The sequence below is a fragment of the Mesorhizobium sp. M1169 genome, from assembly GCF_040318345.1.
Lineage (GTDB): Bacteria > Pseudomonadota > Alphaproteobacteria > Rhizobiales > Rhizobiaceae > Mesorhizobium.
In genome coordinates this window covers 1-57,631 of sequence record NZ_JAMYME010000039.1, presented here as the reverse complement: position 1 = coordinate 57,631, position 57,631 = coordinate 1, and the positions used below count along the sequence as shown (strand labels likewise).

Annotated in this window: 44 protein-coding genes and 7 pseudogenes; 17 read left to right on the top strand and 34 right to left on the bottom strand. The window is 60.7% G+C overall.

Annotated features, from left to right (window positions below; genetic code table 11):
• The first annotated feature begins 607 nt into the window (after positions 1-607).
• The 3 genes from NKH41_RS27535 to NKH41_RS27525 all read left to right on the top strand — a co-directional run bounded on the left by NKH41_RS27535 (position 608) and on the right by NKH41_RS27525 (position 3,125).
• The gene (locus NKH41_RS27535) at positions 608-1,792 is read left to right on the top strand and encodes a glycosyltransferase family 9 protein (RefSeq protein WP_352453586.1); all 1,185 of its coding nucleotides are present in this window, start codon (positions 608-610) and stop codon (positions 1,790-1,792) included.
• 538 nt (positions 1,793-2,330) lie between these two features.
• Positions 2,331-2,615 (top strand): type II toxin-antitoxin system TacA family antitoxin, encoded by a 285-nt coding sequence (locus NKH41_RS27530; protein ID WP_352690167.1) that lies wholly within the window; start codon positions 2,331-2,333, stop codon positions 2,613-2,615.
• Positions 2,616-3,125 (top strand): GNAT family N-acetyltransferase, encoded by a 510-nt coding sequence (locus NKH41_RS27525; RefSeq protein ID WP_352457366.1) that lies wholly within the window; start codon positions 2,616-2,618, stop codon positions 3,123-3,125.
• Positions 3,126-3,339: 214 nt separating this feature from the next.
• Here the strand turns inward: NKH41_RS27525 and NKH41_RS27520 are convergent, their stop codons facing one another.
• A complete protein-coding gene (locus tag NKH41_RS27520) occupies positions 3,340-3,648 on the bottom strand; it encodes a hypothetical protein (RefSeq protein WP_352690169.1) in 309 nt (102 codons plus the stop codon).
• A gap of 56 nt (positions 3,649-3,704) precedes the next feature.
• Positions 3,705-4,559: pseudogene (locus tag NKH41_RS27515) on the bottom strand (class I tRNA ligase family protein); the annotation flags it as partial.
• A gap of 511 nt (positions 4,560-5,070) precedes the next feature.
• Here NKH41_RS27515 and NKH41_RS27510 point away from each other — a divergent pair.
• Positions 5,071-6,717, top strand: a complete 1,647-nt coding sequence (locus NKH41_RS27510; RefSeq protein ID WP_352690174.1) for an MFS transporter — start codon at positions 5,071-5,073, stop codon at positions 6,715-6,717.
• 891 nt (positions 6,718-7,608) lie between these two features.
• A pseudogene (locus tag NKH41_RS27505) lies at positions 7,609-7,808 on the top strand (phage integrase N-terminal SAM-like domain-containing protein); the annotation flags it as partial.
• 752 nt (positions 7,809-8,560) lie between these two features.
• Here NKH41_RS27505 and rlxS read toward each other — a convergent pair.
• The 12 genes from rlxS to NKH41_RS27445 all read right to left on the bottom strand — a co-directional run bounded on the left by rlxS (position 8,561) and on the right by NKH41_RS27445 (position 18,099).
• On the bottom strand, positions 8,561-10,531 hold the full coding sequence (gene rlxS / locus NKH41_RS27500) for a relaxase/mobilization nuclease RlxS (protein ID WP_352934791.1): 1,971 nt from the start codon (positions 10,529-10,531) through the stop codon (positions 8,561-8,563).
• A gap of 185 nt (positions 10,532-10,716) precedes the next feature.
• Positions 10,717-11,403, bottom strand: a complete 687-nt coding sequence (locus NKH41_RS27495) for a lytic transglycosylase domain-containing protein (protein WP_352934788.1) — start codon at positions 11,401-11,403, stop codon at positions 10,717-10,719.
• Positions 11,391-11,939 carry a signal peptidase I gene (gene lepB, locus NKH41_RS27490; protein WP_352717944.1) on the bottom strand — a complete coding sequence of 183 codons (549 nt, stop codon included), beginning with the start codon at positions 11,937-11,939 and terminating at the stop codon, positions 11,391-11,393. The genes NKH41_RS27495 and lepB overlap by 13 nt, the downstream gene beginning before the upstream one ends.
• Complete coding sequence (locus NKH41_RS27485) at positions 11,936-12,205, bottom strand: helix-turn-helix transcriptional regulator (protein WP_352474127.1); 270 nt, start codon at positions 12,203-12,205, stop codon at positions 11,936-11,938. The genes lepB and NKH41_RS27485 overlap by 4 nt, the downstream gene beginning before the upstream one ends.
• Positions 12,206-12,356: 151 nt before the next feature.
• Positions 12,357-12,680, bottom strand: coding sequence for a DUF736 domain-containing protein (locus NKH41_RS27480; RefSeq protein ID WP_023672372.1), 324 nt, complete (start codon positions 12,678-12,680; stop codon positions 12,357-12,359).
• A 542-nt stretch (positions 12,681-13,222) separates the two neighbouring features.
• Positions 13,223-14,944 carry a ParB/RepB/Spo0J family partition protein gene (locus tag NKH41_RS27475; RefSeq protein ID WP_352934784.1) on the bottom strand — a complete coding sequence of 574 codons (1,722 nt, stop codon included), beginning with the start codon at positions 14,942-14,944 and terminating at the stop codon, positions 13,223-13,225.
• Positions 14,945-15,021: 77 nt separating this feature from the next.
• On the bottom strand, positions 15,022-15,441 hold the full coding sequence (locus NKH41_RS27470; protein ID WP_352934781.1) for a DUF2958 domain-containing protein: 420 nt from the start codon (positions 15,439-15,441) through the stop codon (positions 15,022-15,024).
• A gap of 14 nt (positions 15,442-15,455) precedes the next feature.
• Positions 15,456-15,659: a hypothetical protein gene (locus tag NKH41_RS27465; RefSeq protein ID WP_352453623.1), complete on the bottom strand. Its 204-nt coding sequence runs from the start codon at positions 15,657-15,659 to the stop codon at positions 15,456-15,458.
• A complete protein-coding gene (locus NKH41_RS27460) occupies positions 15,656-16,618 on the bottom strand; it encodes an ArdC family protein (protein WP_352934779.1) in 963 nt (320 codons plus the stop codon). The genes NKH41_RS27465 and NKH41_RS27460 overlap by 4 nt, the downstream gene beginning before the upstream one ends.
• A 487-nt stretch (positions 16,619-17,105) precedes the next feature.
• Positions 17,106-17,426: a sunset domain-containing protein gene (locus NKH41_RS27455; protein WP_352468497.1), complete on the bottom strand. Its 321-nt coding sequence runs from the start codon at positions 17,424-17,426 to the stop codon at positions 17,106-17,108.
• A gap of 58 nt (positions 17,427-17,484) precedes the next feature.
• On the bottom strand, positions 17,485-17,712 hold the full coding sequence (locus tag NKH41_RS27450) for a hypothetical protein (protein WP_352453620.1): 228 nt from the start codon (positions 17,710-17,712) through the stop codon (positions 17,485-17,487).
• Between the two features lie 135 nt (positions 17,713-17,847).
• Positions 17,848-18,099: a helix-turn-helix domain-containing protein gene (locus NKH41_RS27445; protein WP_023722035.1), complete on the bottom strand. Its 252-nt coding sequence runs from the start codon at positions 18,097-18,099 to the stop codon at positions 17,848-17,850.
• A 128-nt stretch (positions 18,100-18,227) separates the two neighbouring features.
• Here NKH41_RS27445 and NKH41_RS27440 point away from each other — a divergent pair, with 128 nt between their 5' ends.
• Complete coding sequence (locus NKH41_RS27440; protein ID WP_352934776.1) at positions 18,228-18,497, top strand: DNA -binding domain-containing protein; 270 nt, start codon at positions 18,228-18,230, stop codon at positions 18,495-18,497.
• Between the two features lie 95 nt (positions 18,498-18,592).
• Here NKH41_RS27440 and NKH41_RS27435 read toward each other — a convergent pair whose 3' ends face one another.
• Both NKH41_RS27435 and NKH41_RS27430 read right to left on the bottom strand, forming a co-directional pair.
• Positions 18,593-20,500, bottom strand: a complete 1,908-nt coding sequence (locus NKH41_RS27435; RefSeq protein WP_352818635.1) for a putative bifunctional diguanylate cyclase/phosphodiesterase — start codon at positions 20,498-20,500, stop codon at positions 18,593-18,595.
• A 303-nt stretch (positions 20,501-20,803) separates the two neighbouring features.
• Positions 20,804-21,070: pseudogene (locus tag NKH41_RS27430) on the bottom strand (5-demethoxyubiquinol-8 5-hydroxylase UbiM); the annotation flags it as partial.
• A 365-nt stretch (positions 21,071-21,435) separates the two neighbouring features.
• On the opposite strand from NKH41_RS27430, the gene NKH41_RS27425 reads away from it, so the two are divergent.
• On the top strand, positions 21,436-24,432 hold the full coding sequence (locus NKH41_RS27425; protein WP_352934796.1) for a TrlF family AAA-like ATPase: 2,997 nt from the start codon (positions 21,436-21,438) through the stop codon (positions 24,430-24,432).
• A 243-nt stretch (positions 24,433-24,675) separates the two neighbouring features.
• Here NKH41_RS27425 and NKH41_RS27420 read toward each other — a convergent pair whose 3' ends face one another.
• The 3 genes from NKH41_RS27420 to NKH41_RS27410 form a co-directional block, all read right to left on the bottom strand.
• Positions 24,676-28,146 carry an AAA family ATPase gene (locus NKH41_RS27420; RefSeq protein ID WP_352934773.1) on the bottom strand — a complete coding sequence of 1,157 codons (3,471 nt, stop codon included), beginning with the start codon at positions 28,144-28,146 and terminating at the stop codon, positions 24,676-24,678.
• Positions 28,143-29,405: a metallophosphoesterase family protein gene (locus NKH41_RS27415; RefSeq protein ID WP_352934770.1), complete on the bottom strand. Its 1,263-nt coding sequence runs from the start codon at positions 29,403-29,405 to the stop codon at positions 28,143-28,145. Before NKH41_RS27415 ends, NKH41_RS27420 begins: the two co-directional genes overlap by 4 nt.
• Before the next feature lie 88 nt (positions 29,406-29,493).
• Positions 29,494-35,064, bottom strand: a complete 5,571-nt coding sequence (locus NKH41_RS27410) for a DUF3320 domain-containing protein (protein ID WP_352934767.1) — start codon at positions 35,062-35,064, stop codon at positions 29,494-29,496.
• Between the two features lie 223 nt (positions 35,065-35,287).
• Here NKH41_RS27410 and NKH41_RS27405 point away from each other — a divergent pair, with 223 nt between their 5' ends.
• From NKH41_RS27405 to NKH41_RS27395, 3 genes and pseudogenes are all read left to right on the top strand, one after another.
• Positions 35,288-36,391 (top strand): IS5 family transposase, encoded by a 1,104-nt coding sequence (locus tag NKH41_RS27405; RefSeq protein ID WP_352934765.1) that lies wholly within the window; start codon positions 35,288-35,290, stop codon positions 36,389-36,391.
• The gene (locus NKH41_RS27400) at positions 36,388-36,732 is read left to right on the top strand and encodes a hypothetical protein (protein ID WP_352934762.1); all 345 of its coding nucleotides are present in this window, start codon (positions 36,388-36,390) and stop codon (positions 36,730-36,732) included. Before NKH41_RS27405 ends, NKH41_RS27400 begins: the two co-directional genes overlap by 4 nt.
• 93 nt (positions 36,733-36,825) lie before the next feature.
• Positions 36,826-37,083: pseudogene (locus tag NKH41_RS27395) on the top strand (transposase); the annotation flags it as partial.
• A 376-nt stretch (positions 37,084-37,459) separates the two neighbouring features.
• Here the strand turns inward: NKH41_RS27395 and ubiM are convergent.
• From ubiM to NKH41_RS27345, 10 genes are all read right to left on the bottom strand, one after another.
• On the bottom strand, positions 37,460-38,641 hold the full coding sequence (gene ubiM, locus NKH41_RS27390) for a 5-demethoxyubiquinol-8 5-hydroxylase UbiM (RefSeq protein WP_352593372.1): 1,182 nt from the start codon (positions 38,639-38,641) through the stop codon (positions 37,460-37,462).
• Between the two features lie 422 nt (positions 38,642-39,063).
• Positions 39,064-39,216 (bottom strand): cbb3-type cytochrome oxidase assembly protein CcoS, encoded by a 153-nt coding sequence (gene ccoS / locus NKH41_RS27385; RefSeq protein ID WP_023679633.1) that lies wholly within the window; start codon positions 39,214-39,216, stop codon positions 39,064-39,066.
• Positions 39,213-41,501 carry a cation-translocating P-type ATPase gene (locus NKH41_RS27380; protein ID WP_352934759.1) on the bottom strand — a complete coding sequence of 763 codons (2,289 nt, stop codon included), beginning with the start codon at positions 41,499-41,501 and terminating at the stop codon, positions 39,213-39,215. Before NKH41_RS27380 ends, ccoS begins: the two co-directional genes overlap by 4 nt.
• Positions 41,498-41,995 carry a FixH family protein gene (locus tag NKH41_RS27375; RefSeq protein WP_352474118.1) on the bottom strand — a complete coding sequence of 166 codons (498 nt, stop codon included), beginning with the start codon at positions 41,993-41,995 and terminating at the stop codon, positions 41,498-41,500. Before NKH41_RS27375 ends, NKH41_RS27380 begins: the two co-directional genes overlap by 4 nt.
• Complete coding sequence (gene ccoG / locus NKH41_RS27370; protein ID WP_352934756.1) at positions 41,992-43,551, bottom strand: cytochrome c oxidase accessory protein CcoG; 1,560 nt, start codon at positions 43,549-43,551, stop codon at positions 41,992-41,994. Before ccoG ends, NKH41_RS27375 begins: the two co-directional genes overlap by 4 nt.
• A gap of 132 nt (positions 43,552-43,683) precedes the next feature.
• Positions 43,684-44,547, bottom strand: coding sequence for a cytochrome-c oxidase, cbb3-type subunit III (gene ccoP, locus NKH41_RS27365; RefSeq protein WP_352934754.1), 864 nt, complete (start codon positions 44,545-44,547; stop codon positions 43,684-43,686).
• Between the two features lie 2 nt (positions 44,548-44,549).
• Positions 44,550-44,699, bottom strand: a complete 150-nt coding sequence (locus tag NKH41_RS27360) for a cbb3-type cytochrome c oxidase subunit 3 (protein ID WP_023679629.1) — start codon at positions 44,697-44,699, stop codon at positions 44,550-44,552.
• An 11-nt stretch (positions 44,700-44,710) separates the two neighbouring features.
• Positions 44,711-45,442 carry a cytochrome-c oxidase, cbb3-type subunit II gene (ccoO, locus tag NKH41_RS27355; RefSeq protein ID WP_352772277.1) on the bottom strand — a complete coding sequence of 244 codons (732 nt, stop codon included), beginning with the start codon at positions 45,440-45,442 and terminating at the stop codon, positions 44,711-44,713.
• Positions 45,433-47,064: a cytochrome-c oxidase, cbb3-type subunit I gene (ccoN, locus tag NKH41_RS27350; protein ID WP_352772274.1), complete on the bottom strand. Its 1,632-nt coding sequence runs from the start codon at positions 47,062-47,064 to the stop codon at positions 45,433-45,435. The genes ccoO and ccoN overlap by 10 nt, the downstream gene beginning before the upstream one ends.
• A 604-nt stretch (positions 47,065-47,668) precedes the next feature.
• Positions 47,669-48,415 (bottom strand): Crp/Fnr family transcriptional regulator, encoded by a 747-nt coding sequence (locus tag NKH41_RS27345; RefSeq protein ID WP_352453609.1) that lies wholly within the window; start codon positions 48,413-48,415, stop codon positions 47,669-47,671.
• Between the two features lie 154 nt (positions 48,416-48,569).
• Between NKH41_RS27345 and hemN the strand changes: the two genes are divergently transcribed.
• Complete coding sequence (gene hemN, locus NKH41_RS27340) at positions 48,570-49,919, top strand: oxygen-independent coproporphyrinogen III oxidase (RefSeq protein ID WP_352934749.1); 1,350 nt, start codon at positions 48,570-48,572, stop codon at positions 49,917-49,919.
• A gap of 559 nt (positions 49,920-50,478) precedes the next feature.
• Here the strand turns inward: hemN and queE are convergent.
• From queE to queC, 3 genes are read right to left on the bottom strand one after another with little or no spacing between them, the layout of a single operon-like run.
• Positions 50,479-51,213 carry a 7-carboxy-7-deazaguanine synthase QueE gene (gene queE, locus NKH41_RS27335; RefSeq protein WP_352474110.1) on the bottom strand — a complete coding sequence of 245 codons (735 nt, stop codon included), beginning with the start codon at positions 51,211-51,213 and terminating at the stop codon, positions 50,479-50,481.
• A complete protein-coding gene (queD, locus tag NKH41_RS27330) occupies positions 51,210-51,566 on the bottom strand; it encodes a 6-carboxytetrahydropterin synthase QueD (RefSeq protein WP_023679623.1) in 357 nt (118 codons plus the stop codon). The genes queE and queD overlap by 4 nt, the downstream gene beginning before the upstream one ends.
• Positions 51,566-52,264 (bottom strand): 7-cyano-7-deazaguanine synthase QueC, encoded by a 699-nt coding sequence (gene queC / locus NKH41_RS27325; protein WP_023679622.1) that lies wholly within the window; start codon positions 52,262-52,264, stop codon positions 51,566-51,568. The genes queD and queC overlap by 1 nt, the downstream gene beginning before the upstream one ends.
• Positions 52,265-52,875: 611 nt before the next feature.
• Here queC and NKH41_RS27320 point away from each other — a divergent pair.
• The 4 genes and pseudogenes from NKH41_RS27320 to NKH41_RS27305 form a co-directional block, all read left to right on the top strand.
• Positions 52,876-53,265, top strand: a complete 390-nt coding sequence (locus NKH41_RS27320) for a hypothetical protein (RefSeq protein WP_352618370.1) — start codon at positions 52,876-52,878, stop codon at positions 53,263-53,265.
• Positions 53,266-53,298: 33 nt separating this feature from the next.
• Positions 53,299-53,427, top strand: coding sequence for a hypothetical protein (locus tag NKH41_RS27315; RefSeq protein ID WP_352618367.1), 129 nt, complete (start codon positions 53,299-53,301; stop codon positions 53,425-53,427).
• A 515-nt stretch (positions 53,428-53,942) separates the two neighbouring features.
• Positions 53,943-54,827 (top strand): annotated as a pseudogene (locus tag NKH41_RS27310) (IS1380 family transposase); the annotation flags it as partial.
• Positions 54,828-54,995: 168 nt separating this feature from the next.
• Positions 54,996-55,160: pseudogene (locus NKH41_RS27305) on the top strand (LysR family transcriptional regulator); the annotation flags it as partial.
• On the opposite strand, the gene NKH41_RS27300 reads toward NKH41_RS27305, so the two are convergent.
• Both NKH41_RS27300 and NKH41_RS27295 read right to left on the bottom strand, forming a co-directional pair.
• The gene (locus NKH41_RS27300) at positions 55,147-56,352 is read right to left on the bottom strand and encodes a beta-ketoacyl-[acyl-carrier-protein] synthase family protein (RefSeq protein WP_352453892.1); all 1,206 of its coding nucleotides are present in this window, start codon (positions 56,350-56,352) and stop codon (positions 55,147-55,149) included. The pseudogene NKH41_RS27305 and the gene NKH41_RS27300 overlap by 14 nt on opposite strands.
• A complete protein-coding gene (locus NKH41_RS27295; RefSeq protein ID WP_352458906.1) occupies positions 56,353-56,628 on the bottom strand; it encodes an acyl carrier protein in 276 nt (91 codons plus the stop codon).
• Between the two features lie 575 nt (positions 56,629-57,203).
• On the opposite strand from NKH41_RS27295, the pseudogene NKH41_RS27290 reads away from it, so the two are divergent.
• Both NKH41_RS27290 and NKH41_RS27285 read left to right on the top strand, forming a co-directional pair.
• Positions 57,204-57,305 (top strand): annotated as a pseudogene (locus tag NKH41_RS27290) (LysR family transcriptional regulator); the annotation flags it as partial.
• A 97-nt stretch (positions 57,306-57,402) separates the two neighbouring features.
• Positions 57,403-57,631, top strand: a 229-nt coding sequence (locus NKH41_RS27285) for a transposase (RefSeq protein ID WP_352638434.1), incomplete at its 3' end; no start/stop codon positions are given.

The window sequence follows — 57,631 nt, the reverse complement described above, 5'->3', positions numbered from 1 at the left end:
CCACAAAAACTGGCTATCGCGGTTATTGTGGTGCCTCTAACAAACCCCGGATATAATTGGTTTCCATCGCCCCCGCCTCCCACCCCCCGGGGGCCTGGGGCTCGACTTCATCACAGGGTTGATTCGTCCACTTCATGTTGGACGACCCGGACGCGCAGAAAAAAGCGCCTGCGGCGGGTCCTTTGTAACCACCATGATGCGGGACCACAGCGACAGGGCGTGCCGGAGACAGTCAATCCGGCCGGCGATGTCGTCGCCGGCGGCGACGGTCTCATTCAGGATCAGCATCGACCAAAGAGCGAGGCCACTGCCGTTATGCTCCGAGATCTGGGGACGGCGGCTTGGCGATCACCGTCTACTCGGCGTTGCCGAACTAATGCATGCGAGACCGTGACGAAGCCCTTCACATTGCGGGTCGGGACATAGCTGGCTTTCTTGGCGCGCTACCATCGCTAGAGATGCAGACTTCGCCCAACAGCTCCTGCTGGAGCGCGGCTTGGATCTGATGGCAGAATTCTTGCGGAGACGCGGACAAAGTGGGGAGCACTCCAACCTACACACGCGTCACTGGGCTATCAGTGTTGACCGTATAATCTTCGGAATGGCAATGGCATATTTTACAAAGCACGACGGCAATCAAATTATATACCGCAGCTGGGAAGAGCCGGAACAGTCAAGCGCAAGGATGAGAATTTTGGTCCTCAAGCTTGATCATGTCGGCGACTTTTGGATGTCTCTAGGGCCTCTAAAGGACCTTCGTCAGCGTTTTGCGCATGCCCACATTACGCTGGTGGTGGGAAGCTGGAACATCGCTACTGCAAAACAGTTTGACCTCGCCGACGATCACGTTGCTTTTGACTTTTTTCCTCGCAACCCAAAAGTCAAAACGCGCAAAGAAGCCGCGGACATAAGGCCGCTGCTGACCGGCGAGTTTGATCTTGCCATTGATATGCGTGTTCCGGAAGAAACAAGGCCGATCTTGCTTGAAGTTCCCGCCAGGCACCGTGCGGCGATAGTTGATCCGTACAGCATGCATCAGATCGATATTGCGATAGCGCCATTCAATCTGAAACTGCGCAGAACCATTTTCTACAAGCTGGTCCAAAAAATAGGGCTTGCTAACAAAATCCCCCGTAGATGGCTTGATTGGTTCATTGACCGTAAGCAGGTGCGTCTCCAGCATGTGTCAGAAATCCTCCTCTTTCTGGTCGCAAAGGCAGCTGCCTATTTCGAAAGCGGAGCGGGTCACCCACAGAATTCGACTACAGGCAATGCCCCGATTGTCGTGGCTCCGTTCTCCAATTCCAGCCTGCGAGATTGGCCCATTGAAAGTTTTGGCAAAGTTGTCGCTGCTCTTTCGACCCGTGGTGAGGTGGTCCTCGTTGGCCGTGGCGAATGCCTGGAAGCGCTTGAGGAGGTTGCGAAGATAGCTAGGGAACGTGGGGCCGCGAACATTCGGACGGCTGTCGACTTGTCAGAATTGGAATTCAATTGTCTCGTGAATTCGGCCGCGCTCGTCGTTTCGAACAATTCAGGCACCGGCCATGTCGCTGCCCAGCTTGGCCGCCCTACTATCGGCATTTTCACGGCGTCACATCTACCGGAGATTTGGGGGTTTCGAGGTCCCTTGGTCAGCATGCTTATGAGTGTTATTGAATGTCGCGGATGTGGTCTGGACCAAGTGCGGCATTGTCCGGTCAAAGTCCGATGCAAGTTCGACATCACGCCGGATCTCGTGATTGCCGAGGTAAACGCCTTGATGAATCATTGTAAGGGTACGGCACAAGCTTAGTGGCTCGCGGTCACCACAACCGCGATTGCCCAGCCCTTGTCGCTGATTCAATCGCTACAATCATCTAAAGGCCGAAATTCAGAATCGAATCGACTTGTTCGAAGGACCGCAGTGGCGATGTCACATTGGCCGACAGGTGGCATAGAGCGGCGCCTGAGAATGAAAGTGCCGCCGCCCAGCCTTCATAGCCGTTCCTCCTTTGTTGCGTGACGGCCCGAAAGTCGCCATCGCGTCAGATGTTCATCAGGTTCGGGATAGCCGGGGCTCGTCCGGCGACAGTCATGGCAGCGACTTCGCTTCTGGACCCGCTCATCCGGCCGCCAAAAACAAATGCGCTTTCTAAGCCGTAATTGATCCGCAGGAGCTGACCAAAGCCACCTTGCTCTGGGTTGCGGCAATGGCGACTGGGGCGAGAAGCCGAGAAGAACCGATGCGGCGAGAAATCCTGAGACCATCCGCCACGAGACGTCGCCAGGGAACGTAGTATTGCGTTCCGCGTTACACTAACGTATATACGTCCGCAGCACAGGAGCGCGCCATGGCCACCATACCCACCAGGAAGGAAGCACCCGTCTCGATGCGGTTTCGCGACGATGATCTCACCATCATCGACCGCGGCGCGGAGCTGCTCGGCCTGTCGCGCACGGAGTTCATGCGGCGCGCCGCGCTGCACGAGGCGCAGGCGGCCATCCTCAACGAAACCGTCATCCGCGTGTCCCCGGAAGCCTATGACGCCTTCATGCAGGCGATCTCAGCCCCGGCCGCTGCGCCCCCGGCGAAGGCGGCCGAGCGGCTGCGTCGGTCCCCGCCCTGGGACCGCTAGGTGGCGCTTTCAGGCATCGAACTCCTCGACGACGCGCACCGCCTCGACAGCTTCGATTGCGGCAAGCCGGCGCTCAATGCTTGGCTGGCCGGCTTCGCGCGAACGAACCAGGCCCGCGGGTTTACCCGCGTCCTGGTCGTTCACGACGAGGGAACAGTCGTCGGGTATTACGGCCTCGCGCCGGGCGTGATCCAGCCAAATAGCGCACCGCGCGCCATCCGCACCGGACGCCCGCCCGATCCGATCCCCTGCCTGCTGATCGGACAACTCGCCGTCGACCACCGCTATGCCGGACAAGGCGTCGGTAGCGGCTTGGTCAAGGACGCGCTGTATCGCTGCGTCGCCGGCGCCGACATCGTCGGCGGCCGCGCGGTGGTGGTGCGGGCGATCGACGCCGAGGCAGAGCGCTACTGGCAGAGCTGGGGCTTCATTCCCGCGCGGGACAATCCGTCGGTGCTCATGCGCTCGATCCAGGACGTGAGCCTCTGGCTGGCCGACAAAGGCCACTAGCTCTGCGCGCGTAGCGCCTCCGGAAGCGGCAGGTCTGCGCGCGGGCCTGCCGCCGACCGGGCTCTAGTTGCGGCGTCCCGCCGCTCCCCGAGCCGGCTTCGCCGTCTCGGCGTTCGGGTGACCCCTCACGCAGGGCCAGAGGGAGACGGCGGTCAGAGCGAGGGAGCCCTGGAGAGAAGGGAAAGTCATGATGTCGATGATATTCATAGGGGGTTCACGCGAGATATTTGAGCTGCCGGAACCTGCCATCGCTCGGATCCGCCCAATCGTTGTTGCCGTGCACGGCGTGCTGATTGGCGACGCCTCTGGAGCCGATGCCGAGGCGCAGGGCCTGCTCGCGGGCTACGGCTACAAACATGTCGGGGTCTTCCATGCGGCCAAGGAACCCCGCAATGATCTGGGCGACTGGGCTGTACGCCGCCAAAGACCGGGAGATGGCGCGCGCCGATTTTGGGATGATAGTCTGGGACGGCGCATCACCCGGCACGGCCGTCAACGTGCTTCGGCTCGCCATGGCGAACAAGCCGAGGTCATCTACGATCTGGCCAGGGGCAGCATGGCGACTACGCACCATGTCGTCCCGGCGAGAAAGTCGTCATTGTCCGTGAGGGTGACCGCCGCCTCTACGGTGAGAATATTGATCGCCGGCAACTTATGGCGCCTGCCGACCTCAAATTCGTTGAAGTCGTGCGCCGGCGTGATCTTGACCGCGCCGCTGCCTTTCTCCGGATCAGAATACTCGTCCGCCACCACCGCGATCCTGCGGCCGACGATCGGCAGAGGATGAGGTTCTTGCCGACAAGATGTCGGAAACGCTCGTCGTCGGGATGCACCGCCGACCGCCATATCGCCCAGCATCGTCTCCGGGCGGGTCGTCGCCACGGTGATGAAGGTTTTAGGATTTTCCGGATCCAAAACCTCGCCCTCGACGGGGTAGCGGAAATGCCAGAGGTTGCCGTTGACCTCCTGCTGTTCGACCTCAAGGTCGGACTCGCGATCAACAGCTTCGGGTCCCAGTTGACAAGCGCTTGTCCTTGTAGATCAGGCCTTTCCTTGTAGAGCGTGACGAACACTTCGAGCACCGCCTTGGATAGGCCCTCGTCCATGGTGAAACGTTCTCGGCTCCAGTCGGCCGAGGCCCCAGCCGCTTCAACTGGTTGAAGATCGCGCCGCCGGATTCGGCTTTCCACTCCCAGACTTTCTCAATGAACTCGTCGCGCGTCAGGTCACGGCGGTGGATCTGCTTCTCCATAAGCTGGCGCTCGACCACCATCTGCGTGGCGATGCCGGCGTGATCCATGCCGGGCTGCCACAGCACGTTCTTGCCGCGCATGCGCTCGAAGCGCACCAGAATGTCCTGCAGCGTGTTGTTGAGCGCATGGCCATGTGCAGCGAGCCGGTGACGTTCGGTGGCGGGATGACGATGCTCAAGGCTTCCGCGCCCTCCTCGGCGCCTGCGCCGACACGAAACGTCTTTTACAAGCGTATTATGTTTTTTGCGCATAGACCAACGAGTTGAACGGCGGCCCCATGAATCGCCGATGTGTAGGTCGGGCAAAGGCGCCCACCAGCTCGTACTTGTCAAGACGATGCCACCCTTGATCTTGCACCCGCCTCCGATACCAGCGATGCACTGCGTCGTATGCTCATGCCTGTCAGGATGGGATGGGCGCTGCTAGCACCGTGGCAGTTTGACAACCCGGCCATCGGGGCGGTAGCACCGTCCAAGGCCAAGAGTCGCAGGGCAGACCGCACCCCATCGGGCTGCGCGACCCAGACCAGCTGACGCCCAACTGGCACACTCATCGCGCATCGGCACCGTGGATGCGACATCTACTTTGTTGCGAGCGCGATATCGGAACTTGGTTGTGACGCAGCTGTGCGTAAGCGCACCGCTGTCAGCGAGTGAGTGAGTGAAAGAACTACGTGGTGGAGGTGAGAAGTCATGCGGCGTCAAGATTCCCCGCCCTTTGCGGCAAACACACTGATCCCTCTTCAGAATCCGGTCTTTCGTTCGATCTGGACAGCCACGCAGATATCCAGCCTTGGCTGGCTGGTGCAGAGCGTGGCTATAAGCTGGCTTATGGCAACGATTTCAGCCTCCGATCTGATGGTTGCGCTCGTGCAGGCTGCATCGACACTGCCCGCCTTCTTCTTGTCGATCCTTGCTGGAGCGATTGCAGACAGCTTCAGCCGCCGCGGCGTGATGCTTGCCGGACATTGCCTGATCGCACTGGCATCCACGGCGCTGGCTCTCTCTGTTGGACTGGGCTTTGTCAGTCCATGGCTGATCTTGGGACTGAGTTTCTTGGCGGGATGCGGCTTTGCCTTGAATGATCCAGCCTGGCACGCCTCGGTCGGCGACATCCTGGAAAAGCGCGACATACCCGCTGCAGTGACGCTGATGTCGGTGGGGTACAACGTGGTTCGAAGCATAGGACCGGCGCTTGGCGGTGTAATTTTGGCTTTGCTGGGCCCCCTTACGGCTTTCGCCTTCGCTGCGCTGACCGACCTGGTCCCGTTGAGCGCTGTACTGCGCTCCAAGTGGCAAGTTCGCTCTTCGCCTCTTCCGCGCGAGCGGATGACGACGGCCATTCATGATGGCATGCGCTTCACGGCAATCTCCTCGGAGATCAGAGTGGCGATCGTGCGTGCAACCCTGTTCGGGCTGTCAAGCATCTCGATCCTTGCTCTGCTCCCCCTCCTGGTTCGCGACCAACTGGCGGGGGGGCCAATTGTTTACGGCGTCCTGTTGGCCGGCTTCGGCACAGGCGCCTTCATCGCGGGCATTGGCAATAGCTACTTGCGACGCATCACGTCCCAAAATCGATTGATCACGTTCGCGTCCGTTGCTTGCGCAACGTGTTGCCTTTTACTGGCTCTCACATCATCGGTGGCTGTAGCAGCGATCGCGCTTGCAATCGCTGGCGCAGGCTGGGTTGTCACCTGGACCGGAACCGACGTGTGTGTGCAGTTGGCAAGCCCAAGGTGGGTCGTTGGTCGCACCCTGTCGATCTATTACGCCCTGACCTACGGCGGCATGGCAGCGGGCAGCTGGATCTGGGGTGCTGTCGCGCAGAACTATTCCCTGACGTGGGCTTTGGAAGGTGCTGCAGCGGCGCTGTTGCTGGTTGCAGCTGTGGGAAAGCTATTGCCGGTCCGCCTATGGGAGGAATCGGATCAAGGGGCCTTCGACTTCAGGCCACCAGAACTGGCCCTCGATTTGAAGCCCAGGAGCGGCCCGATCGTGATCAAGGTGGAGTACTCGATACCCGAGGAGAATATCGAGGACTTTCTGAGCTGCATGCGCGAAAGGCGGCGCGTTCAGAGCCGTGCCGGTGCGCGGGACTGGACCCTCCAGCGCGATCTTCAGAACTCGACTCTTTGGACCGAGACATTCCGCACGCCGACATGGACGGACTATCTTCGTCTAAACCATCGGCTAACGGTGACTGACAGGGAAGTAGGCGAGCGCCTTGCCGCTCTGCAGGTCGGTGATTCTCCTCCTCGTCTCTCACTTTCGATTGAGCGGTCGACAAGCCCCGCCCCCGGCAGCCAAGTCCAGCCTGTGCCCTTTGTATCGCGCCCGTAAGGAAACCAGTAACTTTTCTGGGTTCGGACACGGGAATGGCCGAGACCTACTCCTTCTTTCGTCGGGTCTGCCCGGATTGCCATACGTTGCAGCCGGTTAGGCGAGCATGAGGATTTGTGTGGCACGTATGTCCACCACGGGCCCATGTCCAGCCCCACCGCCTCTGCGGCCATCAGATCGGCTTGGGCACGGGTTCAGGTCGCCTGTCCCCCTGCATCGCGGCGAGCAGCGGGAGCAAGGGGGGCGGAAGGGTCTCCCCGGTCTGCAGGGAGCGCAGCGGGCAGACGGAGGAATCCGCCAGCGGCGGCTTGCTGGGAGAGGGCCGCGCGCCTCTTTCCCCTCCCTGACAAAACGTGCCGCCAAGCACGTTCACGTCGGCGCAGCCGTGCCGCAGAGGCGGCCGCAACAAAGAAGGCCTACAAGGCGGAAGCATCGAAATGTTCGCCAGCGGGACCAATTCAGTTCGGTGCTGGAGAAAGCGATTCAACAGGGCGGCCATGGGAGCGCCAGCATAGCGCCGCTGTCAGGCGCGATGCGGACCGACAGCCCCGGCGAAGGGCGCTGATTGATCGACCGAAATTGGATCGGGTCATAATCCATGAATTTTTCACGATGCTTCAGCACGCGCGTGGATTTGTGCATTTAACTGCAGCGTCCAGGTGGTCCGGTGGAAGCGCGCCCGGGGCATCTTGGAACTTATTTGATGCAGCCATCCAGGACTGCTGCATTGCCACAGCAATGGTCACAACCTGCTAGGATCCGGACCCATAAAGGGATTGAACGAAGCCGCTGACGCGTCATTTGGTGCGTGGGTTTGCGGATGACGCTTCTGTTTTGAAGGATTGCGGCTGTTGAAGCGCAATCTTGAGAACAGGAGTTTGAGAGTTTGAGATGGCCGAGTTGAGCCCTCTTCGCCGACGCATGATCGAGGACATGACGATCCGCAATCTGTCGCCGGCCACCCAGCGATCCTACGTGCACGCGGTGGCCAAGTTTTCGCGATATTCGACCGCTCGCCGGACCGGCTCGGCCTGGAGGACGTTCGCGCCTCCCAGGTGCATCTGGTCTCTACCGGAATCTCGTGCCCCTCCCAGGCGCTGCGCCAGTAAAGCGTCGGCGAGCCAGCATCCGACGGTGCGTTCGAAGCGATCTCATTCGGCGGCCATGATCGCGCCGGTCACCATGCCGCAGCGGAAAGCTGCCGAGCTCGTCTGGTCAGGTCGCTGACCGCCTCGTCGTCGCGGGCGACGATCGAAATCTTCCCCACCGCAGCGAGGTTTCTCCCGTTAGAAGATCCTCAGCGGGATGGGCTGCCAGTTCACGCCCGGTCAACAGCATCCGGCCCGCGGGGTCGACCTTGTCTCCCGGTCGTGTGAGCAGAAGAACATCGCGAAGTGCGGCTTCATCCTCGACGCCGCGAGCCTGCTTCGCCGTACCACGGCCGCCGAAAGCCCTAGGCGCTGTCACCAGGCGCCAGCCCACCTCTCTAGCTGGCGGACCATCTCATCGAGCGCGCCGATGGCTGCACGGTCAGTGATTGCAATGTCCTCAATGCGCCGCAACTGTTTGGGTCGGGGGCAGCCCTGTGCAACCAGGCCGGCACCGCCGCGTCGGCGCGGCTTCCGTGGCACCCGGGAAGAGTGCCGTGGTGGCGCAGGAGGGTTTTGGCTCAGAATCATGGAACACGATGAATCATCGCGGCGCATTTTGTAGAGCGAACGATAAGTCTTGCACGACCAGCCATTTATCCCTCGCGAGATCAATGCCGCGGGCAATTAGCAGGCGAACTCCGTCCGGACTGAGTACCTGTTTCAACGCGGGCAAAAGAAGTTGTGTAGCCATGTCACGAAATGCTTGGTCCGCTTCTCTGCCGGCCGATGATCCATGAAATCCCCTCGCCACCCATGACACCAGACACCTCCTTGCCAACAGACCGATCAAGCACTGGCCTCCATGGTACCAGCGTGAACTCGCGCGCCTTCTCGACTATGACGTACTTGCCGCTGGCAAGGTCGATCGAGCGGCGCAATCGACCCTCTATTCGATCACCAGGCTGCGCTTCGGAATACGAGAGTCCGAGTTCGTCAGACAGTTGACCGGCAACACGGTTCAGCTCACGTTGACGCAGGATCGAAAGCATGTTGGCGCGATAGACGATCCGGTCCTGCTCTTCCCGAGCAAGACCTTGCGCAATCAGCCACTGCCGTCGGCGGCCTTGCGCCTCTCGGACATCGCGGCCGAAACCAGAGCTGTGCAAGGCCTCCGGTGTGTCGGAAACCAGCTCTCGATCGAGCCAGGTGGCGCCGTCGAAGCTGACTTGGCTCTCCAGCAGCATTGATGAGAGCTTGTCGACGACAACCGGCTCGGCCCTCGCTCGCTGACGCTCGTAGTCAGACACACGGTCGAGATGGTCCGGCGCGATAGTCCATGTACCGTCCGGCTCGCGCTCGACACCACCGGTCGCCCGGCGGATCGCCTCCAGTCGCCGCACGTGCGTTTCGGCAAAACGTTCGGTGGCCGACTGGTCATGCTTGAGATGGATATCGATGCTGTAGCGCCCGTCATGGGCCGTGGCGATCTCGGCAATTGTGCGGTCGACTTGCCTTGGCCCGGTGTCCCTCGGCGTGACCCGCACTATGCAGCCCTCTGCCGTCGGTTGGGTTGCCTCGCCTTTGCCGATATCAACATAGTGGCTTTTGCCGTCCACGCCGTCGACGACGAGGTAATGGCGGTCAGTGATTTCGTCGGCCAGGCCGCGCGCAACGATGCGGCCGACGACAGGCTGCATCGGCTCTGCAGATCGATCATGGACAACATAGTCGGCGGCACTGCGGGCGAGCCCCTTGCCGGTCAGTTCGCGGTGCATGGTCTTGATGATGTCGCCCCGCTCGCCGATGCGGCGCAGCGTCGCTTCAAGCTCGCCATCAAGGCGCCAGCGGCCCGAGCCGACTTCCTCAGCCAGACCCATCCGCTCGAGCTTACGCAGGCGCCCCTGGTGCAGCGTCTGGCGAAACGTGTCTCGGCTGGCCGGTGAGACATGCCCCTCATGGTCGCGCATGCGGAGCAGCTGCCGATCGATGCTGGTGAAGCGTTCCCGCTCCATTTCCTGGCGCAGGCGTTGCTCGATCTCGCGGTCCGTTCTCGGGCCAAGGTCGAGGCTGACCAGCTCGGCCGCCCGTTCACGGATTCCAGACGAGATGTAGTCTCGCGCGATGACAAGATTTTCGCCGCGGTCGTCCTTGCCGCGGACGATAATATGGGTATGCGGATGACCAGTGTTGAAATGATCGACGGCCACCCAGTCGAGCCTGGTGCCGAGGTCTTCTTCCATCTGCGCCATGAGGCGCCGCGTGAGCGGCTTCAGGTCATCATACTCGATGCCGTCTTCAGGGGCGACGATGAAGCGGAACTGATGCCGGTCGCCATCGGCACGATCGATGAAGGCCTTGCCATCGACGCGGTCGCTGTCGGCGCTATAGAGCTCGCCAGGCTCGCCTTCGCGGGTCACGCCGTCGCGCTGGAGGTAGCGAAGGTGTGCACGTGCCCCGTCAACACCCTTGCCGGCCAGCTTGACGATACGGGCCTTGACGACGGCGCGCCGCTGCCGAAACGCCGCGTGGGGGTCGCGCGCTCTGAGAACGGCGGCAGCAGCCCCGCCGCGCCCCGCCCGGCTTCCGATGAAGCGGCCACGGCGACCGCTGCCGCCGCCGGCTCGGTTGATCGCGGCGCGGATCTGGCCGGCGAAACGCTTGCCTGCCTTCGAGCCGCGCGATCCGATTTTGCCCAGGCTCGGCTTGAACTCTTCATCCTGCATTGAGCCTCCTAGTAATCTTGAGCAAAATCAAAGCTTTGTCGGCAGAATCTCTCCTGACGCTGAAGGCAGCCTCCATGAAAAACGATGTGCAGACAAAGACTTCGCCGCCTCCAGGAGGCGATGCCTTTATCTTGCCTTCCGCGGACCTGCCTCCCTGCCCCGCCCGACCCACGGTACCCCTGCCCTCACCTGCGATCCGGCCGGCCTGACCTTGCTCGCTCCGATCCGAGCGGCACCACAATTTGGCCATTCGGATCGGTCGCGGAAACACCGTTTCGCAGGAAAAACAGCGACTGCGCGGACGGGATTTCCGGCGCTTTTCCGGAACGGGATTTGCCGGTGAACGCGTCCATGTCGGCGGCCGAGATCCCCGCAGCCTTGAGCTGTTCCAAATACGAAACCGTCTCGCTGGGCAGCGGTCGCCCACGCTGCAAATGCTGTTCGTAGCGGTCCGGCCCAGCGTTATAGGCGGCAAACAGGCCGGGAAAGCCGAAGCGGTCATACATGGCGCGCAGATAGGCAGTGCCTGCCAGAATGTTGTCGCGAGGGTCGTGCGGATCGGCCCCCAGGCCAAGCTCTGCGCGCATCTCCTCGTAGGTGCCGGGCATCACCTGCATGAGGCCAATGGCGCCGGCGTGTGAGGCGATCGGCCGTCCGTCCAGCATTGTCTGCCCCCGGCTTTCGGCATCCATGACGGCATAAATCCAGGGCTGTGGAATGCTGAAACGCCGGCTTGCTTCGGCTACCAAGGGCTGCCATCTTGCCAGCTGCGGACCACGGGAGATGGCGGCCGGCTGAGCGTCGGTCGCGGCGGAACAGGCGCATGGCGCTATCGCGACCATGCCCAGCATCAGGAGGGTTACTCGGTCCATAGCGGCACGAGCCTCCCGGCAATATTTTCGGCCGGCACCGGCCCGAAATAGCGGCTGTCGAAGGAGCGGTTTCTATCGTTGCCGAGCAGGAAAAACTCGTCGGCGGCGAGCTTGCGGCAGGCATTCCACCAAGGCAGCGGACGGTGCTGCGTGTCGGTTGCCAGCCGGCGCGCGACAATCTCGCCGCCGATGATGATGGCGTCGCCGAAGGCGCAGACATGCTCGCCAGGCAGCGCGGCAAGGCGCTTGACCAGCGGCACATTGCTGGGCAGATAGAAGCGTTCGGCGGCGAGATCGGCGACCGGTTTTGGCGGGCGCACGAGCACCAGATCGCCACGAGCCGGTGATCCGGACGCGAGGCGATAGAGGCCGACCGGCGCACTGGCCGAGGCATTCCAGACCAGCCAGGGCGATGGGTTGTCGAAAGCAGCGAAGCCGATCAGGCCGAGGCCTATTGTGGCCACGGCGATCGTCTTGCGCGCCCGAATGCGCCGCACATGGCTGCCGATCAGACGGATAGTGGGACGCCGGCTCATGAGCGGCCTCCCTCACCGGCCGAGCCGGAATTGTGCCCGCCATCCTCGGGCCTGGTCGCCTGCGCGCGTCCCTTCGACCAGTCGTCGAGCTCGTCGATGTGATAGCGGACATAGCGGCCGTGCTTGCGAAATTGCGGGCCACCGCCCTTGAGCCGCATCTTCTCCAGCGTGCGCTGGGATAGCCCGATATAGAAGGCGGCCTGCGCGGTGTTGAGAAACGGACTGCCCTTCTTCGCGCGGGCCGCGCGTTCGTTTTCGTCGTCCATGATGGTCCTCGTTTCGTTACGGACAAGCGAAGGCGAGGATCGGCGAGCGAGATCGTTTTGGGGACGGGCGAAGAGTGGGGGGCGAGTTTTCGCCGCCCCTTCTTGAGAAGAGCCCCGCGCCGGTGGCGGCGCGGGGCTCGAGGCTGGCGGTTCAGTCGACCGGGTTCCAGATGATGGCGTATGTGTCGTCGTCGTCCTGGCCGGCGGCGCGGCCGAGATTGGCGTAGAGCTTGCGCGGACCGAACTCCGGGGCGGCAATCGACAGGCTCACATAGTCCTTGCCGGAGGTCTCGCCGGTGCGGATCCAGCCGGCCCCTACTTCGACCCCTTGCGTCAGCACCCGAAAGTCGGGATGGGTGTCGGCGCTCTTTGCCTGATTGGGCACGATGTCGATGTCGGCGCGGACGCTAAGCGTCTTGAGCTGGCCCTTGTAGCCGCCGTTTTCCTGTTTGGTAACGTATCCGATCGCGGTCATTTTAGTCTCCTTTTGGTGCTCGCCGGGGACCATTCCCCTGCGATGGCGGACCGTGATGGGCGCGTCCGGACCGCCGGAACCGGGACGGCCGCAGCGATAGCGGAGGACCCGAGCGGACAGCTTTTTTGAAGCGAAGCGGCGCGAGGAAGCCGCCGCAGGCGGCGGGGAAAAAAGCTGCTGGCGAGGGTTTCGGGCGGGCCGGATCCGCCCATAGGTCGTCAAGCCAGCCGCAGGGGAATGGTCCCTGAGACACATGGAGACAGGTGGCGCGATCGGTGGCACAAGAGCGGGCGGCAATGCAGGGGGCTGGCTGCGCGGGCTCTGTCGGCAACCGGATCGGACAATTGGCCCCATGCGCCTGGCGCCTCAGCAAGCAACCCGGCGTGGTGCAGGGCTGCCGAAATGGGGCGAGTTGGCGTCGGGATTTCTCGCGCGCGGCACCGGCTCGACAAGACGACCGATCGGCAGCCGGCGCGGTCCGGAGCGGCGCGCGCGACCTGAGCGGCGGCACTCGAAAGAACCGCCGCTTGGGTCCTGATCGATTATTCGCGGACGAACAGCGGCTGCACTTGTGCCCACTGATCGGCGGTGCGGAAACCGCCGCGGCTGGTGTAGCTTTCGGCCGGGAATTTCATCCAGCGCGGCAGCCAGGTCTCGACCCTGAGGCGGCCATTCTCGCCCGCCAGGAAGTCGCGGATGATCTTCTTTTGCGTCTTGACCTTCTCGGCGACATTGCCGTCGGCGACCAGCTTGCCGCCGACCTCGGCCAGCATCGAATTGGCGATTTCCTTGTCGCGCAAGAGGTCGAAGAACGCATCGTCCGCTTCCCACCATGCGCCCATATCCACGTTCAGATGGTTGCCGAGCGCCTCGATGACGGCGCTGCCGGCTGCAAGCGTCTCGGCCATGACAAGGGTGAGAACGCGCATGACATCGTCGTCGCACAGCGCCAAGAGGCGGGCGAACACGCCGGCGATAGCAAAGGCGTCGCCATTGCCGCCGGCGACCACGCCATCCTCATCCGGTGATCCGAGCAGGGCCAACACTTCGCGTCGCTTTTTGCCGAATGCCGCTTCAGCCTTGCAGCCGGCAAGGCTGGCAGTCACCGTCTCGTTGGCTGCGCGCTGCGGCTCGGGGCGCACCTGCCACAGGCCGGAACCGGTGATGGCGTGCGCCACGACGAGGCGCAGCGCCACGGCGGGATGGTCGAGCATGGCGGCGCGCACGGCAGCATGGCGATGCAGATCGACATAGTTCTGCATCGGGCCGGTGAGTTCGGGGCGCGGCGGCTTGGCGGCTGTTTGTTCTTGCTCACCGCCCTCGCGGGCGCGGCCCGCTTCCTTGCGTGGCAGCCAGCCCTCGTGACACTCGACCTCGCCGCGATACGTGACCGCGATGAAGACCTTGCCGCCCTTCTTCTTCGGGGTCTTCTCGTGGTCCCATGGGTGGAAATACTGGCCCGGCTCCAGCAGCACCACCTCGCTCCAGCCGCCGTTGAGATAGGTGTCGCGTCTGGCGGCAATCGCTTCGTTCTGCTTTTGCCAGAACAGGTCGGCATCGGCGAAATAGCTGTCCTCGCCGAACAGGTCCGAGGTGATCAGGCCGGGATATTCGTCGATGGCAAACAGCGCCATCTTGGTGGAAATCGACTGGCCGCCGAACAGCCATTGCTTCAATTGAAAGCCACGCGGCGCGTATTGATCGGGATCGGCACAGAGTGCCAGCCAGTCCTTCTGCTGCGCCTTGGACGCCATGGTGAGATGGCGCACCGTCTCGGCGTCGATCTCCTCGCGGCGATAGGCTTCGCGGATTTTGGGCAAGAGGTCGCCAAGCGCCAGAATGCGTTTGACCTTCAGGTCAGTGATGCCGAAGGTCGCAGCGATGTCTGGAACGGTGCGGCCTTGCCTGACGAGCCGCGAATACGTCTCCCATTGCGAGACTTCGTCAGGATCGAGGCGGGCGAGGTTTTCGATCAGCGAGGCTTCCAGCGCATCGGCGTCGTCACCGTCCTCCATGATGGCGCAGGGCAAGGGATCGCCTTCGCCGCGCTCGTCGGCAAGCGATTTGGCGGCGAAATAGCGCCGCCTGCCGGCAACGATCTCGAAGGTTTCCGGCTGGCCGTTCGGCCGCACAAGGAGTGGCACCAGCACGCCGCGCGCACGCACGGAGGGCAGGATGTCGGATATGTCGGGCGCGCGTTTTCCATGGCGCATGTTGAGCGCGGAAATATTGAGCTGATCCAAGGGGATGTGGGCAAGCTGCATGGTTACTCTCCTTCGCTTTGGTTGAGGTTGTCCCCCCGCAGCGGCCGAAGGCCGGCGCGGCGGGACGGTTTTTGCCCCTATCGGCGCTGCTGTTCCGCCGTGTCGGGCGGAAGCTCGGAATGGGGCTTTGAAAGGGCGTCTGCTGCCTGCCGCAGAAGTCGCTCGGCCTCGGTGATGTGGCCGCAAATGCGGGCGGCTTCGGCATAGACGGAGAGCGTAAAGCGCGCGTGGAAATGCAGGTCGCGCTCGATGCCGAGGCCAAGCGGACCTTTTACGGATGCAAGCTCGGCCAGACTGACGCTGCCGAGTTCGGGGAAGCCGAAGCCGAGATCGCAAAGACCGAACAGCGTGTCGCCATCGGCATCAAGTTCGCTCAGAAGCCACGTCGCGGCACCTGTGGGATTAAACAGTTTCACAACGGGAAAATGGTCGATGTCGGCGTCGGCGGCGCTATTGGCGAGCAGTCGTGCGCACAGTGGATCGGTGATCAGGATCATGGAAAGACTCCTTGTCAGAACAGGTCGAGTTGATTTCTGCTGGCTTCATCGAAGAGGCCGATATCGAGCGGCTTTTGCGCCGCGCGCGGACACATCGGCGCGTCCATCAGAAGGGTGAGCCGATCGCGCGTGGTTATCGGCCGAACACCAGGAATGAGCATCTGCTCGCCTTGCGGCGTCGGCTCGGTCGCGGTCAGTTGAGGATCGCGCATCGTCATGCCGCAATCCCTTCCTGCGCCTCGCCTTCGGCATCGGCCTGAAGGCCAAGCAGGAAATCGGCGGCCTTGGAGGCAAGACTGGCGGCACGGAAGATCGCGCGGTTGTCCTCGCGCAGCACCTTCAGCCATGAGCCGATGTAATCGGCATGACGCACGGTCGGCTCGATACCGAGATTGCTGCAGACGAAGGCGGCAGTGATTTCGGCGACCAATTCTTCACGCGCGTAAGCCTTGGAGCCGAACGAGCCGGAGAGGTCGCGAGCAAGCCGCGTCGGGTGGCCGGTCCAGTGGCCAAGCTCGTGAAAGCAGGTCCGGTAATAGTCGATCTGGTGATGGAACGCCGGCTGCGGCGGCACCTGAATGTGGTCGCTGCCCGGCATGTAGAAAGCGCGATCGCCGCCGACCCTGAAATCCGCACCGCTGGCGCGAATGAGCGTCTCGGCCTGCGGCACGATCTCGCACTGAGGCAGCGGCTCGGCGGCGGCATAGAGGTCTTCCGGAAGATTATCGCACTGCGCGACATTGAAGACGGTGAAGCGCTTCAAAAAAGGCACGGCCTGTGGTTCATCGCCCTCGTGGCGTGCGCGCTCCTTCTCGTCCTTGGGGACAAAGCGGTCGGCATGCACGATGGTCGTGCCGCGCTCGCCCTTCCTGACATTGCCGCCAAGCACGAGCGCCTGCCGGAAGGTGAGCCAGTTCTGGCTGGGATAGCTGCGCTCGATCACCGCGCCCCACAGGATGAGGATATTGATTCCGGAATAGGTGCGCCCCGTGGACGCATTCTTCGGCAGGCCAAGGCCTGCCTTTGCGCTGCCCCATGGCTTGACCCATGGCACGGTGCCGCGCTCCAGCTCGGCAATGATGCGGTCTGTGATCTCCTGATAAAGGCTGGCGCCGGGGCGCCCGCCCTTGCCTGCGCCAGCCTCTCCGCTGGCGGTACGCTTGCTGTTTGCATGCATCGTCTCATCCTCCGCTCGCCAATCGCCGCGCCTATCCCCGGAAGCGGGGTGGGCGGCGAGTCGCGACCGGAAAGGCCCGCCGTGGGAGGCGGACCGCATCCGAAGGACCGGAACGAAGAGGAGGACCCTGAGCGGCACGCGAAGGGTTGCGGGCTGCCGCGGCGGGCCTAGAAGGGAGTGCCGCCCACCCCGCGCCACCGGGAAAGGCCAACAGACAAACCGCGCCGCCCGCAAGGGCGGCGGCCGTCACAGCCCGAAGGGCTGCCCACGCCAAGGGGCGAAGCCGAATGGCCGAGACCGCCTGAGCTTGCCGAAGAAAAGCGGGCTCGGTTCACGAGCACCTGGTGCGCGTCGTCAGGCGCGCGGGCGCCCGCCAGGACGGCAGGCTGGACAGATTTTTCGAACGGATCGCGATAAATACTTCAAATGAATGCTGCACCGAAAACATGTGCGATGCAGCATTTTCGCAAGCATTTACCACGGACGCTCAGACCCGAGACTTCCGCCACCCAGCCTTGCGCGCGGCTTCCTCCGAACAAAACCAGCGCTCGCCTTTCAACAGGTTGATGCGCGTCTCCCAGTAATATTCCTGTCCGGGAACATGATAGATGCGCTCGCCCGTGTTGTAGCTGATATTGGCTTTGATGTTGCAGCCGAGAGCGGCAGGGCCGATTTCGAAGGCAAGAAAGCCAGCCAGGATTGTTCCACCAGCAACGATCTTTGCCCACAACGGAACGTCCTTCGAACGATGGCGCTCGCCATACCTGCGACGGTTGTACCGATTGTCTTGATAGCGATGGTTGCCCACGCCCCTTCTCCCCGAAGAGAGAATGCGACGTTTGCAGCCTGGAGTCTATAAGTCTGGTCTAATTCACCGGTCCTGTTCCGAACCATTGAATGAACGGCGCATCCTTACCGGTGATATCCTTCACCGTCTTCAACAGCGCTTCATGGGTGCGTTGGAGAGCCCGGTAATGGTTGCTGGTAGGTGATAGAAGCGGCTGGACGATGCTCTGGTGCAGCCGTTCCGCCTCCGCGAGAAAGCGCTCGATTTCAGCCTGTGAAAGCTGCTTGGAAAGTTTGGTCCTAGCCATTGCGATCTCCGTTGAGGAATCGCCCCACCTAGGATTATTATCCTATATCGGCATGGCTTGGTAAAGACCCACCCGCAGCGGAATGGCAGCTTGCCGAAGAAAAGCGCGCTCGGTTCACGGTACCGGCGCGAGCCGTTAGACGCGCAGGCGCCCGTTAGCCCGCAGGCTGGACAGAATCTCGCACGGATCAGCGTCAAGCGCCGCAGTTAAGTCGAGAAACTCGATGACGTCGAGACGCCGCTCTCCACCCTCGTACTTGGCCACGAAGGATTGGGGACGATCAAGTTTCTCGGCCACCTGCGCCTGAGTCAGGCCTTTGGCCTTGCGCAGGGAAACCAACTGGGCCAGAAACCGCTGGTGGCGGGGCGATCGAAGAGACTTGGGCATGTAGGCGAACCGGTCGGGTAAAGACCGGATCAGCGACTAATCCCGGTTTCGGATTATCCCATTTTGGGATATGCTGCGTTGCATCCAGCGCTCAACAGCCGAGGCTCGCAACAGGCATGAATCGATCAATGGGAACAGATGAGACTCGAAGCTCAACTCTGTGTGACGAAGTCCCCTGGTCGGATAACCTCACGAGCTACGACAGGCAGCATTTCACGATCTACCTGCGGATCCTGGATGCCTGCGCCGACAATGCCAGCGAAGAGGAGATGGCCGATCTCATTCTAGGCATCGACCCGGCCCTTGAACCGGTCCGCGCCCGCAAGGCTCTTCGCAGCCATATCGACCGGGCGAACTGGATGGTGACGACCGGCTACAAGGAACTGTTCGCCGGCTGACGCACAGCACGGATTGTCATGCTCTTCAAACAAGGAAGTTCAGATACCCGTCACTCATGAGCGCACGGCCGCGAGAGACGGCGCGGCGGGAGCGGTCACAACTGGTTCGCGTGCTGTTTGACTGCCATTTCCAGTGCTTGGCTCAGAGGCACAGCCTTGGAGAACAGGAAGCCTTGAGCGGTTCGGCAGCCAAGCTTGTGCAGGGTTTGCCGATCCGCCTCTGTTTCGACGCCCTCGGCCATGACCTCGATCCCGAGCATGTTACCGAGATCGATGACCGATTTGACAAGCAGTCGGTCCTCTCGGGACTTAGCCAAGCCGCGAATGAAGCCCTGGTCTATTTTCACCTTGCGTATCCGACTGTCCTTGAGCGATGCCAACGTGGAAAAGCCGGTGCCGAAGTCATCGAGCGCGATGGAAATGCCGGCATGTGAAAGCCGTCCGAGCTTTTCATCCACTCTGTCCGGGTCCACCGGGGATTCTTCGGTAATCTCGATTTCGAACATCGTTGCAGGGAGGCCTTTTGCCGCCAGACCATCCAAAACCATGTCGTCGATATCGCCGGCTTCCAGTTCGCGCGGCGAAACATTCATCGCCACACGGAGATCACGACAGTCAGCTTTCACCAAACCGTCGATAAAAGCACAACAGTCGGCGAATACGGTTTGCGTCAGCAGCTGAAGCATTCCGGTTTCGCGTGCAGCTGTGATGATTTCGGGTGGAGAGATGGCACCATGAATCGGATGGGACCACCTCAGCAAGGCTTCAAAACCGACCACGGCCTCGGTGTCGAGTTTCACGATCGGCTGGAACCAAGGTTGCAAGCTTCTCGTCTTTATCGCCGAATGAAGGTCCCGTTCGACGGACTGGCGGCGTTGCAGTTCCCTGTCGAGTTCGGCATCGAACAGGCAAAATTCGTTCCTGCCACGACGCTTGGCCGTATAAAGGGCGATATCCGCCCGCAACAACATTTCGGTCAGGCCCGGGCTTTCCGCCAGGTATATTCCTATTGATGCCCCGACCCGGACGGACGCGACCTCCCGATAGGGGCGGGCAATTTTTGCTATGATATTGGAGGCGAGATCATTGGCAGAAAGCGAAACCCTCGTTGAGGGAAAAAACAGCACGAATTCATCGCCGCCGATACGAGCGAGCGTTGAGCCTTCCGGTGCTTCCTCCTCTATGCGGCGGGCGATCCTGACAAGCAGTTCATCACCGGTCCTGTGACCGTAGGTATCGTTGACGGATTTGAACCCGTCCAGGTCAACCAGCATTGCCACGAAGGGGCCATCCGCGGTCTCGAACCGTCCGATAGCGTCTTCGAGGCCACGCCTGTTGAGAAGGGCCGTCAGGTGGTCCTGCCTGGAACTGGCCTTCATCTCCGCCGCAAGCCGCTCGGCCTCATGCCTCAGGCGGCTCGCTTCGCGGAACCGTGCTTGCCCAACAAACGAAGCTCGAACCAAGCCGCCCATGAAGAGCAGAACGGTAAAAGCCAGAATGTAGTCTTCAAAATTGCCTTTCGCCAAAAGGCAACCCACCGTGATGAGGAGCGGAGGTGTGATGAAGTTGATCGCCGCCGCGGCATACGAACTGCCGTATGTAACCGCACCAGCTGAAATGCCCGCCAGAATGACCAGATGCAGCGGTGCTTGAGGTGTCGTGTATCCAACAGTCAGGACGGCCAGGAAGGACCAGGCAAACCCTGCCAGAAGAGCAAGGATGCCAAACCAGCGAAGCCGCGGCAAAACCCCCACTAATCCGTCATGGCGCCCCGTTTCCTTTAGCTGATAACGCGCGAGTGCAAGGCGGGCGGCATTTATCGCATTGACGACCAGGAACCAAATTGCAGGGGCAAAGCCGCTGCCAGAAAGGGCGTGCACCGCCCAAATCAGGCCTGACAGGATAGCGCTTATCGGCATCGACACGAAGAGGCCGGCCCTCAGGTCAGCAAGCTGATCCTGACGGATTTTGGCCTCCAGCGTGTCTTCATTCTTCGGGGCCATGGACGGACCAGCTTGCTCCCATCGTTGTTCGCGAGGACAAGCCTACGCAGGCCCACTGAAGGACGGGTTAACTATCCAGCGGGGATAACCAGTGTGCTCACCATGTCTTCGGGGCGCACGTCTGCCTCTTGGCCTTGCCGTCTGACCATCGAGCTCTTGCCCGCACGCGTGCCTTGATCCGAATCATCCCAGGATCGGCAACGTCACCATGGAAGCAGCCCTACCAACGGCATCAACGCGCCCGGCGAGACAAAAGGAAGCCGGGCCGAGATAGCGTTCCAGAGCGGCAGCGCTGCCTGCGATTCACCGCCTGAGCATGGCCGAAATGCCATGGCGGATAAAGGGAAGATATTGGGCAAAGCGAAGCCCTGCATGTCTTGCAAGCCGTGCCGCCGGGTGCTCGCCTGAGTAGAGAGCGACAAGCATGTTGGTGGCATGATAGAGCGGTGCCGCCGACAGGCGCAGCCGGCTTTCGTATCTGCCGAGCATGTCGGGATCGGCAATGTCGCGGCGGGCGTGACATGCTGTCAGGATTTTACGAGCGAGTTGCTTCTGGCCGCTGAGGCCGATAACGGACGTCACGCTTTTCGGCAACGGGGTGCCATTGCTCAACTGAGGCAGCGTTTCGGAGCCGAATGTCACCCCGTCAGTCGGCTTTTTTTGCGGAAGTTGGAAACCACAAGAACACGCCTAGCAACCTCGTGGACCTGGATAGGCAGCGGCGGCTGCATGCCCGCCTTTTGTTTCTAGCACTGCTTTTATCTTTCGGCGACAGGCGGTGACTTGTGCTCCAAGGTCATGAGAACACGCCTTGATTGATTTTTTCATCCGACTAGATTGTACCCGCGCGTTCATCTGGGCGCCGATTCGTGATCCTGCCGGACGACAGGCAAGGCTTTTTCGGATCGGAAACCCCGTCACCTGGAGTGCTTCGGATGAGTGTGTCCTCAACGCCGCGTGCTGCCAAACGAGAGGCTCATCGAGGGTCGCAGTGGCTTAAGTGGGATCTGCATTTACACGCGCCCGGTACGAAGCTCTCTTGCGGATATGGCAAACCGGAGGACGCGACGTGGAAACGCTTCGTGGCTATTCTCGAACAATCCGAGGTCAAGGCCTTTGGCATAACGGACTATTTTTCATTCGACGGCTACCTGAACACCGTCAAGTGGTATCGCCAATCGTATCCGGACTCGACCAAGCTAGTGATCCCGAACCTAGAGCTGCGTTTGACCGAGACGGTCAGCATCGACGGCAAAAACGTCAACGCGCATGTTCTGGTAGACCCGGCTGTCGCGACGGCCGAAGCCTTGAGTAAATTCCTCAACGACCTCGAAACGCACATATCCGTTGGTGGCAGACGGTTACGCTGCAGTGAACTGACGTCTGCGAACTACGCTGCGGCGACCGTCAGCATACATGATGTTAAGGACTCGCTAAAAGGATGCTTCGCGCCGGAGCAATACATTATCGTCACCGCCGCCGGAAACGATGGCCTACGCGGTACCGCCAAAAATTCCCAGCGTAGCAAATCCATTTCCGATGAACTCGACAGGATCAGTAGCGCCTTCTTTGGGAAGTCGAACAGCACGGCATTCTTCCTGAGCGACTCTCGGTACGAGGACGGGTCGAAGTCCGAGCCTAAGCCCCTCTATGACGCCAGTGACGCTCATTCCTTCGAGGACCTCGGACGTTTGACAGGTGACGAGCCGAGCTATCAATCGACCTGGATCAAGGCCAATCTGACTTTCCGAGGTCTCCGGCAGACGATCTTTGAACCAGAACATCGCGTCTTTGTTGGAGACCGTCCAACCGTTCTCGTCCGGCTCGAGCGAGAGGCGACGCAGTTCATCGACAGGCTGGAGATCAATGCCCTCGCCACCTATGCCGATCATAACGGCACCTGGTTTCGGAACGTCGAAATCCCGTTCAACCCTGAACTGACTGCCATAATCGGCAACAAGGGAAGCGGCAAAAGCGCCGTCGCGGACATTGTCGCGCTGCTCGGAAATACTCGCCAAGCGAAATATTTCTCGTTTCTAACCGACAGTCAGACGAACAAGAAATTCAAGCGGCCCGGCTTCGCCGAGAATTTTTCGGGTCGTCTCGTATGGAAGAGTGGGAGCGTTGTTGAACGGACACTGAGCGATGATGTCGATGAACTCGAGCCGGAGGCGGTCAAATACCTACCACAGAACTACTTCGAGAGCCTGACGAACGAAATCGAAGTCCAGGCGCTGCGCCGGGAAATCGAAGACGTCGTATTTTCACACGTCGACATCAGCGACAAGATGGACGCCAAGAGCTTCCGCGATCTCGAAGAACGGAAGACGTTGAACAGTCGACAGGAAGCTAGCCAGATCAAAACGAAGCTGCGGGAACTCAACATCAGGATTCTCGAACTCGAGGACCAGAGCGAACCTGCATTCAAGACCAAACTGCAGGCGGAACTAGGGGTCCTTCAGAAGCAGGTGTTCGCACTCGAAGCGTCGAAGCCTCCGGAGGAAGCTGCCCCGGCTGCTCAGAGTGCGGAACAGGAAGCGGCGACAGAAGAAATCGCGTCACAAACCCGGTTGCTGGATGACCTTTCTGCGCGTGAAAAGAGCGCCGTCACGCGGCTCGGCTGGCACAAGACTACCCTGCAAGAGGCCAGTGAATTCAAGGACGCCGTAAATGCCCTGAAAAACCGTGTGCAAGGCGACAAGGAGGCTTTTAAAACTAAGTATAGCGCTCTCGGCTTAGATGTTGATCAGGTCATCCGTATTACCGTTAACCTCGAAGAAGTCACGAAGAAGATTGAGGATGCGAACGAAGAAATCGCTCAGATTGAGCGCGAGAGCGCCATTGTTTTCGATTCAAAGGCCGATCTTTCCAAAGTCGCCAGTGCACCCGAGCTTCGTGCTGCGCAGAAATATATTGCCGATCGCATTGCCGAGACGCGCGCCGCTCTCTCGGCACCTCAACAGCGTTATCAAAGGTATGTGCAGGCCGTCCGCGAAATATCCGAGCAGATCAGCGATATCGTCGGTCAAAAGGCCTCGCCGAAATTAGGGACGATCGCGGAACTAGAGGCCCGCATTGCCCGGATCGACAACGATCTGCCGGGTGAATTGTCCAAGGCGTTTGAGGACCGTAAGGCACTTTGCTTGACCCTCTTCGAAAGCAAGCACAAGATAAGAACGTTTTACGAGGGTTTGAAAACCAAGGTTGAGTCGCGGCTCACCGCAGTGAGTACCGGGGACTTCAAGGTGTCGATCGACGCGTCTTTTGTACCGTCTCCCAAGTTCGGTGATGAATTCTTCAACCATCTGAACCAAAACGTGAGCGGCCCCTTCCGCGGAGTCGCGGAAGGCGCGCGCGCCCTTCAACAGAAGCTATCGATAGTCGACTGGAACTCCTTCGAAAGCATCTTTGCCTTTGTGCACGATGTGGTCGGATCGATGAAATCCGGTGGCATCAGACGGCAGACCAAAGACGTCAAGAAATTCTACGACTTCCTTTATTCCCTCGGATACTTCGAACCCCGGTACGAGTTGAGACTGGGAGGCAAAGACCTGAACCAGCTTTCCCCCGGAGAGAAGGGGCTTCTGCTGCTGGTCTTCTACCTACACCTAGACACCGACAGCTCGCCCCTCATCATCGACCAACCCGAAGACAATCTCGACAACGACAGCATATTCGCGGTACTCGCAAGGTGTATTCGCGACGCGAAGAAAACCCGGCAGGTCATATTGGTGACGCATAACCCAAACCTCGCGATCGGAGCCGACGCCGAACAAATCGTCTATGTCCGGTTGGACAAGGTGAACGGTTACAGGTTCAGCTATGATTGCGGCGCGATCGAGAACCCGAACACCAATGGCCATATCGTAAGGGTGCTCGAAGGGTCGCGGCCAGCCTTCGTACAACGTCGACTCAAGTATCAAATCACCTGATGGCGGGGTATTGCGGCGTTGCTTTGTTTTGTAACGTCCGCTCCTGGCGTTTCCGGACGTGGTCAATGGCGAAGCATCCGACTTCTATAAGAAGAGCGGGTGATGCGGACGACCGAAATGAGGCGCAAAGTTGCCGGGGGATCTTGGCAAGCAAGGCTAGGGGTAAGAAGCCGCAATTCCCGGCAGCGCGGCAACGCCAAGCGATTTCCTTGTAGATTGGAAGACGCTGTTTGGGCGGCCATCCTATTCGAGTTGGTGGATGGTAGTCCCTGGCACAACTGCCTTGGCGATTTCGCATAAATGCTTGTGATGCGTTAGATATATCACCTGACCCATGCCCGCCATTTCGCCGAAAAGCCTGAACACTTCTTCAGACCGGATATGGTCGAACGTCTCCATGATGTCGTCCGCGACGAATGGGACCGACTGTCGGAATTGCGCGAATTCGTAATATCCAGCGAGTCTCAGGGCCAGATAGAGCTGAAACCGCGCGCCTTTTGACAGCGCATCGGCGACCTTGGATTGGCCGTCGCGCTGCATCGCGATCAGGACCTCGCCACCCTTCACGGGCTGCGTCGTGAGGCCAGAATGCTGGCCTTGCGTCATCAGCTTGAAAGCGTCCGATGCACGCGCCATCATTCCTGACCGGTGGCGCTCGCGATAGGCGCGCAGAGCATTCCCGGCTGACATGATGCCGAGCTTCAGTTCAATATAGCGAACCGCGCTGTCCTCGATTTCCAGCAGAATGGTTCGGCGTTCGGCGTCGAGCCGAGCGACAGCGCCGTCGCCTCCAATCTCGTCAATCTTATCCGCAGCGCGCGTTTGTCGGATCAGCTGTTGTTGGAGGAAGCTGTCTAGCTGCTGGAGCCTCTGCTCGCCTTGTCCCTTCTCGATCGCAAGGCCGTCGAAGTCGATTTCGTCAAGGACCGAGCGGGCCTGCTCAAACTTCTCCAATGAAAGTTCAGCCGCCACGCGATCCTCAAGCTCGGCCACGCTGGTGCGCAGACGATCCCTCTCGCGCAGCAACTCGTCGCGGTGCGCCACATCGGTTAAGGTTTCGACGCCGAACGCGATCAGCACCTCATTCTTGCGGCACTCATGGACCGAAGTCTCATTGTCGAGGACATTGCGCTCGCCTTGCAAGCGTTTGAGATCGGCCAAAAAGCCTGCCTTCGAGTCACGCGCCCTTTCAGCGCGATCCAAGCGGTCGCCAACGCGAACCGCTAACTGCTCCGGCTCTCCATCCTTCGTAGCCTCTCCCAGATCTGCTGCGATAGAGCTGACCTCACTGAGGAAATCGGCCCTGTCAGCTTCCATTTTGTCGATGCGCAGCTGAAGGGCGTCTCGCTCTTGCACGCTTTTGGCCAGATTACTCAACTGTTCGAGCACTGTGCTTAAGCCGGAAGCGGATACGCCGCTCTCGAGCCAAGTTCCCTTGAGCGTCTCACCTGTCGTGGCGAGCCACTCCTCCTCGCGCCGCTCCGCCATGGCGAGGGCCCGACGCCTGACGGTAAGATCCTCCTCCCTGCCATTCACGGTTCTTAGTGCTTCAGCGTATTCTGCGTCTAACTTGCGCTGCCGCTCTAGAAACAATTCCGCGAGGGCCATAGCGGCTTCAAGCGTGTCATGCGGCGCCGGTACTATTCCGACGCTCGTCAACGCCCTGATAAGTTCCAGTCGGATCTGCTCGCCCGCCTCGGCAGCCCGGTCCGCCCTCTTCCGAGAGAGCTCGATCTGCCGCCATTCACCGAGTGCATCAGCACGCAACTCAATTCGATCGTCCAAGCGCTGTACCAGGCGCTCTAGTGATGGCTCGATCACGTCTTCCAGCAACGCACCGCCGGCCTGACGGACTTCAGCCATCTTGGTTTCAAGATCGAGGGCAAGCTGCGCGTATTGTTGACGCAAACGAGACAAATCCGCCGAAGTTTCGCCAAGCGCCCTGGTCGTTGCGCGTATCTCTGCCAAATCCGACGCGTTCGCTAGACGGCCCGTGCCGACGCCATCGTCGCGGGCTAGCGCTAGAGCAAAGTCATCAGCTGTTTCGCTGGTCAGCGCCGCCCTATGCGTTTCCCAAGCTGCGTCACGTGCTCGTCGGCTCACTGCAGCGGCTTCGTCGTCAGCCACATCGATCGACACACGAAATGCTTCGAGTCGTGCCGATTGCCTCGTGGAATTGCTCTCACATTCCTCAAGGCGTTCGGCGATCACCGAGCTGGTTCTGGCTAAATCTGTTGCGGCCATTTTCCAGGAAGCAATCTGCCCAGCGCTCGGAACAGCGATGCTCGCGAGCGCGCTCGCATCGCCGGCCCACGGCCGCAGCTGAGCCCGCAACTCCTCGAATCGTATTGTACCCGCATCTTCCTCCTCGCGGGCCGCCGCAACTTCCGCGAACTGGTTGCTGGCGCGGGCCTTCGACAATGCTGAACTGAGCTTCGCTCTGACGGATTCGGGCACGGCTCTTTCTTCGCCAACTCGCTGTCGAGCCAATTGGAGCGCATCGATAGCAGCCGCAATTTCGTCATGGGCAGCGCTTGCCGCCGTGGCGATCCCGGATCGCTGCTCAATCATTGTGCGCAAGACGCCCACCGTCGCTGCTGGCAAAAGTAGCTTCGCAGGATCCTGTTCAGAAGTGCGTCCCAACGCGCTAAGGCAAGTCGCTACGGTGTTGTCGAGGATCTGCAGCTGGAACTTGCGAGTGGGCAAATCAAGGCCTGCCGACGAATAGCGCACCTTGCTCTCTGCCAAGCTTCTAATGCGCTCCGAGACCCCCAAGATCAGCTCGTCTACGTCGAGGAATGCAATGCTTGACGTCAGACGTTCAACTTCGCCGACATTGCCCGCCAAACGCGTTCTCAAGCTCGCATCGTCACCAATCAGCTCCGCGATCGAGCCCGCCCAAGTGCGCGTAGGTGAAGCGGTTTTCGGCAATCCGTCTAATTGGACGAGCTTGCGCCGAATATCTGCCAGCATCGGCCGTGCACGCTCGAACCGCGCAATCGCCTCCAGCCGGTTCGCCAGCACCGCTCGTTCGTTGATCAGGGCGTCGTATTGTTGTGCCGCGTCACGACGTTCAGCCTCCAGTCCTTCGTAGGTCGAAGCAAGTGTGTCGATATCATCCTTCCGAGTTTTTAGGTCGGCCAGCCGCCTCTTGAGCAGCGCGATCTCGGTACCTTGGGCCTGCTTGCGATGTAGCGCGTCGGCCTCTGCATCCAAGGCATTTAGCGTATCGCTTGCATGGCCAAGTCCTGCGCTGGCGGTGAATAACAGCTTGCCGAGATCACCGCGCGATTCCAGGATCGCCTTTCCACCGGCTTCCAGCGTCTCGTCATCCAAGGAAAACATTGTCGCGTAGGCATCGCGAGACAGGCCGGCGAGGTGTGCCGAGATTGCCATCTCACTGACCGGCTTGCCGGTCGCATCAAGGAGCGAATTGTTCCGCTGTTTCGTGCGGGTAAATGAATGCTCCAGACCTGCCAATTCGAGCACTCCACCAAGGCGCATGGCGCTATACTCGTGAATGAAGTTGTATTTGCTACGCTCCTCGATCCCGAACAAGAGGTCGAGAAAGCCAGAAAGAGCGGTCGACTTGCCAGCCTCATTCAGACCGAACACGATATGCAAATCAGGGCCGGACGTGGGCTTCGGTCCAAAGTCGATCGTACGATCGGTGAACTTCCCATAGCGAACGAGGTCAAGGCGTCGCAGTCTCATGACGAGGCACCAGCCTTGAGACGTGCGGTGACCTGGTCAATGCCCCTGGCCAGCGCTGTATCTAGGAAAAGGTCGAGGTCGGCTTCGCTCTTGCCAGCAAAGTCGCGGCCTTCCGCCGGAAGTTCGGCAACTGTCTTTTGAATGAACGCCCTCGCCTCGGCGCGGAACGCCTCGGACGCGGCGTCACTGCGCATCGACGCGGCTAGCTCATAAATTGGATCAGCGGTGTCCTCAACTGCTTCGGTCCCAGGTGAAAGGACGTTGAGATCGAGCTTTTCGATCCACGTGTCACCCAGTTGCCCGGCCACCTGTTGAGCTTCGGCAAGGAGGAGGTCCCTGTCGCGAATGAGCTGCCACGACAACGGTGTCGCTCCGCTCAAATCGACTCGAGCCAGAACGTGCCGCGATCGAACATTGGATCGCAGCTGTTCAAGTGCGTCTCGAATGCGCGTGACGACTTCGGGCCACTCAACGGTTCCGATAAGGTCGATGTTGAGGCGTTCGAACTGCGCGACGCTGGTCAGCCGTTCCTCGATCTCAACAGAACCGTGATCACGTATCGTCACAAGCGTTGCCGATTTCTCGCCCGCCTCGTTGATATCCCTGCCTTGCGGAATACCCGGCATCACGACCGTTGCGCGTGCCCCTGGATAGACCTGGCGAACATGGATGTGTCCGAGCGCCCAGTAGTCGAAACCATGATTGTGCAAGTCAGCCACACTGCAGGGCGCGTACACGTCGTGACCGAGCGAACCGGCCATGCTGGTATGCATGATACCGACATTGACCGCGCCTTCACGAGGTGTTGGGTACTTGGGCAACAGACTTTCTGGCGCCTTCGAATGCGTAAAACTCAGGCCATGGAACATCACATCCAGACCACCTGAAGTCTGCAATACCGATTGGGCGCGGCCGCCGAAAATAGTCACGCTGTCCGGAAACACGAGCTGTTTTGAGATGCGTGAGAGGGCATCATGGTTGCCGCGGATCTTGAAGACCCTAATACCAGCCTGGTGCAGCCGTCCGATCTGTGTCGCGATGAACCGCGCAGTCTTCATCGAAGTCTGATCGCCATCGTAGAGGTCGCCCGCAATGACCAGCGCATCCACGCGTTCCTCCAGGCACAAATCCACTATCGAAATGAAGGCTTGGCGGCTGGCGTCTCCCACGAGCTCTGCGAGTTCGAGGTTTCGCAACGCTAGCGAACGCAGCGGTGAATCCAGATGAACGTCTGCCGTATGAACAAATCGAAACGCCATTCAGCCTCCAGCCAAGGGCAGAGTTTGTCCCCAGGTTCGCCACGATCTGGCGAGGGTGGCGGTCCACCCTCGCGTCCTCGCTGATTTCTTACTGTCCGTTTGCGCCGTCTATCAGCAGGCCGTCTTGGTACCGCAACGATCCATTCGCAACAGCACCGGCGACCGCCGCTGAAATCAATTGCCTCAGCTGCGCGCTCGTGGCTTTGAAGCCCAGCATCCTCGAGACGCTCGTTGCGATTTCGTCCTCCGTCGCGCCGAGATTGGATCTCACCACCTCGATTGCACCCTGGGCAACTTCCTCCGAGGAGATCATTTCTGGCTTACGCAATCCAGGGGACATGACACCACTGCGGTCGCGTAGCTGAATAGGCGCGCCCGGTTTGAAGCAGAAGTCGCCTCGACGCGCCACCACTCCCCGCGCTTCGGCGATAACAAGACCACGCTCAATCGCGTCCTGAATCCTGCCGCCGGCCCGCTGTAGGCCCCATGCATCCCGAATGCGCGATACTACCTCATCGAGATGGACTGGCGTCTCTGCGGCGACGATTTGCTCGACCAGCCCAGCCAGGAGACCGGTGGGCGTCTCGTGAAGTTCAAACCGCTCGGGCGGTCTCTGTACACTCGCTTCTGCGTAGGCTCGATCTGGTGTCGCGGCTCCATTCGTAGTCTCCAACGCGATTTCGGTGACGTTACCCCGGTCGACCGTTACGACTTGTACGGCCGCCCCACGGCTTCTCTGGTTTCCCAACTCCGCCCGTTCAGCAAGTTCTCTCGTTGCAGCCTCGATCGCCGCCACCGTCCGCTCGAGCTGTTCACGCGGACGCTGGAACCAATCGGCACTCCAGATGCGGTGAATTATCCAGCCGTGGTCTTCGAGCACAGCCTGGCGAAGCCGATCCCGATCTCTTGCGGAGCGCGAGGAGTGATACTCGGCACCGTCGCATTCGATGCCCAGCAGGTAGCGCCCTGGCCGCTCCGGATCAGCAACTGCCAGATCGATGAAGAAGCCCGCGATACCCACCTGTGCATGGACCTGATAGCCTCGTTCAATCAAGGCGTTGGCTACCTGTTCTTCAAAGATTGAATCCATCTCTCTGGTCGTCGTCTGAGCAAGCGAGATGCGTCCAGTCCTCGCGTAGTGCAAAAAGAGCTTGAAGGCAAAGACCCCCTTACCCTTTCCGCGCTCGAGGTCGATGTCCTCATCTGTTATCGACGCGTACACCTCACAGGCACGCTTAGCCCGGCTTATGAGAACGTTGAGTCGACGTTCTCCGCCTTCCGAACCGAGTGGGCCGAAGCGCATGGCCATGTAGCCCTGGGAATTCTTCGCGTATCCCACCGAGATCATGATCACGTCCCGCTCGTCGCCTTGAACGTTCTCCAGGTTCTTGACGAAAAACGGCTCACTCGGATGGGCGTGGAAGAAGTCTTCGGTGTCCGGATTCAACCGCCGCAGGGCTTCAAGCTCATCTTGGATCGCACGGCGTTGGCTGACAGAAAAAGTCGCAACGCCAAGAGACTCTTGTGGATTGGACTTCGCGTGACGAATGATCGCTTCTGCTACGGCACGCGCCTCGATCGGGTTCGTCCCTGTCCCACCTGAATCGAACACTCCGTCCGGCACGTAATGGAACCGCAGCCCCATACCAGCCTCTTGGGTATACGGACTTGGGACGATGAAGAGCCGGTTGTCGTAGAACTGGCTATTCGACACGGCGATGAGCGATTGATGTCGACTGCGGTAGTGCCAGCGAAGCATGCGCTGTGGCAAACCACGGGCTGTGAAAAGCCCGAGAATGCTCTCGATGTCAGCGACTTGCGCACCCTCGCCGTCGTCATCTTCAGATTGCGAGCCCGTCATCTTCGCAAAGAATGTCGTCGGTGGCAGCTGGCGTTCATCGCCAACGACGACTACCTGGTTCGCCCTGGCAATTGCGCCGAGTGCGTCCACCGGCTGGATCTGAGACGCTTCGTCCATAACCAGGAGGTCGAACGACATTCGACCGGGCGACAAGAACTGCGCCACCGAAAGTGGGCTCATCATGAACACCGGCTTCAACGCCTGGACAGCAGGTCCTGCCCTCAGCATCAACTGCCGGATAGGCATATGGCCTCTTCTGCGCGCCATCTCAGATCGAAGCAAACCGACAGGCCCAGCTCCGCCATCTCTTGAGGGGATCTTGCGATGATGCGCGGTCACGACCTCGATGGCGCTAGCCTTGATCCTCTGCCGGTCCAAATCCGCAAAGTCGCGAACAGCTCTCGAATGTAGCTCGCCGTCAAACCTCCCGAGGTCCGGCTCCTTGTTCGCCATCGCCGTCAGCATTTTCTCGTAATAGGCCATGTCGAAGACCGATCGCGCCGATGCGGTTGGAACCTGGCCATTGGCCAGGTCGCCGATCAACTGTCCTAGTCCCGCCTTTCGGGCACTCTCAGATCGTTCTTCGTAGGCAACCCATTTCGAGAGCTGTTCCTGATGCTCGACCCAGCTCTCCAATCGGGCAATCAACTCAGCAATCACGACCTCAGAGAAATCGCCTACTCCGAACAAAGACGAAGCATCAGCTTTCAGATCGTCCGCAAGCGCCTTCAACCGCAGTGCCGCGGCCTGGGTCGTTTCTCGCGTTGCACGAGCTGATTTTGCGATCTCGACCCTGTCAGGCAGACGCGCGACCAGATGTCGGAGTGCGGTATTGTTTTTCAACCAGAGCTCGGCCTGCGTAAGCGCGGCCCAGTCGGATCCTCGCCCGAGCCAAGACGAGCCAAATGCGGACATGCCAATGCCGTGAGCAGCATCGATCGCTTGAGCAAGCTTCTGTAGGGCGCCCAGTCGTCGGACGAGCTCCACCCGACCGGATAGCTGATCAGGAAGGCTGGCCAGAACCTCTCGAGACGCTTCGTCCGCTTGAGCCACGGATCGCGCCTTCACTTCCATCAGCTGCAGTGAAGCCCTTTCGGCGGAGGCCACGTCACCCAGCATGGACGGCGCGAGGTGGCCGAGATCATTCCAGAAACCCTCGATCATCGGCCGGCCGATATCGATCACCTTGCGAACCCGGAGCGCCCGCGCGCCCGCTTCAGAGCGCTCGGCCATCCGACCAGCAATAAGTCGCGGTTCCGAGCCAAGTCCCCTTAGCGTGCGCATCCATTCCACTAGAGCCAAGAGCGGTGCCGACGAGGATTTCTCCCGGCGCCAATCTGCTCCGAAGGCGGAACGACCAAAGGCGTCACCGTCACGAACCTTCGTGGCCGCCGCTTGCCCCTTCATCAACACGTCTAGGAGACGCACTGTCTCAGTCGACGGCGCGTTAGGATCGACTAGAAGGGACCGCAGAAGGGCTTTGGCGCGACGGTAGTCGCCGCTCAATGCCTTCAACAGACCCGTGTGACTAGCGAGGGCTTGCCTTGTCGGTGCAACCTCCGTGTTCCAGGCAGCATCGACAACTTTGCCCTTCAGCTCTGCTTGGACTGCCTCAAGCGTCGCGACGCTCTCGGCAAGGTCCGCCCCTTGTTCAAGTCCTGTGTCCCAAACGGTCGCGGCAAACGCTTCAGGGCTCGCGTCAGGGGCGGCCGCAACTCTCTCTCCCGTCACGATCAATCTAACCAGCCCTGCCAACGTGTCCGGTACAACCGTTGATCCCAGCTCCTGGTTCAGCCGCTCCGCTTCATCCCGCAAGCGCGGGAGCAGAACGGTCAGCTGGTGCGCACGGACAAAACCGTCTTTCGGGAATTCCGATGGCAGCTTTGCAAGCTCTGCCTCGAGACCTTCAATTGGGGTGTCGATCGCCGTCGCCACCAAATGCTGCGAAACGTCTTCGAATTTGCGGGCGAAATCCGATCCTGTCCAAAGAAGCGATGAGATCTCCTTAGGATGGTCGTCCCACACCGGCGAGACCAACGCATCGGCGGGAAGCTCTGGTGCGGACGCAAGCAGTTCTGCGCGATCTTCTATGTCGCCGCTGTCGCTGAGAATTCGCGAAGGCCCGGCCTCGGTCCGCGCGGCAATGTCGATCAGTTTTGCCTGCACAGCCTTCGCTTGATCGAGCAATGACCCGATGCGCGGGACGAGCCGCTCGACCGTGGTCGGCAGTACGACGTCCAGGCCTACCCCTCTCCAGGGATGGTGGATGGGTAGCCCGATTTCGTTGATCCGTTGAGAGACCTCGTCGAGAAGCTTCCGGCGTGACGAAACGCCTTCACTCGTCCAATGGATGGCACCCTCGAGCTCGATATCTACGGGTTTTTGCCCGTTCTGCCTGAGCCGGGTTAGCTGGCCGAAAACCTGGTAGGGCGTCAGGGCGGATGCGCCGAACGGAACATGCATCCGGTCGGCATGCGCATTGAGCCTGTCGCGCGCCTGCGACAACTGATCGGTCAGCGCAGATGGGAATTGTCCTCGAGGCGATCCGAGCTGCCAGGTACGACGCAGTTCCTCCAGCATCATGCGCTTGTTCGCCTTGTTGCTGTGGAGTTCCAGGCACACGTCCCCTACCCCGGCATTGTCGAGGCGGCGCTTCACGACCTCCAGCGCGGCCATTTTTTCAGCCACAAAAAGGACGGTCTTTCCGTCGGCCACGGCCGACGCGATAACATTCGCAATCGTCTGCGATTTGCCAGTGCCTGGGGGGCCCTGGATCACAAGGTCGCGACCCTTTCTGACATCATGGATCGCAAGTGTCTGGGAACTGTCGCTGTCGACGATGTGCAACATCTCCGCTGGCGCAATGTGCGGATCAATCGCGATGTCGTCAGACATCAGCGGCTCGCGCGCTTCAAAGCCGTCGGAAAGGAGCGAGCGGATCTTCGGCTGCTCGATTATCTTGGAGGCCTCGGGCCAGATCTCAGGATCAAGATCCCGGTACATCAAGAACTTCGCGAACGAGAAGAAGCCCAGCACCATATCATCCCGGAGCACCTCCCAACCCTCTTTGGTTGAAACCGCTTCGGCCACGGCATCGAGATACTTTGAGGCGTCGAAGTCGTCTCCCGCATCGAAGCTCGGCATGGCGAGCTTGTGCATCCGATCCAGATAGAGCTCAAGGGAGAGGTTCGCGCTCTGATCCTCTGGCCTGGCGCGCAGCCGAAACTTCTCTCCAGCCGTTCCTCGCTCGAGCCGGACCGGCACCAAAATGAGCGGTGCTTGACGGATGTTTTCCTTGTTGTTCGGGTCAATCCACTTCAGCATCCCGAGAGCCAGAAAGAGGATGTTGACGCCCTGCTCCTCCTCTAGCGTCCTGGCATCGTGATGGAGATCGAGAAGCCGGCGTTGCAAGCCGGTGGGGGTCATCCGCGTCTGCAGTTTGGTGTCTGAATGTCGCGCAAACACTCCCCTGTCGTCCACTTCATCGTCCTCTGGCTGAGCAAGGGAAATGGGGGAGTAGTCGATCTCGTCTTCCGTAGCAGAGCCTTCTTGGCCAGCCTTTGGTCTGTCAGGCTTGCCTGCGACGAACGTAAAGACCTTCCCTTCATTCACCAGCAATCGATAGACCTCGGATGACCGCTCATCGACGATGTCGATCGTTTTCGCACTCTTTGAAAACCGGGGCACGTTCAAAAGGCGATTACGTGCGGAGAGGTCGAGCAACTCCATCCTGGCGCGCTCGAGCTTCTCCTTTAGCGGTAGATCGCTTTGGAAGACTGACTTTTCGGATTCTGACAATTATGCCCCCACTCCCAGAGCCGAACACTTAGATCCTGCCCAACGGTGGCCGCAACAAAAAAGCTATCCGCATCTCGATAATACTGTTGGCACCGTGCGGTCCGAGCATTGTGAAATGAGATACGTTGGTGACTTGATTTGAGCTAGCAGGCTGTTGAAAAAGGCCCTCGCCACCGGACCGCAGCGATGACTCACTGGCTCCGAAGGGATTCGGAGGTGACGAGTGCGCGGCGGCGACGATCGAACTGGCGAACTTTTCAGCTACGTGGACCTTGAGGTCCGGGTTCGGCGCAATCATCCATTGCGGGCGATCAGGACGATCGTGACTGAAGCCCTGTCGAGGCTGGAGCGTGAGTTCGCGGCGCTATATTCGCCGATCGGACGGCCATCTATCCCGCCGGAGAAGCTGCTGCGGGCGATGCTTTTGCAGGCGTTCTATTCGATCCGCTCGGAGCGGCTTTTGATGGAGCGGTTGGAATACGACCTCCTGTTCCGCTGGTTCGTCGGCATCGGCGTCGACGACGCAGCCTGGGATCATTCGGTGTTCTCCAAAAACCGTGACCGGCTGCTGGAGGGCGATATCGCGGCGAAGTTCCTGGCGGCCGTGCTGGCGCAACCCAAAGTCAAGAAGCTCCTGTCCACGGATCACTTCTCGGTCGACGGCACGCTGATCGAGGCCTCGGCTTCGATGAAGAGCGTCAAGCCAAAGGGCGGCCCAAGCGGCGGTCATGGCGAACCGCCGGCAGACGGCGGCGGACGCAATGCGGAAGCGGACTTCCACGGCGAGAGGCGATCGAACGAGACGCACACCTCGACTACCGACCCCGACGCCAGGCTCTACCGCAAACGGCGGGGCAAGGAGGCCAAGTTGTGCTTCATGGGACATGGGTTAATGGAGAACCGCCACGGCCTGCTGGTGGAAGCCTGTCTGACGCTGGCCGACGGACATGCCGAGCGGGTGGCAGCCCTGCACATGATCGAACCTCGTGCCGACCGGCCGCGGGCGATCACGCTCGGTGCCGACAAGGCCTATGACGCAGAGGACTTCGTCAACGAGTTGCGCTCGATGAAGGTGACACCCCACGTAGCGCAGAACACGAACGGCCGTCGTTCGGCGATCGATCGCCGCACCACGCGCCACGGTGGCTATGCCGTCAGCCAGCGCATCAGAAAGCGCATCGAAGAGGCGTTCGGCTGGATCAAAACCGTCGCTGGGCAGGAGAAGACCAAATTGCGCGGCCGCGACCGCGTTGGGTGGGCCTTCACCTTCGCGGCCGCGGCCTACAATCTGGTGCGGCTGCCCAAGCTCTTGGCGGCGTCGAAATGACCGTGCCCGCAGGCTGCCAACTGATCGGCCGCTGGCGGATCATCGAAGCCGATCTGTGGGATCGCGGTTACCTGAACCTCGGTGGACCCGCAACCATCGCCATCGGACCCGACAACAACGGCGAGATCGCCTTTGGCGCCCTGCAAGCCGGTCTCGAACTGAGCTGCAGCCCCTCAATAGTTCACTTCACATGGGCCGGGTGTGACGAGATGGATGAAGTCACAGGCGATGGCTGTGCCGAATTGCTCGACGACGGCTCGATCGAGATCACATTCGCCTACCACAACGGCGACGAGGCCATCCTCAAGGCAATACGTCAGACTTCTTCAACAGCCTGCTAGACTTACTGAATCAGAAAGTCGGGGCTGCGGGGGGATTCGCGCTGGTCGTGGATTGTTAGGGTGCTGCTTGGTGGATCAGGGAAGCGCCCCGCCATGACCGACTGGACAGCCGAGAGTGAAGCCGCGTTCGACGCCTATGTCGATGCTTTGATCGGGGTGATCGGCCACGCCGACCGAGCTGAGCCGCTGAACGATTATTGCCTCGGACTTCTGATGCCGATAGAGCGCAAGAGCGTGGAGCCGTAGGCGGCCGTCACGGCGCCGTCGCGGGTGTCGGCCAAGCATCAGTCTCTGCTGCATTTCGTGGGACAGGCGCCGTGGTCGGACGCGGCCTTGCTAGCGCGGGTTCGCGACCGGTCCTCAGGTCAGCAAGCTGATCCTGACGGATTTTGGCCTCCAGCGTGTCTTCTTTCTTCGGGGCCATGGACGGACCAGCTTGCTCCCATCGTTGTTCGCGAGGACAAGCTTACGCAAGCCCACTGAAGGATGGGTTAACTATCCAGCGGGGGTAACCAGTGCGCTCACGATGTCTTCGGGTCGCACGTCTGCTCTTGGCCTTGCCGTCTGACCATCGAGCTCTTGCCCGCACGCGTGCCTTGATCCGAATCATCCCAGGATCGGCAACGTCACCATGGAAGCAGCCCTGCCAACGGCATCAAACGCGCCCGGCGAGACAAAAGGAAGCCGGGCCGAGATAGCGTTCCAGAGCGGCAGCGCTGCCTGCGATTCATCGCCTGAGCATGGCCGAAATGCCATGGCGGATAAAGGGAAGATATTGGGCAAAGCGAAGCCCTGCATGTCTTGCAAGCCGTGCCGCCGGGTGCTCGCCTGAGTAGAGAGCGACAAGTGCATTCGTAGCATGATAGAGCGGTGCCGCCGACAGACGCAGCCGGCTTTCGTATCTGCCGAGCATGTCGGGATCAGCAATGTCGCGGCGCTCGCGACATGCCGGCAGGATTCTGTCGGCGAGTTGCTTCTGGCCACTGAGGCCGATGTTGAAGCCATGCGCGGTCACCGGGTGCATGCCGAGGGCAGCATCGCCGATCAGTGCCGCACTCGGAGCCCAGAACTTGTGCGCCCAGGTCGTGACCAGCGGATAGGCATGGCGGGTGCTTGCCAAGGTCATCTCTCCGAAGCGTCCTCGACACCGGCTCGTCGATTCCATGAGGAACAAATCGTCGTCGAGAGCAAGCAGTCTGTCGGCCTCGCTTGAGCGCAACGTGAGAAGCAGCGACGACACGCCTTCCATGAGCGGCAACATCGCTATCGTCTGATGGTGATCGAACCATTCGACCGCGATCTGGTGATGGGCGCGCTCGTGCCTCACTCGGCAAATCAGCATGGAGTTGCCAAGCCGATTGATGTCGGCGCCAATGCCGAGCAGGTCGCGCGTCGCGGACAAACGCGAATCCGCTGCAACGAGCAGCCGAGCGGCCAATTGCCTGCCATCAGAGAGCGTTATGACTGCTTCTTTGTGGCTGGTTGTTGCATTGACGACCGAGCGGCCGCACAGCAGCTGGGCATGGTCCTGGAAGTGGACAAGCTTGAACAGGGCGTCGCGGATCCGACAATTTGGGACCAGAATTCCGAGTGGTTCCCCAGATCCGCTGGGAGAATCGAAGCTCAGGGCGAAAGGGCTCGATCCGTTGAGCACGCGCGCGCCTTGTAGCGGTGATTTGTCCGAAGCGGGGATGGCATCCCAGGCGCCGAGCTCGCGAAGGATTCCAACCGATGCGTGGGTCAGCGCGATCTCGCGACCGTCGAAAGCCGGATTCGCCAGGCTTTCGAGCGACTGCCGTTCAACCACTGCCACCTTGAGTCGGCTCTGGGCAAGCGACGCGGCGAAGGAAAGTCCGACCGGCCCGGCTCCGACCACAATAACGTCGAATCTATCGACAGAGCCGGCCATCAGCGTGCCGCCATTGCGTCGGCTATCTGCGACGAAGGGCACTGGAACGCATCGCAATCGATCCACGGTTTGCGGCTCATCTCCCCAAGCGTCTCCACGCGACCTAACCGTCCGTTAGACATCCGTTCTCCGTTCAAAATGCTCAATGAAACCATGCCTATGAAGAGATAACCCTGATGTGGATCAACCAGGCTCGATAAACGCGGCAACGGCGGGTTCACGGTCGACTGGTCGACCGCCACACCATGGTCTGGTCAGGTCATCATGGAATGGCCGGCTTCCCGTTCGGTGCGGCCCTTTCCTGGCCGAAAGTTCGGCAACGTATTCTGGCTGATCCGTTCGCACCCGTCGCGCGCCGAAATCGGCATGACGCGAAGCAACCGCGGAAAATATTCGAGCGAGACGTCGCAGGGCTGGCTGGGTCAACTGCGCGGCTCGTCGCGGTCGATCAGGATCCGCTCGGCGGCGCCATCGAGATCTTCATATTGGCCGCTCCTCAAGGCCCACAGGAACCCGGCCAGCCCAAGCGCTCCGAGGAACAGGGCCACAGGTATGAGGTAGGCGAGCGTCGTCATGAGGATTGTGCCAGTGCGCCAATGTCGGAGTGCCTGTCATGTCGGGCATCTTGCACCGATGCATTTGACACGAAACCTTGCAAGCGTAGCGCATTGCCGATGACCAGGAGGGACGAGGCGGACATCGCGACCGCCGCGATCAGTGGCGTAACGTGCCCCAGAATGGCGACCGGCACGGCGATGCCATTGTAAACGATCGCGATGGCGATGTTCTGCCGGATCAGCCGTCCGGCCTTCCGCGAAATGTCTAAAGCAAGTGGGACCGCCAGAAGACTTTTACGCAGGAACACGAAATCCGCGGCGTTGCGACCGATATCCGCCGCCGTGGCCGGAGCGATCGAAACGTGTGCGGCACCCAATGCAGGCGTGTCGTTGAGCCCATCACCGACCATCAGCACCTTGTGGCCAGTTCGCGTCAATGCTTCGATGTGTTCGACCTTCCCGGAGGGAAGCAGCGCGGGAAGGAAGCGCTCGACGCCCAGTGCTTCCGCGACCTCGCCGCAGGCAGCTTCTGTGTCGCCCGACAGCATCTCCACCGACACGCCGGCGCCGTTCAGTTGCTCGATGGCCGCCTTGGCATCGGCACGCAGCTCATCCTCGAAATCGAAAGTCGCGACAATGACCCCGTCCTTCGTCAGAACGGTTCCGCCATAGCCTTGTTTGCCTTCGCCGCCGGTCCGGGCTTTCCACTCAGCCCATCCGCGGCGACCCAGCCGCCAGGTACTGCCCTCGGCGATGGCTTCGATGCCGAAGCCCGGATGCTCGCTGACGGACGCGAGTTTCGGCTGGCCGGCAAAGGCTGCATGGCCAGCGATTGCCTTCGAAAAGGGATGGCGGGAATGCGCTGCCATCTCGGCCGCCATGGCGAGCATCGTCGGATCGATGGACGGCGCATTGATCAGCCTGGGCAGTCCGAGCGTAAGCGTGCCGGTTTTGTCGAACAATGCCGTGTCGATCCCCGCCAGGCGCTCCATGGCGGAGCCGTCCCTGACCATGACGCCGCTTTCAAACAGCCGCCGCGCAGCGACCACCTGCACGATCGGCACGGCGAGACCGAGCGCGCACGGGCATGTGATGATCAAAACGGCGATGGCGATGGTTATCGCCCGGTGCCAGTCGCCGGTCGCCGCCATCCAGCCGAGGAACGTCGCAAAGGCGGTGAGGTGGACCACGGGGGCATAGAGCGCGGAGACGCGATCGGCGATCCTGCGATGGCGGGCGCGGCCGCCCTCTGCCGCTTCCATCAGCCGAACGATTTCGGCCAGGAATGAATCCTTCGCGGCGGCCGTCGCCTCGATGGTCAGCGGACCGGTGAGATTGAGTGTACCGGCCTGGACCTGCGCCCCCGGGCCCACCGTTCTGGGCGTGCTTTCCCCGGAAACCAGGGAACAGTCGAGATCCGATGCCCCGCCAATGATCCTGCCGTCGATGGGCACCCTCTCGCCAGCCGCAATCAAGAGCTCCATTCCTGGTTCGATCTCGCCAACCGGCAAGTAGTCGCGCGAACCATCCTCGCGCAGCACCATGGCGCCGCGCGCCGCCAGCCGAGCCAGTCCGTTTACGGCCGTCCGTGCCCGTTCCCGCATCACGTGATCCAGCGTGCGGCCGATCAGCAGAAAGAACAGCAGCGACACCGACGCGTCGAAATAAGCATGGTCGCCATGGTTGATCGTCTCGTAGAGGCTCATGGCGTAAGCGAGCGATACCCCGACCGCGATCGGCACGTCCATGTTCATGCGGCTGTGGCGCAGCGCATTCCAGGCCGAGCGAAAATAGATGCCGCCGGCGAAAGCGAGCGCAGGAATGGCAATCAAGGCCGAGACCCAATGGAACAGGTCGCGGGTCGCGCCTTGCGCGCCGGACCAGACGGAGACTGATAGCAGCATGATGTTGCCCGCCGCAAAGCCGGCGACCGCGACGGCGCGGATCAGTTCCGAGAGCGTCCTGTCCTTCCCGTCAGCCTCGGGATCGAACAGGTGCGCGCCATAGCCCAGCCGTCCAAGTGTGGCGACGAATGGCGGAACCTCGTCGCCGCGCCACCGGACCGAAACACGTTTCGTTGAAAGATTGACACGAGCGCCTTCGACGCGATCCAGCTTGCCGATCGCCGTCTCGATCGTCTGGATGCAGGCGGCACAATGCACAGCCGGCACCGAGAGGTCGGTCTGGCGAAGATTTTCGCCAATCGAGCGGCTCGCCAGTCTGATTTCCTGGCCAGAAGGCAGGACCAGTGTGACCTTTTCCAGGTCCAATGCCATTTGGGCGCCTGGCGCGCAGCAGCTCATTGCAGCGCCCCGTGGGAAATCATGATCCGGCGAACGTCGCGATAGGGTTCCGCAAGGCTCGCATCGGCGTCGATTTCGACGATCCAGAGGCCATCCTTGGGCGTGTGGTGCGCGGCGAATATCTGACCGGAGGCAGCCTCAAGAGTGACGGATTTGTCCTCGGCCTCGTAGGCGGGATGACGGAACAGCACCTTGACGCCATGCAAGGCAACCGGCTTGCCGACAGCATCGGTGAGGCTGTAGCGGACCTCACCGCCTGCGATGGTCAGTTTGCCAGTCCAGCCGAGGGCCGCCTGAGCGCGCCCTTGCTCGGCCTTTTTGTTGAATTGCTGGCTCGCCACATAGGTGTTTTCGACGACAAGGCCGGTCCAGCTCGTGTTGGCGAGCGTCGCCATCGTCAGATTGACCGCTATGACCACGCCGAAGAAGCCAAGGATGGTGAACAGCATATGCCTGCCGGTGAATTCGCGGGATTGTCGCGAGGTGTCGCTCATCTGGCGCTCTCCGGTGCGTTGAAAGTGGCCGTATATTCGTCCGACTCGAACGTTGCCTTGTTTTCGACCCGGAACTTGAAGCTTTGCGCTGCACCCCGAACCTGATCTGCCGGCTGACGCACGAAAACCTTGAGCATCTTCAGCCGGTCGGGTTCGACCGGGACGGCGAAGGAGCGATCCGCCGGCAGGTCGATGCCGACAACGCTTATTTCGGCTCCATGCAGGCCCTGCATCGTGACAATGATCGTTCTTGGTTCGGGGATCATGTTGAGCAGCTTGACGGTGTAGCCGTTGCGGATCGAACCGTCGGACAGCGTCACGAACTGCGGGTTGCGATCGTGCAGGACATTCAATTCGAGCCGTTCGCGGGTCAGCAGCGAATAGAGCAGCGCGAGACCGACCGCCGACCAGACGCCCATGTAGATGAAGGTGCGCGGGCGAAAGATCTTGCGAATATGGAAACGGGCCACCTTGTCGGAGAACAGGCCGTCAGCGCTCCTGACCAGTGACGGGTTGACTGAACCGGAGCCGCCCGGGGCCGCCAGCATCACATTGGCGTTGTAGTCGGCCAGCGTCGCATAGGAAATCAGTCCGCGCTCCCTGCCGAGCTTGTCCATGATACCGTCACAGGTATCGATGCAGAGCGCGCAGGTGATGCATTCAAGCTGCTGGCCATCACGAATGTCGATCCCCATCGGGCACACCGCGACACAGGCATTGCAGTCGACGCAGTCGCCGACGGGCTGCCCGGCGGCAAGGACCCTCTTGGCGTGACGCGAGCGCGGTTCGCCGCGCCAGTCATTATAGGTGACGGTGAGGGAATTCTCGTCGAGCATGGCCGCCTGGATGCGCGGCCATGGGCACATGTAGGTGCAGACCTGCTCGCGCATCAGCCCGCCGAACGTATAGGTCGTCGCCGTCAGCACGGCGGCGGTGATGTAGGCGACGGGGGCGGCGGTGCCGGTGAAGAGTTCCCCAAGCAGCATCGGCGCATCGGCGAAATAGAAAATCCAGGCGCCGCCGGTCAGCACCCCTATGACCAGCCAAATGGCGTGTTTCGATGTTCGCAGCACGAGTTTGCGCGCAGTCCAGGGACCGGCATCGAGCTTGATGCGCGCGTTGCGGTCGCCCTCGATGGCTCGCTCGACGACCAGAAACAGATCGACCCACACGGTCTGCGGGCACGTATAGCCGCACCAGGCCCGGCCGACGGTGGATGTGATCAGGAAAAGGCCGACACCGGCCATGACCAGCAGGCCGGCGACGTAGTAGAATTCCTGCGGCCATATCTCGATGAAGAAGAAGTAGAAGCGGCGGTTGGCAAGATCGACCAGCACGGCCTGGTCAGGGGCAAATGGCCCGCGATCCCACCGCAGCCAGGGGGTCAGGTAGTAGATCCCCAGCGTGATTGCCATCACCGACCACTTGAAGCGGCGGAAACTGCCAGAAGCCCGGTTCGGGAAGATCTTCTTGCGTCCGGCATAGAGCGGCTGACGGGTCTTGGCGGAGTTGACCGCATCGGCTTCGAGCCGTTCTATTTGCGTGTTATCGAGCACGAGAAGCTCCAGTCACCAGCGACGATTTCGCCGGAAGCCCGACCCATCGGTTTCTGGATGATGCCGAGGCCCGGCTCGCGCCGGGCCTCGTCGCTTGGCGGTTGGGGGGAGGACGAGAATAGGCTTGCGTTCCTATTCTCCGCCGCCAAGCGAATGGACATAGACCGCGAGTTCCTTGACCTTGATCTCGCCGAGACGCCCGATCCAGGCCGGCATGACGCCATGCCTCGGGGCGCGGACCTGCGCGGCGATGGCTGTTTCGCCAGACCCGTATAGCCAGATCGCGTCGGTCAGGTCGGGTGCGCCGAGCTCCCTGTTGCCCTTTGCATTCTCACCATGACAGGCGGCACAATTCTCGGCGAAGATATTGGCGCCGGGTTCGATCAGGCTTGTGTCCTGAACAGGATCGGAGAGACTTGCGACATAGGCGCCGACCTGCTTGATCTGATCCGTCGTGATGATGTCCCCAAAAGCAGGCATTTCCGACAGGCGCGTATCCGGGTCTGATGCGAAGCGGATGCCGTGCGCAATCGTCTGCTGGATCTGTTCGGCGTTGCCACCCCACAGCCAATCGTCGTCGTTTAGGTTGGGAAACCCCTTGGACCCTTGAGCGCCCGAGCCATGGCACTGCACGCAATTGACCTTGAACGCGGCGCCACCTGCGGCGACGGCGAAGTCGCGTAGCGTATCGTCGGCAGTAATCTCGGAGACGGTCTTCGCCTGAATGGCAGCGACATATTTGCCTTTGGCCACTTCGGCCGCCGCCAGTTCATTCTTGACGTCTTTGCGGCTCGAATACCCCAGCACACCCCTGGTCGCGGAAGTCAGCATCGGCCATGCCGGATAGGCGATGGTGTATCCGATCGCCCAGACAATGGTGATGTAGAAGGTAATGACCCACCAGCGCGGAAGCGGGTTGTTGAGTTCCTTGATGCCGTCCCACTCATGGCCGGTCGTCGAGATACCCGAAACCTCGTCGATATGCTCGCTGCCCATGATCAGTCGTCCTTGAGAGGAATGTGAGCGGCTCTCTCGGCTTGCCTGCGGCTGCCGGGACGAAGTGCAAAGGCAACGCATCCGAGGAAGAAAAGCGCCATGGCAAGCAGGCCCCAGCTGTCGGCAAACTCCCGCATGAAATTGTAGGTCATCGCCATTCTCCTCAGCGGTAACCGGCGGCTTCGTCATAGGTCCTGAAATCGACCAGCGTGCCGAGCATCTGCAAATAGGCGACCAGCGCATCCATTTCGGTGACCTGCTGCGGATCGCCGTCGAAGTCCCCAAGCTTGGCCTTCGGATAGCGTCTCTCCAGGCCCGATGTGTCGGCATTCGCATCGGCTTGCGCCATGAGATCGGCATTGGCATGAGCGATCATGTCGTCTGAATAGGGCACACCGACACGGCTGTTGGCGATCAGATGCGTCGAGAAATCCTTCACCTCGATTGGCATGTCCTTCAGGAAGGCATAGCTCGGCATGATTGATTCCGGCACCACCGAACGCGGCTCGGTGAGATGCTGGACGTGCCATCCGTTCGAGTAGCGGTCGCCGACCCGGGCGAGATCCGGCCCGGTGCGCTTCGAGCCCCATTGGAACGGGTGGTCGTACATCGACTCGGCCGCCAGGCTATAGTGGCCGTAGCGCTCGACCTCGTCGCGGAACGGCCTTATCATCTGGCTGTGGCAGAGGTAACAGCCCTCTCGCGCATAGATGTTGCGCCCGGCAAGCTCGAGCGGCGAATAGGGCCGCATGCCTTCGACCATCTCGATGGTGTTGTCGAGATAGAAGAGCGGCGCGATCTCGACGATACCGCCGATTGTTACGACCAGCAGGGACCCGAGGAGAAGAAGTGTGGCGTTCTTCTCGATGACCGCGTGTCTGTCCATCAAGCCCATTTTCTGGCTCCTGATCGCACAGGCTGGAGGGCGGGGATGGAGCGCGGCATCGGATCCTCCTCGCGCCGGTAGCCGAGGATGGTCATGGCGATGTTCCAGGCCATGATGAGGGCGCCCGACAGATACATCGCGCCGCCGATGGCACGCATGATGTAGTAGGGATGCATGGCGGCGACGGTTTCGGCGAAGGAGTAGACCAGGAAGCCCTGCTCGTTGTATTCGCGCCACATCAAGCCCTGCATGATGCCGGACACCCACATGACAGCGGCGTAGACGACGATCCCAAGCGTCGCCAGCCAGAAGTGCCAGTTGACGAGCCGCAGCGAATAAAGCCGGTCGCGGTTCCATAATTTCGGGACCATGAAATAAATCGCGCCGAACGAGATCATGCCAACCCATCCGAGCGCGCCCGAATGGACGTGACCGATGGTCCAGTCGGTGTAGTGCGAGAGCGAGTTGACGGCCTTGATTGACATCATCGGGCCTTCGAAAGTCGACATTCCGTAGAAGGCGATGGCCATGACCATCATACGGATGATCGGGTCGGTGCGCAGCTTGTCCCAGGCGCCCGAGAGCGTCATCAGGCCGTTTATCATGCCGCCCCATGACGGCATCCACAGCATGATCGAGAACACCATGCCGAGCGTCTGGGCCCAGTCCGGCAGGGCGGTGTAGTGGAGGTGGTGCGGACCGGCCCAGATGTAGAGAAAGATCAAAGCCCAGAAGTGGATGATCGACAGCCGGTAGGAATAGACCGGTCGGTTGGCCTGCTTGGGCACGAAATAATACATCATCCCGAGGAAGCCGGCGGTGAGGAAGAAGCCGACGGCATTGTGGCCGTACCACCACTGCGTCAAGGCATCCTGGACACCGGAAAACGCTGAATAGCTCTTTGAACCCACGAACGACACGGGCATCGATAGGTTATTGATCACATGCAACATCGCGATCGTCACGATGAAGGACAGATAGAACCAGTTGGCGACGTAGATGTGCGGTTCCCTGCGCTTCAGGATCGTGCCGAGGAACAGGGCGAGGTAGGCGACCCATACAATGGTCAGCCACAGGTCCACATACCATTCGGGCTCGGCGTATTCGCGGCTCTCGGTGATACCGAGCAGGTAGCCGGTTGCCGCCATGACGATGAACAGCTGATAGCCCCAGAACACGAACCAGGCGAGATCGCCGCCGAACAGCCTGGCACGACAGGTCCGCTGCACGACATAAAGTGACGTGCAGATGAGTGCATTGCCGCCGAAGGCAAAAACCACGCCGGAAGTATGCAAAGGCCGCAGTCGGCCGAAATTGAACCAGGGCTGGATGTTGAGATCGGGGTAGGCGAGCTGCAGGGCGATGACCACGCCGACCAGCATGCCGACGACGCCCCAGAATACGGTGGCGATGGCACCGTAGCGGATCGGCCCATCCATGTAAGCGGCGGGGTCGATCGGAACTGCCGGCTTGAACTCCGTGTTGCGCAACAGAATCGCAGTGAAGCCAGCCACGGCGAAGAACAAAACCCACATATGCCGGCGAAAAGGTTCATCTACGCCGAAGCCGGCAGCCATCAGGGCCGCAAACGCAAACAGGCTTAGAAGGACGATCTCTGTGCCGAATTTCATCGCAAGCCCCGATTTCCAATTCCGGCGGGCGCCAACCGCAGTGCCTTATTGCGCAGCCGTGGCCTGCTCGCCCTGATCCATGTCAGAGCCGCACGATTTTGCTTCGAGCAGCATCGAGTTCGGTGCGATCAGACTGTGGCGATCGAATGTGGAAGCGCAGCACCGGCCGCCACGCTTATGGACAGGCCCCGCGTCCCCGGTCGGGCCGGGTATGGAGGCGATCGCGGGCGTGTGGGGAAGCGCGCCTTCTGTGACGCTGGAAAGTAGGCCGATGCCTTGCCGAACGTCGATCGTTTCAATGCCTTGGGACATCCAGCGCCAGCGTTGCGCTGCCTTCGTGACATTCATGGTTCGGGGAGACGGCGATTTTCCCCTGCGTATGAGGCGTATTGACTTCGGCCGAGTGCAATCCTGCCTGGAACAGCCGGTTGCACGTCGAGCACCTCGAGGATGGATGCTTCGCCGACGAGTTGGCCGAAACACACCTGGCTCAGGCGATCGGATGGAGAGCGGGCTGTCGCTATGCGGCTTCTTCTAAGCCCAACGCGAGCATGCCCTGCCCCGAACGAAATAAGTGACGTAGGCCATGCAGCTTCGATGTCATTCAAAGGGCGGTTGCGCCTCGGCCGCCGCAGCGCCGTTCCAGCCGGCTCATGCTGTCCACGGTGACACGGCGGTTGTTCTCGATCCGAATCACGCCGTCCATTCTCAGGCTGGTCAGCTGACGGCTCACGGTCTCGTTTGTAATTCCAAGGAAATCAGAGATGTCGGCACGCGTCATCGGCAGCTCGAAGCACGCCGACCTAGCCGCCGGGTCAACACTGGAATCGATGTTCCGGGCGATCATGAGGAGAAAGCTCGCCACCTTCTCCGGTGCGGTCTTGCGCCCCAGAGTCACCATCCATTCGCGTGCCTCGTCGAGTTCGTTCAGCGCCTGCTTGAACAGGCGATGCACAAATTCCGGTGATTCCTTCATCAACCGTTCGATGGCCGCTCTCGGAAACGAGCATAGCGAGACAGCTGTTGCCGCTTCCGCATTGATCGCGCTTTTCATCTTGAAGGGCCGTCCCAGAAAATCCGGCGCGAACTGGAGACCGACGATCTGCTGGCGGCCGTCCGAAAGGCTCTTCGTGAGCTTCACCACGCCTGAAAGCACGTTTGAATAACAGTCGACCGCCTCGGCGTCGCCGATCAGTTCGACCCCCGGCTCGATATTGTGCCGCGACGACGTCTTGGCGAGCTGAGCCAAATGGTCTGGTTCGAGCGCACCACAGACACCGCGGTGCCGTGCCTCGCAAGACAGGCAAAGAACGGGAATGCCGGAACTGTGAATGTCCTGCCGTAATGTCATTCGATCGCTCTACCGGTCCAGTGCGGGCAGGATAGCAATCGACGGTAGAAAAATCCTTGCGGCAGTTTGTCCGTGCTGAACGTTGATCGAAATCAGGGCTTAGGCTCATCCAAGCATCCACAGTTCCGGCGACGCAAACACGGTGGACCACGACATGCGACTGGAGCTAGCTGCCAGACTTGGCGAGAACGTCCCGCGCTATACCAGTTATCCGACAGCGCCGCATTTTCATACAGGCATTGATGCTGCAATTTGTCGTGGCTGGCTGCAGGCGCTCAACGATGGCGATGAGATCTCGCTCTATCTGCACATCCCGTATTGCGACAAGCTTTGCTGGTTCTGCGCTTGCCACACCAAGCAGACACGCCACTACGAACCAGTGACCACATATCTGCGCTCACTGCATGCCGAGATCGCAACCGTCTCCAGTCTTGTCGCAGGCAAGGGCCGCGTGCGTGCCGTCCATTTCGGCGGCGGTTCGCCAACGATGCTCAAACCGGAGGATCTGGTGGCGCTGGGAACCGTCCTGCGCAACAGCTTCACCTTTCTCCCCGGTGCAAAGATCAGCGTTGAGATCGAACCCAACGATATGGACGATGCCCGCCTCGATGCACTTGCCGAAATCGGCATGACCCGTGCGAGCCTCGGCGTCCAGGATTTCGACCCGAAGGTGCAGAAAGCGATCAACCGCGAGCAGAGCTTTCTGCAGACCAAGACGGTTGTTGATGGCGTTCGTTCGCGCGGCGTCGAATCCGTCAATCTCGATCTGCTCTACGGGCTGCCGCATCAGACCAGGGAGAGCGTCGCCTCCACGGTTGCACAGGCACTGACCCTGGAACCGGATCGGATCGCGCTTTTTGGCTACGCCCATGTGCCGTGGTTCAAGAAACATCAGACGATGATCGACGAGGCATGGCTGCCGGGTCCGGCGGAGCGGTTTGCCCAATCGCAACTGGCGGCGCGGGCGATCATGGACCAGGGATACGAAGCAATCGGGCTCGACCATTTCGCCAAGCCGGGCGATGCCCTCGCGCTTGCCGCCCGCGCCGGAACACTGCACCGGAACTTCCAAGGCTACACCGAGGACCGCTACGAGACCTTGATCGGCCTCGGCCCATCGTCCATCAGCCAGTTTCGCCAGGGCTATGCACAGAACATGCCTTCGACCGCCGAGTATGGGCGCATGGTCGAAGACGGCGGGCTGGCTGCGGTCCGCGGCATTGCGCTTTCCGAAGACGACCGCGCTCGCGGCTGGATCATCGAGCGATTGATGTGTGACTTCGGCTTCTCGGCGATTGAGCTGGTGGAGCGCTTTGGCGAAGCCGGCCAAAGACTTCTCCTCAAGGCGAGTTCCACGGCCCTCCAAGATCCTGCGCGGTTGCTTGAACTTGATGGTGACCGCTTCGTCGTGCCTGCGGAAAGCCGGCCCTTTGTCAGGAGCATCGCGGCAAAGTTCGACAAATATTTCGAAATTGGAACGGCCAGGCACTCAGCGGCAGTCTGAGCACCGCAGAGGAACGGTCATGGTTCTCAGTCGATCGTGAACCGATTGCGCTACGTTTTTCACTGTTGACCGGCGACCGTCGTGCAAGACAGGATTCGGAGCGGACCAGACGCGTCTTGGCATAGCGACGATATCGTCCGGTCGTGCCTTCCGGCGCCGTATTCCATTTCGCAGTCCCTGAAGCGCCACGTCGAGTCCGGCCTCTTTTCTGTATCGGAAGCAGTCGACAATCGTCCTGGCCAGATCATGGTTGTCGGCCGACAGCTCCCTTCGGCCTTGCAACGAGAATCCGCAAGGACCGTGCCAGCTGCAGCAGGCGCCGCCGGATCGCAACACCATACTATTCCACCCGTGGCTCGCGCTAACCTTTGATTGGTTCCCGCCAGGCCGACGCCCGTCGAAACCGAGCCTCGGCAACAATCCTAATCGTAAGCGGCTGGCCACGCTCTTGGTGCCGGTGGCAGAAAGTCCGCAAGCACCCCGGCAGCGCCGTCAAGCGTGGGACAACCCGTCCACCCGAATATCCGCCGGCGCAGTTTCAGTGAAAAGCGGGCCCAGGCTAGACGGCTCTCTTGTTACCCCAGAGCATAACGTGCAGCTGCGGCAGCACACGGGCTTCGAACCACCTGTCGCGGGTCACGCTATCAACCAGCCACTCCATGCGCTTCAATATTCCGTCAAGGTCGACAGGCGCGTCTTCATTTGCGGGGCGTGGCGGCGTGTGATTGCCGGGTTGCAGATAGATCGGAAGCCGCGGAAATCTCGCAGCGGCGTCTTTCGCGTAGGCGTAGTCACTTTCGTCGAAAACAATGAGCTTGAGCACGACTTGCGGCCTGCCTTGTGCCGCCTGGAGGCACGCCTCGAAAGCGGCCCAATCGGTCGTCATTTGGCTTGACGGCGGCTTTGGGCTGAGGACTAGCACGTCAAGGTCGGCAAACCAGTCCCTGGCCACCGAACCTTGGGTTTCCAGCGCAAAACGGTAACCTTCACCATGGCCTCGCTCGATGAGCGCGCCGAGCGGCTGGATGGCCGGATTGCCGCCTGACAGCGATACCATCAGCGGGCGGCCACCGGAAAGCGCAAGCACGTTTTGCCACACCGCGCCAATGGACATCATCTCCCATTCATGGCGGAATTGATTGTCCACCGCATGCAGGCTGTCGCACCAGGAACAGCGATAGTCACACCCGCCGGTTCTGACGAAGACCGTCGGCAAACCGACGAGCACGCCCTCGCCCTGGATCGTCGGCCCGAAAATCTCACTCACGCGGATTGCGGGATGCGTATCGGTCATGGCCGGTATTCCGCCCAGGTTTTCGGCGTTTCGCTCACCCGCACGGCCGAGGTTTCGGGCAGGCGTGCCTTGCACCATTCATAAAAATGTCTGGCCAGATATTCCGCCGTGACTTGCTCATGTCCCAGCACGTCGTTGAGATGTCGGTGGTCGAAGCTCTCGTCGATGTAGCGTTTGAATGGCGCCAAATCGTGATAGTCGCGCACGAAGCCGTTCTCGTTCAGTCCATTCGCTGAAAGCTCCACTTCAACGATGTAGTTATGCCCGTGCAGGCGCGCGCATTGGTGATCGGGTGGCAACGAGGTGAGCTGATGCGAGGCTGAGAAGTGGAATTCCTTGGTGATGCGGAACATTACGCGGTCCTCCTTCGTAGCGCATCGAGCCAGAAGTCGGAGTCCTCGTAGTCGGTGGGGTCCGGCTGCCCAGAGAGATGAAACGCCTCGCGCCGCTCGACGCAGGTCCCGCACCTCCCGCAGTGACGCTCGGCGCCCTTGTAGCAGGACCAGGTCTGCGCAAATGGCGTGCCGTATGCTGCTCCATTCCTAACAATGTCCGCCTTCGTGAGATTCACATAGGGTGCATAAATGCGAATTTTCGCGTAGCCGTCGAGCGCGTGGTCCTGCATCATCTGGAAAGCGTCGATGAAGGCCGGACGGCAGTCGGGATAAATGAAATGATCCCCACCATGCACGGCCGTCGCCACCGCGTCAGCGTCGTGCGCTGCGGCGAAGCCGAAGGCAATGGCCAACATGATGGCGTTGCGGTTCGGCACCACCGTGACCTTCATCGTGTCTTCGGCGTAGTGCCCGTCGGGCACGTCCACATTATCGGTCAGCGCGGAGCCGGAAAGGCCGCCGCCGATCTCGTGGATGTCGATGATGCGGTGCGGGACGCTCAGTCGCTCCGCGCAAAGGGCGGCGAAGCCCAATTCCTTCCTATGACGTTGGCCGTAATCGAAAGATAGGAGGCCGGCGAGTTCGTGCTCCGCTGCCACCTTGTGAGCAAGGGTAACCGAGTCCAATCCGCCGGAGCAGACGACGAGAGTCTTCATCATTGGGTCCTTGTTTTAACCGGGTAGGCTGCGACCGGAGATTTCTCTGCGCTCCCAGTACTTCAGGAAATCCATTTTGTGAAGTGAACGGGGGACGAGTTTCATGCGCTGACGTGCCGCTGTGTGCAAGGCGCCCTCGCGGTGAGTCTGCAAGGAACACGGACTAGCGGAACGTCACGCTTCAGCGGAATGCTCAAAGGCGAGCGCACCAGAATATGCTCTGCAGGAGGTCCGGACCTTCGTAAACAAAGTTCTCGACGATCAAGCGCCCGGCGGTCCCGAGCTTCGAGGGACGCCACCGCGAGGGTTTCAGGTACAAGACGGCCCGAGGTTGGGCTTGCCGCAAGAGAACGGACTTACCAGTGGGATGTTCAGCGACGCCGATGCAGATGCCTGGAATGATCACGACATCAATTGTCGCGGCAACTTTGGCTGGCCTGCTCCTCGGGTTCCGTAGATCCAGCGCATTCCGCTTCAGGATCGGTTCGAACCGGAGCACGCCCTCGGTCAATGGACGACCGGCAAACCCTGAATGATCGGTCGTGAGCCGACATCTGTGAACAAGCAGTGTGGTCGATTGCTATCACCCATGTGTTGCGCGCAGGTACCTTATGGCAGTGGATGAACTGGATTTGATGGTTTTACAGCTGGCGGTCGAAAGCGTCCGGTCGCTCTCCTTAAGCTTCGCTGAAAAGGCCGCCGAGGTAGCCACCAGGAGCCGCGGCATCCTGCTTTTCGACGTGCGGGTCGACGGTGACGCGGAGGTCCAGCGGGTCGCAGCCATCCGATATCAGGGCGACCAGATCGGCGTGCTGGCGTTGGACAGACAGGGCCTTGTTACCCACCATTGCATCGTCAACGGTACATTCTCACATTTCACTGCGCCCTTGGAGAACTGGCACAACATGCCCCTGTCGATGCAGGCCAAGATCGATGCCAACGGCCATGCCAGTCTCTTCCTAGGGGCCTTGCGAAATGCCGGACATTTGCTGGGCAGCTAGCATTTTGGCTAGAATGCATCTGTGAATTTTTGCATGCGCATCGCTGCCGACACCGCTGGCATGATTGTCGTGCTCGAAAACGGCTGCGGCGATCCCGGCAAAGCGATCGCCGCGATGATGGCGATCTACGCGTGGGCGTTGCATCGATGCGCGATCTTTTAGACAGAGGTCTCCGCCTGGGATCGAGCAACATGCACGGAGGTACGCAAAACGCAAATGCATCAAGTAGTTGAAGGGACGAGCCCCTCGCGCAAATGGAGCTTGCGCTGCCGTTGTCGTCCCATCGTGCCGCCGAACTCGGGGGCGTGACGATCGACCACGATGGCCTATTTTTTTGCAAAGTCGAATGTCCCGATTCCGAAGCTAAGGAAAAAACTCCGACCACAGCGAAGAATAGTAACAACACGGGCGACGCAACCCGCCTTGCCCTCTAGCAGGGGAGGTGCTTGCGGTGCTCTCACCGACACAAGATCGCAAATGGCACGTGGGTGAGCACCAGAACTGGCGACACGCATGGTGATCGGCTTGACTCGCTGGAGGAAGCACAAGGCCTCAGTGGGCGCGAGGCGCCAGCGACGGTCGAATACTGGCTGGCTGCTCGGGATCTGATCGTTAAAATGACGTAGGATTTGGTTGCTTAAGCCGATCCGAACCATTTCCCGGAGACCACACCCACCATGAACGATCTTGCGCTGCCGCTGAGCGGTTTGTCATCAGTCGGCGGCAAGTCCGTCGTCGCCCGTTTCGACGGCGGCATGCTGTCGTCGGACAGTGGCGTTCTGGCTCTAGCAGAGGTGGAGAAACGACTGCGGGTGGCCGACCGTCTGGCGCGCTGCATCGATGATCCACGCAGCCCGGACCAGGTCATCCACAACTTTGCAGATATGATCGGCTTCCGCATGAAGATGATCGCCGCCGGTTACGAGGATGGCAACGACGCCAACCGGCTGCGTTCCGACCCGGTCTTCAAGATGGCCCAGGATGCGCCCCCTTCGGGTCGGGATCTGGCGTCGCAATCGACGATGTGTCGGCTGGAGAACCTACCCGATGTGCGCTCGCTGGTCGCGATGGGACGGGCGATGGTCGATCTCTATTGCGCCTCGTTCCGGCAGGTGCCGAAGCGGATCGTACTCGACATTGACGACACCTTCGACGCTGTGCACGGAGGCCAACAGCTTCGCCTGTTCAATGCCCACCATGACGAGTACGGCTTCCAGCCGATCGTCGTGTTCGATGGTGCGGGACGGTTCGTCAGCGCGATCCTGCGACCGGCCAAGCAGCCGAGTGGGGCTGAGATCCGCCCCCACCTGCGCCGTCTGGTGCGGGCGATCCGGATCAACTGGCCGAACATTCGAATCCTGCTCCGCGGCGATAGCCATTATTGCAACCCGCAGGTCATCGACTGGTGCCGCGCCAACGACGTCGACTTCATCTTTGGCCTCGCGCCCACCACGACCCTGCGCAAGCATGTCGCGGATCTGGAGGCCAGCACGACGGCGCGCTTCGAAGCGTCGGCCAAGACAGGCAAGGTCCGCAGGTTCAAGGAGTTCGTTGACGGCGCCCGCGGCGCGGCCGGGCCGGCAGCACTCAGGCGACTATAACGGGCGCAGAGCCGACCCTGCGGCTTCCAGACATTGTCGTGTACAGCTTCAGACCCTCAAGCCGAGCCCGCAGGGCCTCGCTTACCTTTTACGGGGCGGCGGTACGTCCAAGCCGCTTCAACAGTTAAGAATTTCGCAAAGACGATACCCCCGGATCGTCGAGCTTCCGCTGCCACTTCCCGCATTCGCCGAGGCGGTCAATGACCCGCCCTTCACAATAGTTATCCGGCAAGCATCTGGATGCGAGAGATAATGTTGCCGGAGGCATCTCTCATGGCTTCTACACCTGCCTGAACGCCAGAACCGCGTTCGTGCCGCCAAAGGCGAAGGAGTTGCTCAGTGCCACGCGCACCTTGCGCTCGCGTGCCACATTGGGCGTGACGTCGAGATCGCAATCGGGGTCCAGCTCACGATAATTGGCAGTCGGCGGCACGACGCTCTCGCGGATAGCCATCACGCAGGCGATCAACTCGAGCGCGCCGGACGCGCCGAGGCAATGCGCGTGCATGGACTTGGTAGAAGAAATGGACATTGAGAAGGCGTGCTGACCGAAGACGCGCTTGATCGCCGCCGTCTCGATCTGGTCGTTGGCCTTGGTGCCGGTGCCGTGCGCGTTGAGATAGTCGACATCCTCGGCGTCCAGCCTGGCATCGGCAAGGCAGGCCCGCATTGCTGCCTCCGGCCCCTCGACAGTCGGCGCGACGATGTCGGACGCATCGGCGGAAAGGCCGGCACCGGCAATTTCGGCAAGGATGGTGGCGCCCCGAGCCAGGGCATGCTCGTAGCTTTCCAGCACCGCCATGCCGGCGCCTTCACCAAGCGACAGGCCCTGGCGATCGGCCGAGAATGGCCGGCAAGTATCGGGCGAAAGCACGCGGATCGCTTCCCATGCCTTCAGCACACCCCATATGAGCGGCGCTTCGCTGCCGCCGGCAAGCATCACGTCGGCCCGGCCGAGCCTGATCTGGTCCACCGCGCAGGCAATCGCATGGTTTGCCGAGGAACAGGCGGACGTGACGCCGAAGACCGGCCCGCGCAGGCCGAGACTCATGCTGACCTGGCCGGCAGCGGCACCCGGCATCGCCTTGGGTACAGTCAAGAGAGCGGCACGCTTACCGCCCAGAAGGATGGCGCGGTAGGTTTGCTCGATCGCATCCCACCCGCAGCCGCCAACGCCCACCGTCGCACCGAAGCGATAGCTATTTCCCTCTTTGGAGGAAAGTCCGGCCTGACGCATGGCTTCGCGCGCCGCAAGCACAGCGAGCAGGCTGAAGCGGTCCATGGAGATGAGTTGCTTGCCGTCGATGTCATGCTCCGGCAGCGCCTTGATCTCGGCACCGATCCTGACCCTCAATTCATGGAGCTCGGAGTTGACGATTGGGCCGATGGCGGAGCGGCCTTCTCGCATCTCTGTCCAAATGGCGGCGGCGTTGGTCCCAAGCCCGCAAATACCGCCAATCCCAGTAATCACGACGCGCCTGTCCATTCACACCCCCTTAGCGAGCAAGCTGCGCACGGCTTCCACCATGTCCCCAACATTCTGGAGATCCGACCATGCCTCGGCCGTATTCATCTCGATCTGGATGCCGTAGGCCTGCTCCAGGTCCCAGAGAACGTCCGCCAATCCCAGTGAATCGATACCGAGCGAAGTCAGTCCCGTGGCAGCCGTTATCTCGCCGCCTGTGGCAGGCGCTATGCCGCCCTCCGACGCGGCGCGCTTCTTGATAATGGCGATTATTTCGTTGGCGAGTTGATCTGCCATCTTGTTCCTTTCCAGCTTGCGTTTTCGGCGTCGTTCAAAACCCGAGTCGCGTCGCGTTGCCAAAATTGCCCCTCATAGAGCCTGTGCGACCGACCAAGCCCAATGCCCATAGGAACCGGACGAGTTCCGGCTTCTGCGGCGTCAGCCCGATGACGAAGAAAAGTCGCCGGCCTCCCGCTTTTGCGCCAGCACATCAAGAATCTGCGTGTAAATGGATAGGAACCGTCGTCAAACGTCAGCTAAACGCTGCGACGGTGGGTGCTGTCAGCGTATTCACTCGGCACCTCATATGTAATCGAGATGTTTCATAGCTCCGGACCAGTTGCGATCAACTATTGTACCGGTCCGCCATTCGTCGGAGAGTTCGACATGATCGGAGCGCTGCTTCTCATTCCCAGTACAATCTCCACCGCACGCGACAGATTTCCTCTTTCGGGCTCTTCTCAAGGGACTCGCCACGCGATAGAGGCAGTGATCGGCGCACGTGAGGTCCTGCCAAGTCCATGCGACATTCCGGAAAATTGGTAAAATCGTTTGTTTCAATCAAATGCATCCACGCTATGGATAGCTAAGAGATGCGTTTCAAAGGGCTCGATCTGAATCTTCTCGTCGTTCTCGACGCGCTGCTGAGCGAGCGCGGCCTCACGGCGGCGGCACGCCGCATCAACCTAACCAAATTCATGGGGGTTGGTGGATGTGGCGCAAGCCGTTGAAATGACGTAGGATTTGGTTGCTTAAGCCGATCCGAACCATTTCCCGGAGACCACACCCACCATGAACGATCTTGCGCTGCCGCTGAGCGGTTTGTCATCAGTCGGCGGCAAGTCCGTCGTCGCCCGTTTCGACGGCGGCATGCTGTCGTCCAACAGCGGCGTTCTGGCCTTGGCCGAGGTGGAAAAGCGGTTGCGGGTGGCCGAGCGTCTGGCGCGTTGCATCGACGATCCGCGCTGCCCGGACCAGGTCGTCCACAGCCTGGCGGACATGATCGGCTTTCGCATGAAGA

Coding starts and splice junctions, on each gene's coding strand:
- NKH41_RS27535 (WP_352453586.1), top strand. CDS start 608: ATGGCATATTTTACAAAGCACGACGGCAATCAAATTATATACCGCAGC.
- NKH41_RS27530 (WP_352690167.1), top strand. CDS start 2,331: ATGGCCACCATACCCACCAGGAAGGAAGCACCCGTCTCGATGCGGTTT.
- NKH41_RS27510 (WP_352690174.1), top strand. CDS start 5,071: ATGCGGCGTCAAGATTCCCCGCCCTTTGCGGCAAACACACTGATCCCT.
- rlxS (WP_352934791.1), bottom strand. CDS start 10,531: ATGCAGGATGAAGAGTTCAAGCCGAGCCTGGGCAAAATCGGATCGCGC.
- NKH41_RS27495 (WP_352934788.1), bottom strand. CDS start 11,403: ATGGACCGAGTAACCCTCCTGATGCTGGGCATGGTCGCGATAGCGCCA.
- lepB (WP_352717944.1), bottom strand. CDS start 11,939: ATGAGCCGGCGTCCCACTATCCGTCTGATCGGCAGCCATGTGCGGCGC.
- NKH41_RS27485 (WP_352474127.1), bottom strand. CDS start 12,205: ATGGACGACGAAAACGAACGCGCGGCCCGCGCGAAGAAGGGCAGTCCG.
- NKH41_RS27480 (WP_023672372.1), bottom strand. CDS start 12,680: ATGACCGCGATCGGATACGTTACCAAACAGGAAAACGGCGGCTACAAG.
- NKH41_RS27475 (WP_352934784.1), bottom strand. CDS start 14,944: ATGCAGCTTGCCCACATCCCCTTGGATCAGCTCAATATTTCCGCGCTC.
- NKH41_RS27470 (WP_352934781.1), bottom strand. CDS start 15,441: ATGATCCTGATCACCGATCCACTGTGCGCACGACTGCTCGCCAATAGC.
- NKH41_RS27465 (WP_352453623.1), bottom strand. CDS start 15,659: ATGACGATGCGCGATCCTCAACTGACCGCGACCGAGCCGACGCCGCAA.
- NKH41_RS27460 (WP_352934779.1), bottom strand. CDS start 16,618: ATGCATGCAAACAGCAAGCGTACCGCCAGCGGAGAGGCTGGCGCAGGC.
- NKH41_RS27450 (WP_352453620.1), bottom strand. CDS start 17,712: ATGGCTAGGACCAAACTTTCCAAGCAGCTTTCACAGGCTGAAATCGAG.
- NKH41_RS27445 (WP_023722035.1), bottom strand. CDS start 18,099: ATGCCCAAGTCTCTTCGATCGCCCCGCCACCAGCGGTTTCTGGCCCAG.
- NKH41_RS27440 (WP_352934776.1), top strand. CDS start 18,228: ATGGGAACAGATGAGACTCGAAGCTCAACTCTGTGTGACGAAGTCCCC.
- NKH41_RS27435 (WP_352818635.1), bottom strand. CDS start 20,500: ATGGCCCCGAAGAATGAAGACACGCTGGAGGCCAAAATCCGTCAGGAT.
- NKH41_RS27425 (WP_352934796.1), top strand. CDS start 21,436: ATGAGTGTGTCCTCAACGCCGCGTGCTGCCAAACGAGAGGCTCATCGA.
- NKH41_RS27420 (WP_352934773.1), bottom strand. CDS start 28,146: ATGAGACTGCGACGCCTTGACCTCGTTCGCTATGGGAAGTTCACCGAT.
- NKH41_RS27415 (WP_352934770.1), bottom strand. CDS start 29,405: ATGGCGTTTCGATTTGTTCATACGGCAGACGTTCATCTGGATTCACCG.
- NKH41_RS27400 (WP_352934762.1), top strand. CDS start 36,388: ATGACCGTGCCCGCAGGCTGCCAACTGATCGGCCGCTGGCGGATCATC.
- ubiM (WP_352593372.1), bottom strand. CDS start 38,641: ATGGCCGGCTCTGTCGATAGATTCGACGTTATTGTGGTCGGAGCCGGG.
- ccoS (WP_023679633.1), bottom strand. CDS start 39,216: ATGACGACGCTCGCCTACCTCATACCTGTGGCCCTGTTCCTCGGAGCG.
- NKH41_RS27380 (WP_352934759.1), bottom strand. CDS start 41,501: ATGAGCTGCTGCGCGCCAGGCGCCCAAATGGCATTGGACCTGGAAAAG.
- NKH41_RS27375 (WP_352474118.1), bottom strand. CDS start 41,995: ATGAGCGACACCTCGCGACAATCCCGCGAATTCACCGGCAGGCATATG.
- ccoP (WP_352934754.1), bottom strand. CDS start 44,547: ATGGGCAGCGAGCATATCGACGAGGTTTCGGGTATCTCGACGACCGGC.
- NKH41_RS27360 (WP_023679629.1), bottom strand. CDS start 44,699: ATGACCTACAATTTCATGCGGGAGTTTGCCGACAGCTGGGGCCTGCTT.
- ccoO (WP_352772277.1), bottom strand. CDS start 45,442: ATGGGCTTGATGGACAGACACGCGGTCATCGAGAAGAACGCCACACTT.
- ccoN (WP_352772274.1), bottom strand. CDS start 47,064: ATGAAATTCGGCACAGAGATCGTCCTTCTAAGCCTGTTTGCGTTTGCG.
- NKH41_RS27345 (WP_352453609.1), bottom strand. CDS start 48,415: ATGACATTACGGCAGGACATTCACAGTTCCGGCATTCCCGTTCTTTGC.
- hemN (WP_352934749.1), top strand. CDS start 48,570: ATGCGACTGGAGCTAGCTGCCAGACTTGGCGAGAACGTCCCGCGCTAT.
- queE (WP_352474110.1), bottom strand. CDS start 51,213: ATGACCGATACGCATCCCGCAATCCGCGTGAGTGAGATTTTCGGGCCG.
- queD (WP_023679623.1), bottom strand. CDS start 51,566: ATGTTCCGCATCACCAAGGAATTCCACTTCTCAGCCTCGCATCAGCTC.
- queC (WP_023679622.1), bottom strand. CDS start 52,264: ATGAAGACTCTCGTCGTCTGCTCCGGCGGATTGGACTCGGTTACCCTT.
- NKH41_RS27320 (WP_352618370.1), top strand. CDS start 52,876: ATGGCAGTGGATGAACTGGATTTGATGGTTTTACAGCTGGCGGTCGAA.
- NKH41_RS27315 (WP_352618367.1), top strand. CDS start 53,299: ATGCGCATCGCTGCCGACACCGCTGGCATGATTGTCGTGCTCGAAAAC.
- NKH41_RS27300 (WP_352453892.1), bottom strand. CDS start 56,352: ATGGACAGGCGCGTCGTGATTACTGGGATTGGCGGTATTTGCGGGCTT.
- NKH41_RS27295 (WP_352458906.1), bottom strand. CDS start 56,628: ATGGCAGATCAACTCGCCAACGAAATAATCGCCATTATCAAGAAGCGC.